Source organism: Amycolatopsis sp., from assembly GCF_035546795.1.
Taxonomy (GTDB): Bacteria; Actinomycetota; Actinomycetes; order Mycobacteriales; family Pseudonocardiaceae; genus Amycolatopsis_E.
Genome location: NZ_DASZWC010000053.1, coordinates 1 through 57,671 on the forward strand (window position 1 = coordinate 1; position 57,671 = coordinate 57,671).

At 71.4% G+C, this 57,671-nt stretch carries 1 protein-coding gene (running past one end of the window); it reads right to left on the bottom strand.

Going from position 1 to position 57,671, the window contains the following annotated elements; genetic code table 11:
- On the bottom strand, positions 1-57,671 hold part of the coding region annotated (locus tag VHD82_RS28015; RefSeq protein ID WP_325710455.1) for a hypothetical protein (this coding region is incomplete at both ends). 1,454 nt of the annotated region lie beyond the right edge of the window; 57,671 of 59,125 annotated nt are visible.

Below are 57,671 nucleotides of genomic sequence, written 5' to 3' on the forward strand. Positions count from 1 at the left end.
GTCGTTGCGCGACCGGATCACCAGTTGCGACAACGGTTTCCCGGTCCGGATCGCGCGCACGCGCAGCTCGTCGAGGTTCAGCCGCTTGTCCTCGGCGAGTGCGAGCAGCGCGTCGGAGAGCACGTCCCGTCGCCGGGCCCCGTCCAGCGGCCACACCTGGCCGTCACCGAGGATCCGGTAGCGGTTGACGAAGCCGTCGTCCTCGACTTCGCTCAGCTGCACCTCGACCGCGGTGGCCTCGGCGCCGGACAGTTCCGCGGCCAGACCGCGGGCCAGCTCCGTCCGGTCCAGGAACAGCGCCCCGGGATAGAGGTCCACGTCGAGGTCGGCCAGCAACGGCCGGGCAGCGTCGAACGCGGCCACCCAGTCGACCCGCGCCGCGGCCAGCTGCCGTAGCGCCGCAAGGAGATCGGCTCCGGCGTCCAGGGCGCTTTCCTCGTCCGCGGCAAGGTACTCCGCCTCGGCTCGGGCAGCTGCGGCCCGCGCGGCAAGCACCGCGCGAGCGGCTTCGGCGAGCTCCTCCACAGCCGTCCTCAGGTCACCGGCCGCCACACCCCGCTCGTCGAGGAAGGCCAGCAGCCGCTCGGCCACCCGGACGTGGTGCTCGGCGAGCGCGCGCATCGGGTCGGAGGTAACGTGCAGCAGCCCGCCAGGCCTGGTCTGCTCCGGGCGCAGCGCGCGGACGGCCCTGGCCAGTGCCCGGTGCGGCGCCTGCGGGTCGAAGCCGGGCTGCTGCGCCACGGCCGCCATCACGGCGTCGAGGTCGACCGGTTCCGCTTCGGCGCGCTGGCGCCGCTTCGCGAGCTCGGCGCGTACCTTGTCCGCCAGTTCCGTCGAGTCGTTGACCAGTTCCCAGGCACGCCGCTCCGCGATCAGCTTCTCCAGCTGCGGAATCTCGTGCTCGTGCATTTCCAGCACGACATCGATCAATTCGGTGCTCGCGAGGGCCTTTCCGTCGCGCAGCGTGGCGCGAACCGAGAGGCCCAGCCGGACCCGGACTTCCACCTGCGGGCTGACGTAGTCCTCGCTGAGGTTGTGCCGGGCACCGACGCGCGATACCGCCGTCTTGCCGTCCTGCCTGCTGACGGTGGCACCGGCTTCGCCGACGGCCACGCCCCCGCTCCAGCCGTGGTACGTCTCGCGTTCGGTGGTGTGCGTCTTCTCGTACCGGTCGGACTGGAATGGCCCGTACTCACCCTCGCCATAGGGCCGGACGACCTCGTACCGCGGCTCGCCCTCCAGCCGCACCTCCAGGGTCAGCAGGTCGTCCGCGTCGTCGGCGATACGCCCGAACTCCAGCCACTGTCCGACAGCCAGGTCCAGCCACTTCGTCATCCCCTGCCCGGCGGTGAACAGATGGTCCACCGTCGCGTCCACGTCGCCCCGGTGCCTGCCCAGCAGTTCGGTGACGACCCGACTGGCCGCCGGCTGGACCTTGTCGAGCGCTTTTTCGAGCGCCGTGCTGCTCAGCGAGGCCGGGAACCGGGGCAGCCGCCGGTATTCCGGTGCCTGCGCCGGGCCGAGCGGCCGCTTGGCCGCCTTCGGAGCCGGGAACCGGGGCAGCCGCCGGTATTCCGGTGCCTGCGCCGGGCCGAGCGGCCGCTTGGCGGCCTTCGGCGCCGGGTACCGGATCCGCAGGGTTCCGGTCGAGGACTCGCTCTGCTCGCCGGTGACCACCGGACCGGACAGCCTGCCGCGCACCCGGCTCGTCACGAAGGGATCGACCGGCTCCGACGACCAACTGAACTCGGCGCGGTAGCGCTGGCGGAAACGGACCGAACCGGCCACGTCCAGCGTGCCCTGTTCGCGCATCCACAGCACGGTGGTGGTCTGGCTGATACTGCCGCCACCGAGCCCGCCGGCCTCGGCCACCGCCTCCAGCGTGCCGGTGTACTCCTTGTGCTTGGTGACCGTCCGGCTCCACGTCGGCCATTCCCGGGTGCCGACCATCGTGGCGATCCCCGGCTCGGACAGCTCCGGCACGGCTTCCTCGACCGGAACCAACGTGTACCGGCCCGACAGCCGCAGCAAACGGTTGCCCTGCTGGAAAACACCGCCGTAGAACTCGTAGCCGCCTTCGGCCATCGCGGCGCGCTGGGTGTTGCTCAGCGCGGCACCCGGCGCGAACTGCACACCCATGCTTTCTTCCAGGCCCGGGATTTCCCGGTAGTCGGGCACGAGCCTGCCGAGCACGCGCAGCGCCCGGCGGTACGGCGTCACGCCTTCGCCGCGATCCTGCTTCCAGCCGGAGATGTAACCCGCGCCCAGACCGCTGCCGATCGGCTCCACGCCAGGGCGGCGCGCGTAGTCGGGCGCCTCGTACCGCGCACGCAGCAGGGCTTCGCGGTTCACGACGTCGAGCACCCGGCGCAGCTCGGCGAGCCCATCGGCGGCGTTCGCGTCCGCGGCCGCGTACAGCGCCAGCGCGGGGGCGGCGAATTCCGGATCTCCGTGCCGCAGCACGGCTTTCGCGGCGATCTGCTCGTCCAGCCCGAACTCGCCGTTGGCCCACGACCGCAGCAGGAAGCCGATCGTCTCGACCGGAACCGCGGCGAGCACGACCGGGTCGCCGTCGGCGTAGTACTCCAGCACCTTCGGCGCGGGCACCAGCCACTCGTAGCTCGCGGGGACGGCCCGCACCGACTCCGGGCCGGCGACCGTCACGTCGAACGCCGCCTTGAAGTTCAGCGCGGGCATCGGCACCGACGTCGCCAGATCCTCGGGGCCGCCCGGCCTCGACTGCCGTTGGACCGTCCCGCCGCCCTTCGCGCGGGCCCCGGCGGCCGGGCCGACCGAGACCGTGTGCGTGGTGGTACCCGCACGGCTCTTGCGGACCGCGGACTCCTGCCCGTCCTGGTTCAGCGCGAACGGGCCGGTCATCACCATCGGCGTCACCTCGGTGACCTGCACCGACTTGACGTCCGCGGTGAGGGTGGTGCGCGCGGTCTTGCTGTCCGGATGCCGGAGTACGACGCCGTCGGTGAGCAGCTGCGTGATCTCCCCGCGCAGGGTGGCGTTGCTGACGTCGGGCGCCGGCTCGCCCTTGGGCCAGTCTTCGGCCACGGCGTCGGTCAGGCCACGGGCGTCGACGTGCACCGCCGCCGTCGCGTCGGTGAGCAGCTGTGCCGATAAACCGTCCGGGGTGGACACCACCGGGCCGTGCACCGGAATCGTGGCGGGCACCTGGATCTCGGCGAACTGGCCGTCGATGGTCCTGGTGACCGCCTTGCCGTTCGCGAAGCGGACGGTCACGGTCCAGCGCAGCGGCAACCGGAGCTGATCGGCCGGGCCGCGGTACTCCACTCTGGTGCCCGCGTAGAGCTGCCAGAGCAGCGAGTCGCCGGTGGAGTAGGTCTGGGTGCGGTCACGGTCGAACAACGCCTTCAGGAAGTTCCAGCCACGGGTGTCGGTGCGGGTGAACGACCTCGACGTCGCCGACTCCGCGATCCCGGCGTTGATCACCACGACGTGCGCGTGCGGCATCCGTCCGATGTGGACGGACTGCGCCGGGTCCCATTCGGCGCGCACCTCGATCTCGGCCTCTTCGGCAAAGCCGAACCGGTTGCCGCCGAGCTGCCCGACCCGGTGACCGTCCTGCAGGGCTTCGGTAACCCACAGCATGGTGTTCTCATCGGACAGGTGCTCTAGGGCGTTCTCCAACTCCGCGAAGCCGCCGTCCGCGAGCGCGCCACGGATGAACTCACGTACCTCGTGCAACCCGGTCAGGCGCAGCACTTCGTCGGCGGCGCTGGTGCCGCTCTTCCTTACCGGGCCAGGAGTTCCGGCCGGGGGCTCCAGCCCGTCGGCCAGCACCGGCACCTCCCTGGAGACGGTGCGCAGCACGCCGCTCTCGTCGTTCTGGGCGACTCCGTTCTCGTCGACGACGGGCTCGTACACGGTGCGGGTGACGACGGCACCGTGCTCGTGGTAGCTCAGCTCGTCCGCCCCGACCGGCAGCCCGTTCGCGGCGGCGTCCTGCGAAGCCAGTTCGAAATACGCCTCGCCCGGCACGGTCGAGGCGAGCGCCGCCTTGCCGGCGGGCTGGACCGAAACGTCGGTGACCGTCTCCACCTGGTAGGTGTGCTTGGGCCGGGTGTCGAAGACCTCCGGGAACGCGACACTGCCGATGCCCTGGTCCACGCCGACCGTCACGGCCTTGCTGTCCAGCCGCCGCCGGGTGAACAGCGCCTTCAGCCCGAGCAGCGAACCGCCCTGCAGCCGCCGGGTGATCTCGAAATGCCTGCTGCTGTCGCGGTGCGCCATGGAACCGCCGCCGTGGAAAAGCTCCTTCGAAGCCGCGTGCGTCGGCTCGGCCGAATCCCAGTCGATTCGCGTCCGCAGGGTCACCACGTGCGTGACCCTGCCCCATTCGTCCTTGAGCTCGAAGCGGAAACCCTTGCCGCGCAAGGCTTCCCGGCCACGCTCCTGGTTCTCCAGCTGGATCAGGACCTGCTCGCGCAGTTCGGCGGGCACGGTCGCCATGATCACCGTGGCCAGATCGGCGGTGTCCTGCAGCCTGGTGAGCCTGCCGCGGCGCAGCAACTGGGCCTCGTCGCGCTTCGCGTCCGGATAGACGGCGGTCTCGCCAACCGGCTGCTGGTAGGCCGCGTTGAGCCAGACCCGCAGCGGGGCACTGTCCGAACCGGACAGTTCGGTCCATTCCTTGCCATCGAACACCCAGGGCTTGGCATCGAGGTCGAAGGCCTGGAACTCGCCGCGGTGCTCGTCCGCGGAACCGAGCCTTGCCATCTGTTCCTGCTCGATGGTGCGCACGCGCTCGGTGCTCCATTTGCCCTGCGCGCCGAGCCCGAAGACGAACTTCCAGCCCCCTTCGCGGGCACGGGTGAAGCTCACGCCGGTGCCGATCGTCGGCAGGCCCATCAGCATGCTGCCGCGCCGGTCCAGCCGGGTCGGCGTGTGCAGCCGCGAGGGATCGCCGATCCGGAAACCGATGGTGCGCACGACCCCGCCGTGCATCAGCGTGTACCCGGTCTCGGTGAGCAGTTCCGGCAGTACGGCGAGCAGCTTGCTGTTCAGCTCGGCCAGCCCGATGGGCGGATCGGCGTGTTCGCCTTCGGGATCTTCGGGGTCGCCGTTGAACGACGCCGCCAGTTCCTCGAGGAACGGCAGCCGCTGATCGACCGGCGAAACGTTCGCGAGCGCGATCGGCGTCGGCGTGGTGGCGGGCGGCGGCTTCGGCCGTCCCGGTCGCACAGGACGGCCGGCCGCGACTTGCGACCGGCCGGTTTCCGTTGCCGCGGCACGGCTTTCTTCGGCCGTACTGGTCTGCTCCGGCGTGCCGGGTCCCGGCACCGCGCCACCGTCGGGGCCGGGTGGTTGCGGCGGCGCGGCACCGTTGCCGCCGTCCGGGCCAGGGTCTTCGTCGTCACGCAGGAACCGGTCCGGATCCGCCCGCACCGCGTCCACGGCTGCCTTGACCGTCAGGCCCATCTGCAGGTTCCGGACCGTCCTGGCTTCGACCACCGGCGGCACGGCGAGCACCAGCCGCCCGGCGTAGACCACCAGCTGCGGCGCGGACAGCGCGGGGTCGACCTCGATCGCGAACCGGGCTTCCCGGCCGTCGTCGAGCGTCAACACCCCTTCTTCGCGGTCGTCGTCCCATTGCGCGTACCGGCCGAAGGGTTCCCGCGCGGCAAGACGGGCCACCCCGGGATCGGTGACTTCGCCCGCGCGTTTCCACGGCTGCAACGGATACCGCTCGATCGGTGCACCCGTCGGTTCCGCCGCCGCCGGCCCCGGCCGCGCGGGCAGCATCGCTCCGGGGGCGCGGTGGCGGTGGCCGAGGTGGATCACATAGTCCGAATCGAACGCCAGGTCCGGGTCACCGGCATACGGCGCGAGCGCGAGCGCGAACTCGGACCCCTGCAGCAGAGCGTCGGCGGCCGCTTGGTGGAAGACCTCCTCGCGCGGCGAGCCGGGATCCGAGTACGTCACCGACACCGCGTTGGCCACCTGCTCGCCCGTGAGCACGAGCAACCGGGTGTCCGGCTGGTCGAGCACCGCGGAAACGTCGGCCACCGTCGGCACGAGGTGGATGCCCGCCTGTTCGATCAGGTCGGCGATCGGCAGGTCCGCCGGCACCAGCGCATGCGTGATACCACCCTCGGCAAGGGAGAGCAGCTGCTCGGCCGGAATCCAGGGCGCGGTCAGGATTCGTTGTGCACCAAGGATTTCCGCATAGTCGACCGGACTCATCGCCGAGCGTTCCAGCTCGGGGGCGAGGGTGGCGGCCGAACCCCACACATGCGGCGGTCCCTGGTTGAAACCCTGCCGCTGCAACGGATCCCCGCCAGGACGCGAGTGCCCGGGCCCTTCGCCCGGCCCGCCACGGCGTGGTCCGCTGCCCGGGCGCCGCTCACGGACGATCCGCTGCGCCTCGGTGCGCACGCTCTCGTTCTGCTCCTGCTGCCCCTCAAGCGCTTCGAGTTCCCGCGCGACACGAAGCTGGTCCGCCTGCGCCTGGATGATCGAGTTCAGCAAGGCGAGTTCGCTGCGCAGCGAACGAGGCTCGCCCGCAACCGGCAGCTCCGGTGCCGCGGCCGGCCGCTGCTGTCGGGCGGCGGCAGCAGCGGTGATCGCACGGCGGACGTCCTCCGACAGTTCCTGTGCCGCGGTTTCACCCGTCCCAGCCCACACGAGATTCTCGGCCGGAGCCTTCCGGCTCGCCTCGACCGCGAGCAGCTCGGCCATCTCCGTCTTCGCCTTGGCACCCGGGCTGAGCTTCCAGCTGCGCCGCGGGAGGAACGCGGCCGCGGCCGGTGTCAGCCCTTCGCGCTGCGCGGAATACGACGGAGCCTGGGGCGCGCGCATCGCGAGTCGCTTGTGCACGCTCTGCCAGGCGCGGCGAACCCCCCAGATCGCCGGCCCGGACAACGCGATCGCCGCGCCGACCGTGGTCGGGACGGCCCCACTCTGACCGGTGACCGTCGCGAGCCCGGTGATGCTGAAGTAGGCGAGCGCGCTGTTGGCGATGTAGCTGGCGACCGGCCCCTTACGGGAACTGTCGCGCCCCATCTTGAGCTCGATCTGTACGCCCAGCTTGGAAATGAAGGCACCGGCGGAGGTCAGCGAGGCACCGACCACGGCCTGTGTCCAGTCACCGGTCATCGCCGCGTAGGTGGTCAGCAAGCCGGACGCGACCGTCATCGACGGGAAGGCCAGCAGGTTCTGCAGCCGGCGCCAGCGCGGCAGCAGGGTGTTGTCGTAGCCAGCCCAGCCGCCGATGGTGTTGGACAGCGTCGAGGACAGGAACAGGCCGGAAGTCACCGCGAACGCGCCCTGGGACACCGCATACAGCAACGGATGCGAAGACACGATGTCGCCGGCGTTCATCGCGGAGTACACCTGCCACGCCAGGTTCCCGATCCAGCTGGCCGACAGCGCGGCCGAGCCCCACTTGCCGAGCTTGCCTGCGTGCGGGTTGAGCTTGCCGATCGAATCGGTGGTGCCGCCGACAGAGCGGTTGACCTTGTCCCGCCAGCGCGAGAACTCCTCGATCGCCAGCTGCTGGCGATCGAACTGAGTCTCGCCTTCGGCCAGCGGGACGCCGACGATCGCCTGGAAGTCGAGCAGGAACTGCCTGGTTTCGGGCTGTACCTCCGCCCGCACCTCGTTGAGGATCTCCTCGAACTCGTTGCCGGGGTTGATGTCGTAGTGCATGAAGTCGTTGATCATCTTCGCCAGGCGTTCGGCCAGCTTTGCGTCCGGCCTGCCGCGTTCGACCAGTGCCTCGGCACTGACCCGGTTGTCCTGTGAATGCGCCACCTTGGCGTTGTTGATCAGTGACCGGATGCCGAACGAGGCGGCGCTGACGCCCTGCAGGATCAGCGCCCCCGCGGGAATCGCGGCGAACGCGGCCGACCCGCCCAGCAGCGCGGCACCCGCACCAACGCCGACCACCCCGCCGACGGCGGCCCAGCCGAGCAGCGCCTTCCGCTTGAAACTCCCCTTCAGCCGGTCGATCGTCGGCCTGCCGTCCTGCGCGGAACGGGCGGCGATCTGGTCCCGCTCGGCATCGTCCACACCGGACAGTACATCGTCCACAAAGGACTCTTGCTCGGCTGCGGTCATCGGCTCGCTGGCGAGGCGGAACGGCCGCTGCCCGTTCCGCGCCGCGGCCCGGATACCGCGGTTGATCCGCAGCCGCGACTCCTCACCGGCCGCGACCGCCGCGCGCATCCGCTCGCCGGCGACCAGCGCCTCGATGGTCGCCCCGCCGTGCAGCAGCCCGTCGACGGTCTCCGCGGCCTTCAGCCCGCCGCGGGCGCGCCAGCGCTCGACGGTGACATTGCGCAGCACGCCGAGCTCTTCCCGGAACTCCCCGGAAGCCGCGGTGGCCGCCGCCCGGAACAGCTTCACCGGGTTCTTGCCGCCGGCGACCTTGCCGTCCGCCGCGTCGTACCAGCGTTTGCCCGCCATGATCTGCGGGTTGTGCTGCCACACCACCGGATCGGCCCGCTGTTCCGGGGTGAGCCGCTCCTCGATGCCGAAGCCGGGGCCCTGCGGTTTGTAACCCGGCTTGGGCTGCCAGCCTTCGCTGATCTTCTCGTCGACCCAGTCGAAGATCCGGTCCTGCCGCTGCTTCGAGAGCGAGTCGATGAAGTTGTCCCAGGCGCCCGAGGTGATCTCGTTGAAGGCGAACTCGGCGGTGCGCCTGCCCGCTTCCTCGTGCAACCGTGCGAAGTTGCCGTGCCGGATCGCGTCGGCCACGTGCTGGCCCGCGCGCTCGGCGATCTCGTGCAGCAACGGGGCCATGTCGTTGTGGTGGCGCAGGTAGTGCCCGCTGGGCTGCGGGTTGACCGAGTCGGTGCCGAACAGCAGGCGCCGGTAGTTGCGGATGGCGAACTGGATGAACGCCTCCCGCACCTCCGGATCGGCGTTGATGTGCTGCTCCAGCACGTTCCACGAGATGTCGAGCTTGACGTTCGTGGTGTCCAGCAGCCACTGCAAGCGCTTGAAGTGCTCGACGGTCAGCGTGGTCCAGCTGCCGACGCCCAGATGTGCCCAGACGACGTTGGCGTCCTTGAACTCCTCCTGCTGCAACAGGTAGGCCATCGGGCCGAGGTTGCGCTCGTCCGGCGGGGCGGCCTTGAACAGGCCGTTGGGCCGCAGCAGCGCCTGCCCCATGTCGTTGTGCAGGATCAGCACCTGGCCGGTCAGCGAGATCGTCCTCAGCAACTCCAGCAGATGCGGGTTGTAGACGCCGGGCAGGCTCTCCGGCAGGCTTTCCAGCTCACGGGTGCGGCCCGCCGCTTCCAGCAGCTGCCGGATCTGGGGCAGCGCCTTGGTGAGCTTGTCGGAGAACTCCAGCTGCTCCAGCTCGGAAAGGCCACCGTCGGCGGGGAACAGGTCCCGCAGGTCCGGATGGTTCTCGGCCAGCTCCTCGAACACGTGCCGCTTCAGCCGCCGCGTCGCGAGATCCTCCTTGACCAGCAACGCGGCCGAGGTGAGCTTGCCGACGAACGGGAGCCATTCCGGGTTGAGCACCTCGCTGGCTTCCCGGTGCAGCAGCGGTTTGACGGCCTCCTTGGCGAAGGTGGTCTCGGCGAGGTAGCGCGCGGCCTCGCCGTGCATGATCAGCTTCGACATCAGGTACCCGCCGACGCCGGGGATGTCGACCCGTGAGCCCGAGATACCCGGGTACCAGCGCGCCTTCTCCTCGTCCGACATGCGTTCCCGCGCGTCGAAGAAACGGACGTCGGAAAGCTTGCCGTGCATGTTCAGCATCGGCACGCGGAAGACGAAACCGATCCGCAGCACGTTGATCAGGCCGTAGTACCAGGATCCGGTCGACCCGGCGACGAGCCCGACACCGCGCTGCGGGATCGGCGAAGCGACCACGATGTTGGGCATGCCCTGCCTGCGTTCCCAGCGCAGCAGGTTCTCGTAGGTGATGTAGCGGCCGGCGTCGTAGCCCTCGGGGTGCATATGCACGTCGTGGAAGAACGCGGGAACGCGCGGCTGCCCGATCCGGTCGGCCACCCGCTGGGAGACGCCGAGTGCCTGCAGGTCCTCGGAAAGCGTGCCGGAACCGCCCTGCACGCCGCGGAAGACCTGAAGCAGGTCGGGCACGTCGTCGAGCCCGGCGGACGGCCGGTCGCGGGACAGGGCCAGGCTCAGATCGAGCGCGGCGTCCACGACCGGCAACCGCGGCGCGTCCGGCAGCATCTCCGGATTACGGGTGATGCTGCTGACCGCGTCGAAGGTCAGTCCGGTGCGCTTCGCGATGTCGATATTCTCCAGGCCCGCCCGGCCCGCCTCGGCGACCACGGCCTGGAGCGAATCCACGTACAGCTTGTGCTTCTCCCGGCGATCGGCCTCGGCCCTGCGCAGTTCCTCGACCGCGTCGTGCAGCTGGGCCTGGTTCGCGATGCCCCTGGCCGCCAGGTCCCGCAACACCTCGACCGCGGGCCGCTCGTCGGCGACCGCGTTGGTCATCCGCTGTGAAGCGACGTATTGCACCGGCAGCCCGAGGATATCGGCCGTCCGCTCGACGTCACCGCCGGTGATCCGCAGCAGGATCGGCACGTGGATGCGCTCGCCCAGCACGGCGGCCCTGGCCTTGCGCAACTCGTCGAGCGCGTTGAAGTACCGGACTTCCGCTGCGTAGCGCTCAGGCTCGGCCGCCGCGCGGACAGCGGCCAGCCTGCCCCGGATCCCCCGCCTGCCGAGCAGTCTCGGCCGTCCCGGCCGGGCCAGATCGGGCATCTCGGCCGGCGGCACCTCGGTGAGCAACGGCCTGGTGGTCACCTCCAGCAGCCCGGCACGCGCGACATCGAGCACGGCGTCGCGCGCCCTGGCACCGACGCCCCTTGCGGCGGCTTCTTCGCCCGCCCGGTCGATCGCGGCCAGCGCGGTCTCCCTGGTCCGGATCCAGGCCGCCTCCTGGCTTTCCAGCCGGTCGGCCGCCAGTTCCAGGGTGCGGCGCAACCGCTTGAAGTGCTGGTCTACCAGCAGCAGGGTGTCGGTCCAGTTGTCGACTTCGAGAATCCGCGCGTGCAGGGCGGGCGGCGGGTCGACCGGGGTGCCCGGATCCGTCGCCAGCGACGCGACGACGTCCTCGGACAGCTCGTAGACCCGCGCGATGTCCGCGATGATCTCCGGGTCGTCCATGGCGATCGGCGGACCACCGGCCGCGGCCTGCTTGAACCGGACGCCGGCGCGCACGAGCCAGCGGACGTCGGCGATCCGCTGGTCGTACAGGCGCGAAGCCTTGTTGTGCCGCGCCATCGCACGAGCCAGGTCCCGCTGCCGCGGCGCCGTGCGCTTCAGGTGGCCGTTGACCTCGTCGATCAGCCACAGCCGGGTCCGCGCGTGCAGGCCCCACGCCTTGACCGCACCCTTCGCGAACAGCTTCGAGAAGCCGTACTTCCGGCCGTCGTCGGTGATCCCGGCGGGCGCGTCCGGCGTGTTCGTCGTGGCGGGCAATGCCGCCGCGGACACCTCGAACTCCCGGTCCGCGTGTCCGACGGTGACCGTGGCACCGGGCAGCTGGGCGATGAACCACGAGGTGTAGTTCAGCCCGTAGGCGTAGTTGATCTCCTTGACGCGCTCGAGCATTTCCGGCCGGACCGGTTTGGCGGCACCGGATTCCCGCAACAGCTGCTGCGCGATCCGGTCGCGCCGTTCCCGCTGCTGGCGGCCGAGCTGCTGCGGGCGCGCCAGCATGCCGAACGTGGGCGAACCCGGCACGAAGGTCAGCGGCGGCAGGCCCGGGGGGCGCACCCGGATCGCGTCGCCGAGCCAGCCCTCGTGTTCGTCAAGGAACTGCCGGCGCGCGGCCGGGGTGAGCACGTCGTGCAGCACGGTCAGATCGACCGCGACATCACGCAACTGCACCAGCTGCGCCGTTCCCGGTTCGCTGGGCAGGCCCTCCCGGACCAGGAACTCCCGGAAGGCGTCCGGTTCCCCGGCGAAACCGAACCAGCGGGCCGCGTCGGCCAGCGACCGCGGTTCGGCCACCGGCGCGGCGGTGTTCAGCTGGCTGCGCAACGCCGTTTCGAGGTCGTTGTCCAGTACGAACCGCTCGTGCCCGGTAAGCGCCGGATCCGTCCAGCTCGCCCCGGCGTACTGCTCGTACAACGCGCGCAGCCGGTCCATCCCGAACGCCGCGGCGACCCGCACCGCCGCCGGCAGGTTGTCCCCGAACCGGTCGTACATCTCGCTGAGCGGCAGCACCACGGGCCGGTCGAGCAGGCGCCGCACCGTGTCCGGGTCGGCGAAGGCGTGGTGCAGCGCGCGCCCGGCGTCCTGGGGGTCCTGGCTCCCCTGGAACAGCGCCAGCAACATGTCCCGGCTGTCGCCCTGGAAATCGTCCGGCCGCGGGGCGCCGACCTGCTCCGCCGGCAGCTCGACCCGGTAGGCGTAGTACTCGCGCAGCGAGTACCGCACCCGTGGTTGGGCCAGATCCGCGTGCCAGCTCACCCAGAGCGAATAGGTGCGGCCGTCGTGGTCGGTGACCAGGATCGTGCGCTGCTGGTTGAGCCGCCCGCTCACGATGGAACGCACGTCGCGGACCGTGTCGCCGAGCAGGTTCCGGATACCGGCCGCCGCGTTGTCCCATGCCTCGTCACTGTTCGCGCGATCGCTGGAGCGGGCGGGCCGCAGTTCTTCCTTCCGCGCCCGGAACGCGTCGCCGAGGTTGACCCCGGTGGTTTCGTGGTCGTGCTTCGCCAGCCGCAACGCGATGAGGTCGGTGGTGTACGGGCGAAGCCGGATCCGTTCGCGCTCGCGGAGCCGGGTGAACGCGTCCCGGTCCGCCTGGTTGTTCGGGTCGTAGCCGAACATCCTGGCGGCCACGGCACGAGTCTTGTTGCGCGCCCACTCCACTTCCGTACGGGGCAGCTCGCCGTAGCCGTGCACGACGTAGCGGTACATCAGCGCGTTGCGCAGTCCGGCGAGAATCGCGAGCCGCTGGTCGTCCTCGCTCATCCCGGCGGGCAGATCGAGCCGGTACCGGTTCGCCTCCTTCCCGGTCAGCACCATGCGCGGGCTTTCGAGGTCGACAAGGGTGGCGACGGTCAGCTCGAACGGTTCCCGGCCGCGGTCCCGGAACTGGATGCGCAGCTCGCCGTCGACCTGCGTGACCCGCCCGGTGTCCGGCAGGTCGAGATACAGCCCGTGCGCGATCTCCAGCGCGTGCTGGGCAGCCCGCGCGCTGGCCGCTTCGCCGGCCAGCAGCGGGTGCAGCTCACGTGGGTTGTTGGCCTGCCGGTCGGCCATGATCAGCCGGACCTGGTCGGCGATCAGCTGCGGCGCGAGTGGGCCGAGGGTGGTCACCGGGCTCACCACCCGGTAGGCCCCGCGCTCCTGCACGAACGCCTCCGGCCCGAGCGGCACTCCGTCCCGGAGCTGCTGGTACAACGGCCAGAGTCCGGCGCCGGCCCCGGTGCCGGTCAGCGACTGCCAGCGCGACCCGACCTCACCGTCGCGGACCAGGATCACCGCCGTACCGCCCAGCCGGCGCACCCGGATCAGGATCTGGTCGGGGTTGCTCGGCGAGAGCTCGACACTGACCGTGGCGCCGTATTCCTGGATCGACGTCTCCACCGCGTGCCGGATGGCCTCCAGCATCGAGTTGTTCGCGATCGCCGGAGCCGATGCGGGCACATTCGCCGTCGCCGGCCAGGCTTCCGACGCCCGTTCCGCCTCGGCGGCGGCACGTAGCTCGGCGAAGCGGGCACCGAGATCCCGGATGTCGTAGCGGTCGCCGACCAGCCGCACGGCCTCGGCAAGCAACCGGAGGTCTTCGGAAAGCGGTGCCAGCTGAATGTGTGCGGCCCGCAGCCTGCCGCGCACGTCGTCGAGGTTCTGCTGCGGTTCGGTGACCCCCAGCAGCCTGCCCGCCGCGATCAACGCGGGCTCGTTGGCCCAGTCGGGCCGTACCGGCGGCAGCTGCCCCCGCCCGTCTACCCACACGCGGTGCGCGAGCACATTGCGGAGCGCGATCAGGATTTCGCGGTGGTAGTCGGCGGCGCTCATCGTGGCGGGCAGTTCCAGCCGGTGCACGTCGTGTTCGGCGGTGGTCAGCACGAGGCGCGGGGTGCGCAGGTCCTGCACCGTAAGAACCTGCAGGCGGAAGTCGGTGCGCCCGTCGTCGAACGCGATGCCCGGCACGCCCCGGCTCTCCTCCACTTCCGCGGTGAGCCGGGGGAAGAGCAGGTGCGCCACCTCGGCGGCCGAGCCCAGCACCGACTCGGCGACCGGCGGTCCGGCCAGCGGTGCGGTCTCGGCGCGCATCGACCGGTTCCGCAGCCGGGACAACGTGATCAGCCGGACCTGGTCACCGGCGACGGCGAAGGCCGCGTCGTCGAGCAGCGACCAGGGCGTGGTTATCTCGTACTCGGCGCTGCGCAGTCCGGCCGCGTCCACGGGCAGCACCGGCAGCCCCGAATGGTTTTCCTGGTGCTCCCGTACGTCGCGGAAGTACTGCCACGCGGTGGCGGAGTCACGGAGCAGGACGGTGAAGGTCTGCCCCTGCGGATCGGTCAGGCTCAGCAGGAGGTCGCCATCGTTGTTCTGCTGCGCCGACACCGAGACACCCAGTTCGCGGACCCGGTTCGCGACCACCTTCATGGCCCGCTCGACCTGGTGGGCGCTGAGCCGGGCGGCACGCGGCTCGGCAGGCTCCGCCTCCGGTCCTGCTTGGCGCGGCGGATGGGTCGCCAGCCAGTCCGGGTCCACCCTGATGGCGAGCCCGTCGGCGAGTTCGAAAGCACGGACGAAGTTCTCCGCGATGGCCCGGTCCGGCAGCTCCACATCGCCGAACGCCAGGTGCCGCAACGCCAGCAGGTCCCGGAAACCCTGGACGACCGCGATCAGCTGGTCGTTCCCGGCGAGGTTGCCCGGCAGTTCGAGCGTCGAGACCCCGGCCGTGTTCAGCCGCAGCCGCGGCGCGTCCAGCCCGGGCCGGGTGGTGACGGCCAGCCGCACGGTGGTGCCGGACCGGCTTGCCTGTGGCTGCGACCGCTCGTGCGGGTTGGGCACCTGGATCATCAGCACCAGGCGGCGGCTCTCCGCGTCGAGCCTGCCGTAGTTCTCGCCGAAGGTGGCGCCGGCGATCCGCGCCACGCGGGTGGCGTGCTCCGGGGACATCGCCAGATCGTGCGAGCGGCTCAGCCGGGTCAGGCTCCGCGACAGCAGACCCGCGTGCAAACGCGCCTCGGTGATCAACAGGATCTGGTCGGCCAGCAGCGCGGGCGCCATCTCGCCGAGGCGGGTCAGCGGCAGTGGCACCGTGTACTCGTTGTCGTTGCGCACGGCGAAGCTCGCCTCGCGCGCACGGACCCGGCCGTCGCGGAGATCCTGGTACACCTGCCACAGCTGGTTGCTGTCCTCGACCACGACGCTGAACTCGTGCCTGCCGCCACGCACCCTCGTGACGTTGAGGATCAGCCTGCCGTCTTCGGTGCGCTCGGCCGTGGCGCGCAAACCGTGTTCCAGCAGGGTTCGCGTGACCACCTCGGACACCGTGCCGACCGGGTCCTGGACCGTCGGCATTTCGGGAGCCCGGTGCGTCGGCCGCAGGTCGGCCAGCGCGGGCATCAGCTCGTCGAGCCGCTGCCGTTCGGCCTGGTACTCGGTCGCCAGCCAGCCGGACCGGCGCAGCGCGATCCGGCGGCGCATCCTGGCGAGCCGGGAGTCCTCGTCCAGCCTGGCCATCCGGACCACTTCCCGCAGGGCCAGCAGGCCCCCGGCGTAGGGATCGAGCGTCCCCGGAATACCCGCCCGCGCCAGCAGGTCCGCGAACCGGCGGCGTTCGGCGGCATCGCCGACATCCACCCCGAACCACCCGGCGGCGATCCCGAACGCCCGCTGCTGCGCCCAGTTCACCGACATCGGCGGCAGTTCGCCTTGGCCGGCAAGGGAAACCTGGTAGGTGGTGATCGTCCGCAGTGCTTCGACGATCTCCTCTCGCTGCCGCTCCTCGGACAGCCCGGCCGGCAGTTCCAGCCGGAAGCTCCGCTCTTCGGACCGGCTCAGCACGAGTCGCGGCACACGCGGGCTGCCGACGTCGGCCCGGTCGATGATGCGCAACCGGGCCGAGCGGCCTTCGGCGTCCCGGTAGGAGATCTGCGCGGTGTGGTTCTCCCGGTCGGTGACGGGCTCGACCCGGGTCATCCACGGCTGGAGCAGTTCGGCGGCGGTGGTGGCAGCAGTGGCCAGCACCTGCGTGGACAGCAGCTCGCCATTCGGCTCCGGTTCCACGAAGTCCAGCCGTTCGGCCGCGACCAGCGCGATCTTGTCCGCGGCGATCCGGGCCGCGACCCTGGGATCGAGCCCGGCGAACCCGCTGAGCACCTGGTACGTGTCCTCGTGCTCACCGAAGGCGGCGTGCGAAGGCGGCCGGTTCCCCTCGCGGAGTTCGCCGTAGACGGGCCACTCGTAGTCGCTGTCCCGGAGCAGGATCCGGAACTCGTCGCCGTTGGGGCCGTGCATCTCCAGGCGCACGGTGCCGGGCTCCCGGCTGCCGAGGCGCGGCAGGTGCGGGACCAGCGAAACCGGGATCTTGGCGAACCGTGAGTACAGCTCGGTGATGAGCGCGGTGTGGAAGGCGTCCTCGGTCAGTGGCAGCCGGACCGGCACGGGGTTGCCCTGCGGGAGGGGCCCGCCGAGCAGATCCCGGTACGCGAGCACCTGCTCGGCGAAGGCGGCGACGGTCGGCAGATCCAGGTGTGCTTCCGCCGGGATCCGCAGCCGGTGCGTACCCGGCGTGCCCAGCAGCTGCGCGCTCGGTACGTCGATGCCTTCCTGCCGGTTGAGGTAGAGCCGGAACTGCTCGCCGTGGCCGTCGGTGAGGAAGATCCAGACGTCCCCGTTGCTGGAGTGCACGATCGGCCGGGAATCCGGGCGCAGGCCGCGGATCAGCGACTCGAGTTGCCCGCGCGACGGCTCCCCGATTTCGACCGGGCGGTCGGGCCGTTGCGCGGCGGCGCGGCGCAGGTTGTGCACGCCGAGCCTGGTCGCGGTGATGGCGAGGGCCTGTTCGGCGACGAGCAGCGGGGCGAGCTCGTCCGACTCGGACACCGTCGCCTCGAAGAACCGGCCCACCCGGTGTGGCGAGGCCCAGCTGCGGTGCTCGGTGCGCAGTTCGGGCCGGCGCCTGCGCCTGGTGAGCAGGGAAAGCCGGTACGGCCCGGTCTGGCCCTCGTCGTCGATCTCCAGCCAGACGTTGCCCTGGCGGTCCATCCGCGCCACCACGGTCGCGTCGAACATCGCCAGCCGCGCCCGCACCGCGGCGACGCTGTCGGCGATCCACGGCTCCGCGATGGGATCGCCCAGCTCCAGTGCTTGCTGGACCATCCGGGCGACGACGGCGGGACGCCGGGCCTCGGTGGTACGGGCGGTCAACCGCCGGTAGATCACGAAGTGGTCAGTGCCGGGGGTGTCGTGCGAGACCGTGTACGAGACGTCGCCGAACGACAGTTCGGTGGCGCCCGGCCCGACGATCAGCGCCTGCGACGCGGGATCGCCCTCACGGGCCGGGGCCAAGCGGACGAAGATCGTGTGCTCGGTACCGGCCGACGTCGTGATGTGCACTCGCAGAGCCGATGGCTCGGGGGTGAGCTCCACCGTCGCATCGGCGAGCGCCGGCAACGCGCGCAACGCCGTCTCCGTCTCCGCGATCCACCTGCCGGAGACGACCGGCTGTGCTTCCGACTGCGGCGATTGTGCTTGCGGGGCCGGGGTTTCCTCCTCCGCCGTGCGCTCGACCGGCTCGACCAGCGCGCCGATCACCCCGGCCACGAACGCGATCCGCCCGGCGTCGCTGAAATCCGCGCGCATCGTCCGGTAGCCGACGTAGTGCCACGGGCCGGATTCGTCCTGCGACACCGAGAACACACCGTCGGACAGCGCGAACTCCGCGGTGCCCGCACCGATCAACAGCAACGTGTCCGAATCCGGGTCGTCGTCGGTCGGGCGGTCGCGGAAGAACACCGTGTAGTGCTCGCCGTCGGCCGTCTCGACGTGCACCCGCAACGCGCCCGGAACCTCGGCGATCGCGACCGTCGCACCGGACAGGTTCGGCAACTCCCGCAGCGCGGTCTCCGCGTCGCGAACCCAGGGCTCCGACGTCGCGGGGACACCCGCCATGGGTTCGACCAGGCCCTCGACCACACCGACGACGAACTCCGCACGCTCGTTGTCGGTGAATCCGGCGACCAGCGTCCGGTAGCCGACGTAGTGCCACGGCCCGGATTCCCCCTGCGTCACCGAGAACACGCCATCGGACAGCGCGAACTCCGCGGTGCCCGCACCGATCAACAGCTTCGTCGCCGAATCCGGGTCGTCCTCGGTTTCCTGTGCCCGTACGAAAACCGTGTGGTGCTCGCCGTCGGCCGTCTCGAGGTGGACGCGCAGCGCGCCCGGCACCTCGGTGAGCTCGAAGCTGCCGCCTGCCAGGCCCGGCAACGCCATGATCTCCGCCTCGGCGGCGCGGGCCCAAGCCGCCGCGTCAGCCGGCAGCGACGACAGCTTGCGCGACGGTTGTGCCTGGGGTTGCGGGACGTGCGGCGCCACCAGTTCCCGGACGCCGCCGATCACCGCCTCGACCCGCTCTTCGTCGGTGAAGACGTCCACCAGCGTCCGATGCGCGACGTAATGCCGTACTCCCGGCCCGGTCTCCTCGACCGAATACCGCGTGCCGTCGCTGAAGGGGATCTCGACGACTCCCACCGGGCCGGACATCCCGGTCATGGACGAGATCGGATCCCCGGCCGTGGGTTCGGTGCGGACGAAGATCGTGTATTGCACGCCGCCGGCCATGCCGATCCGCAGCTGCAGCGCGCCCCGGACGGGTCGGACATCGATGCTCGCGCCGTCCAGCAATGGCAACGCGCGCAAGGCGGCTTCCGCTTCCCCGATCCACTCGCCCGCCGGATCCGGTGCGACGTGGACCGTCGGCTCGGCCGCGGCTTCGGGTGCCGACGGCGGCAGCTGGGCCGGCGCGGCACGGCCGGCTCCGAACTCCGGGCGGGTGGCCAGAACCTGTTCGGCGATGGCCGAAATCCGTTGTGCCACTTCGGTTCGCGTGCCGTCGAGCGCGTCGTAGCGGTAGAAGATCCCTTCGGGCACGCTCACGGGCCGCGGCGTTCCCGGGCGTTGCAAGTCCAGCAGCACCCGCTCGGTGCCCAGTTGAAGATCCACGATCAGCCGGCCGTAAGAGCCGAGGTGGGTGACGCCCACCCGGGTCGCCTCCGGCGCCAGCGCCGCGACGGCGTCGCGCACGGCCAGGTTCGTCAGCAACCGGTCGACGGCGGCGGCGATCCCGGCCAGACCGTGTTCGCTGGATTCGGTGTCGACCGTGTCCCCGAGGGACACCCGGTAGGAACCGGCGACGCCGAAGGCCCGGCCTTCGATGTAGATGTCGTGCTCGGTCCCGTCGTCGAGGGTCAGGTGCGCGTCCGCGCCGGTTTCCGCATCGCCTCGGTCCACCCGCGCCGCCGCCACACCCGGCACTCGGGCGAGCGCGTTCCGCAGCGCCGCCAGCTCGTCCCGGCCGAGGCTCGGCTCGACCGGCTCACTGCCGCGCTCCATCGAGGAGACGTATGCGTTCGCGTGCTCGGGCGCGGTCAGATACCGGTGCACCAGCACCCCGGCCAGCTCCTCGTCGGACCAGCCTGCGACCTCGGCCAGCTCCTCGGACAGCAGCTCCGGCGGCATCGTGCGCAGCCACGCCAGCACGGCCTTGTGGTCGGCGATCTCGCGGCCGAGCATGAACTGGATCAGGTCTTCGCCCTCGCGCACGGCGTTCAACGGCGAAGGCCGCAGGGAGGTGACGACCTCCTTCAGCGCCGTGGCGACGACCACGTTCAACTCTTCGCCGACAGCGAGCCCGAGCCGCCCGCTGCTCCAGTCGAACACTCCGGGCGCGCCGAGGTAGTGCAGCAGGTCGGTGCGCACGGGCATGGCCGCCCGGACGCCGTCTTCGCTCAGCTCGAACGCTCCGTCGAGCAGTTCGTGCAGCCGCCGCCGGACCTCGTCCCGGTTGGTGCGCAGCCCGGTCTGGCTCGCCGCATCGGCGATTTCGCCCGCCGCGTCCCAGGCCATCGCCTCGATGCGCTCCTTCGCCGCCGCGTCCAGGCGCGTGATCACGAAGTGCGGGTCGACCGGCGCGTAGCGGGCCTCGACCGTACCCAGCGCTTCCAGCACGCGCTCCCGCACGGAGCCGGCGCGGGTGTCCATCGAGACCCGGGCCGGGGTCGTCGACCGGCCGACTCCGGTCAGGCGACGCGACATCGCGGAAAACTCGATCCGCGCAGGCACGGACGGGGTGAAGTGCACCTCGGTCTCGAACCCGAAGGCGAACGCCACCTTCACCACCACCCGGCCGAACCCGTCCCGGCCGACAATGTCCAAACGCGACACTGAGGCAGGCGGGTCCGCGGCGATCTCGTGCAGCGCCCCGGTTATCGCGGCCACACCGGCGTTCCAGTCCAGCGGACCTTCCGCGCGGCGACGCGCATCGCCGGTGAAGGACCAGGTGGTCGGCGGCGGGAAGTCCGGCGTGGTCGCGTCCGGCTGCACCACCCAGCCCGTCGCGCCATCGCCGAACAGCACGGACGCGGGCAACGCGACATCCTGGTAGGTCCATTGCTGGACTTGAAGCACGTTGGCGAACACGGCCCCTTCCGGGGTGGCACGGGCGAACTGGACGGTCACCGGATCGCCGAAGGGAAGGTCGTCCGCCGAACCGGCCGGCACGGCGATCCGTGCCGAGTCCGATTCGGCCAGCACCGCTTCGAGGTAGTCGGGATCGGCGGGCACCACGGTGAAACCGGCAGCCGTCAGGTCCTCCACAAGTGAATCCGGCCCGTCCACCGCGATGTGGGTGATCCCGGCGCGCCGCAGCTGCTCGACCGATGCGGTGAGATACCAGTGCAAGGCCTTGCTGCCCGGGTCACCGACGAACGCCAGCACCCGGTTGTCGCCGAGCAGCTCCCGGTAATCCAGTGCGACGGCGGTCCCGTCGTCGACCGCGTCTTCGATGCGGTCGCGCAGGCCCTGCCGCGTGGTGTTCCCGGCGGGAGCCGTGTCCGTGCGCAACGCCGGCAGGTAGTGGTCGCCCTGCTTGAGGAGGACGATCCCGTCGCCGTCCGGGCCGAGGTGCGTGGTCGTGCCATCGGCGTCGACGATGGTGATGGCGGGGCTTTCCCGGGCGGAAAACGCGGACAGCGCGCGGTCGAACGAGTCCGGCCCGGCACCGATCCACTGTGGACGGAGGCCGTGCTCGTCGAGGAACCGTTGCTGCGCGGCGGTGATCGTGCCGGGCTCGGTGAACTCGCCGACCCGGCCGTGCGTGCCGGCCGCACCGGCGAGCGAAGCGGCCAGCCAGAGACCGTAGGACGCGCCGTACTGATCGATGGCGACTCGCACCCGGTCCCACATCGCGTCACCGGCGCCGGCCCGTTCGAGCACCGCCCTGGTGAGCCGGTCGAGCTGGTCGTGCCCGGGGATCCGCGGCTGCTGCGCCAGCGGGCTCAGCCGCGCCGGCCGGTACCGCAGGCCGTCCAGGAACCAGCCCAGGTCGTACTCGAGGATCTGACGGCGTTGCCACGGCTGGAAAAGGTTGTGCATGACGGCCAGTTCCCCGGCCAGGTTCAGCACTGCCCAACGGTCGCGCTCGGTCGGTTCGGTGATCCCGGCTTCCGCCAGCAGCGCGCTGAACTCGGCCGGATCGTAGTCGAACAGCTCCGCCGCCTTGGCGATCGTCGGGGGTACCTCGGGCAACCCGGCCGACTCGTCGGCCACGGCTTCGAGCACCATTGCCAGCTCCGGGTCCGCGAGGTTGACCGGCGCCAGCAGGAACGCATGCAACCCGTTGTCCGGCAAGGCATTCCGCAGTTGCGCACGCACATCCGGCACCGGCGGTACCGCGTCGACGCGGCGCGCCAGCTGTTCGGCCGGAATCCGGACGAGCCGCACCCCGGCCCACACGGCACGCCTGATCTCGGCGAACGACAGCTGCGGGTCGCCGAAGGTGCGCACGATCTCGGGCTGTTCCGCTTCAGTGCGGTCGTCCAGCGGCTTGTAGAGACTCAGCCCGCTGACCCGGCCGAGCAGGTCGAGACCGACCTCGCTGCGCGCCAGTTCGGGTGCCGTGACGTGCTCACCCAGCGCCAGCAGTCGCTCGGCTTCCGCCCGCCGTTCCGGTGTCTCCGCCGAATCCTGGGTCAGTGCTTGCAGCAGCGTCCTGAGCCGCGCGCGGTGCGCACGACCGCCCTGGCTCGGGGCGAAGTCGTAACCGAGGCGCGGCCATGCCTTCAGCCCGTCCCAGGCGGCGCTCACCAGCACCCCGGCGGCGCCCGACTCGCGGGCCCACTGTTCGAGGTAGCCGAAGAAGGCTCTCGCGAACCCAGTCTTCGTCCGGTCCAGCTGGATGTCGTCGATTCGCAGCACCAGCGACCCGTCGGGCTCGAGCAGGAAGGTCAGGTCCATCCAGCCCGCGTCTTCGTCCTGATACCGCACGGTGAACTCACCGCCGGTCGGCTCGAACACGTCCGCCTTGGAGTGCACGGTCATGCCGCCGAAGTTCAGCCCGGCGAACTGCAGGTTGAGCGCCCGGACCAGCGTCTCCGGCTGCCCGTCGGCCAGCGCGTCGCGCAGCGAGATCGGCAACGGCGCCTGATATCCCTGTTCCCGCAAGGAAAGTACGCCGTTCATGAGTTCCGGCAACGGCGCGGTGCGCCACTGTTCAACGAGCTGCCCGGCCGTTATCTCCGTCGGCGTGGCGCTTTCGGCGACCACATCGGCGATCACGATCGAGCGGCCGGTCAGCCGGACGGCGTGGGCGGTGCGCACAACGAACGCGGGTTCGGGCAGCACCAGCACCTGCCCCGCGAAGGGCGTCGGCAGGGCACGGCGGGTCCGGACCCGGGTGATCAACGTCTGCTGCGCGCTGTGCGCCGACTGCTTGGCATACGCGGCTTCCCAGCTGGCCAGTCCGACGATCGGCGCCGTCAGCACGCTGCCCTGTGCGAGATAACCGCTCGCGAGCGTGGTCAGCTGATCGCCGCTCAGCCACTCGGTCAGCGGACCGAGCCAGGCCACTTCGGACAGTGCCGTCCCGTGCGCGAACACCATCGGCTCGTCGAGCGGGTTCTCGTCGGCGATCCGGTTGATCTCGGCGATGATCTCGTCGTAGCCGGCGTCGCGCATCGGCGGTTCGCCGCCCCACAGCCCGACATAGGCGAGGTACCGGCTCAGCTCGCCCTGGTTGTCGATGAACCGGCGGACCCACGCCTGGTCGGCCGCGGAAAGCGCTTCCCAGCGCCCGCCCAGCGCCTCGGCCGGCGTGTCGAGCTGCCAGCCGATGGTTTCGGCGAGCGCGTCTTCGTCCGGCACGACGCGGGTGCCCGCCGTCTCGGCAAGGTGCCCGAGCACGCCGAGTGCCTTCCGGCGGTCGTAGACGTCACGCAGGCTGACCTCGAAATAGGTCTGCTCGCCGATGACCTCCCACAGCGATTCGCTCCCGGCAGCCAGCGTGCGGAACCGCTCGAACGACGCGGAGGGCTGGAAGTGCCGGAACACGAAGTAGCCGAACGCGGCCGAAGCCGGATCGTCGCCGACCGGGATGCGCCGCAGCACCTCCGGGCTCAACAGGCCTTGCGGCGACTGCCCTGCCACCAGCAACGGCACCGCCCGCGGGCGCCCGTCGAGCGGGACGGCGCGGCGCAGCGCCAGCTCGTTGACCGTGCCCACCAGGTCATGCAGCAGGTTGACCACATACGTGCCGTGTACCGCGTGCGAGGCTGTGGCCGGGAAGTCCCGCAGGGTTGCTTCCAGGTCGGCGAGCAGCTCGTCGAACCGGTCGACCGTCCAGCCGAGCGCGGCCGCCCGGTCCGCTCCGGCCACCGCCTCGCGCAGCCCCGCCGCCTGCTCGCGCAGCAAGCGCACCGGCGCCGGGATGTCGTTGAACAGCAAGGTGTTCTCGTCGAAACGGCCTTCGGGAAGCGCGTCCTGGCCGGTTTCCAGGAACAGCCGTACCTCCGCCTGCAACTGATCCCACGCCGCCCGCAGTTCACCCGGGTCGGTGGCATCCTCCAGGCGAGTCAGCGCCGGCGGCACCGGCAGCTTGCCGAACGCCTGCCGGACCCGCTCCGCCACGGTGGCGCCGGTGACCGGCCCGGCGAGCCGTTCCCGCAACCCGGCCCGCTCGCCGGCCTCCGGCGCAAGCGCCCGCAAGGAGTCCACATAGGACTGCCGGAAATGGTTCAGCAGCCCGCCGGACAACGCGTCGAGCTGGTGTGCGGCGAGCGTGCTGGTGATCATCTCGGCGAAGTCGCCGACCGGCGGGCCGCCGATCAGTACCCGCCCGTCCGAGGTGCGGAACAGGTCGCGGCCCGCCGGGGCACCGGTGAGATCGCTGCGTACCTGCGAAGCCCAGTCGTCCAGCAGCGCTGCCAGCCCGGGGTGGCTTTCGCGCAGCGACTCCGCGGCGTACAGACCTTCGAGGGTCCGCTGGTCGTACTGCGCGAAGTTCCGCTCGGCCAGCGCGGCGGCCGTCGCGGCGACGAACTCGCGCAGCTCGGCCACCCGGTTGATCCACTCGTCGCCCTCGGCGGCGGCGACCCTGGCCGCATGCTCGGCGAAGCTGTTCTCCCGTAAAGATTCCACCGAAACTGCCCGCAGTTCCCCAGCGGTGCGCACCAGCGCGGCGGCTTGCACCTCCGGGGTCGGGAGCCCGGTATCGGAGTCCACAATAGACAGCCAGCGGCGCAGCTCGTCAAGCGAATCGTGCAGCCGCAGGAAAGCGATCGGCGCACCGCCGCGGCGCTGGAGGCGGTAGCCGCCGTCGGCCCGGACCGCAACCGCTTCACCGGGCGCGAGCCCGAGCCGCACGGACGCGAACCGGCCCAGCGCATCGACCAGCAGCCTCGCCGCCAGGTCGGGATCACTGTCGTCGATCCCGGTGATCAGCGGCAGATCGTCCGCATCGACGGGCGCCGCGGGAACCGGCCGCGGCGTCTGGGCCGGTGTCGCCGCCGCCAGCAGCTGTGCCAGCTGCGCGGCGATCGCGTCCTGCTTCTCGAAGTCACCCGCACGAATCGCGGCAACCGCGTCCGCCTGCAGCCGCGCGACCAGTTCGGGATCGGCGACGGCGGCCGCGATCGGATCGTGGCTGCCGCGGATCAACCACCACCGGGATTCGCGCAGCGCCGTCCGCCACTCGACCGCGGTGGCGAACGAGGCGGCGCTCTCGTGCCGCGTGGCCACCACGTTCCAGGTGCGCAGGAAACGATCCACGAACGTCGCGTAGGCGTGTGCGCTCAACAGGTTGTCCGCGACTTCGACGACGTTCGCGGTCCCATCCAGGCGGCCGAGCAGGCCGACCCAAAGACTGTGCGCCTGTTCCACGCCTTCGCGTGGCAGGTAACCCCAGGCCCGGTCGCGGACTTCCGGCCTCGCCAGCCACGACAGCAACCGCGCGAGCGGGTGCCGCGTGCGTCCGGCGCGCCGATGCCAGTCGGCCACGGCGGCAGGGCCGGCGGGCAACGGCAGGAGGACCCCGGCGAAGAACGCGCGCAGCCGCTCCTGCACGTCCGCCCCGGAAAGCCCTTCCTCGGTGCGGTTTCCGCGCCCGGTGCTCAGCACCCGGCCCGGTTCGACGAGCACCTGTGCGGCTCCGTCGGGCGACGCGACCATCGTCTGGCCGGTGCCGATCGTGAGCAGTGGCCACACCGATCCGAAGTCGCCGCGCGAGCCCAGCACCGGATGCACGGTGCCGTCCGCCTCGGCGGTGGTCAGCTCGCCGGATTCGGTCCGGATCGCGACCTGACCGGTCGCGGAGACCTCGATGCTCCGGCCGTCGCTCGTGCGGACCACGACCCGGTCGTCCACGACGCGCACCGTGGTGCCCTCCGCGCCGTGATCCGCGAGCACCACGGTGTGCCCGTCGGCGCGGACGTCGGCACCAGGAACCTCGTCGGTCACCGCGAATTCCGTACCGCCGGCGAGCAGTGTGATCGTGCGGTCCTCGTGCACCCGGACGGTGATCCCGGTCGCCGCACCGTCCATTGCGGACACTTCGACCGCGGTGCCGCGCACCTCGACCCGCGGCGGGAACGCCGGGGTTCCGGCGTCGAGCAGATCGGCCAGCGCGGCGCCACCGTCGCCGGCCAGCTCCAGCACCCACGCGGCGAGCATCGTGCGCACCAGCTCCGCCGGATCGGGCGGCCGCCGTGCGCCGGGGAGCTGGTGCAGCAGATCTTCGATCCGCGACCAGTCGGGGTGCCCTTCGAGGTCACCGGCCAGCTCGTCCAGCAGCCGGCCCAGCGAACCGGCGAGCACGGCCACGACGTCGTCGGTCCGGCCGCGCACCGTTTCGCCGTCGAGCACCGGGCCGTCGTCGGCCTGGATCGCCAGGCCTGCCAACGGTAGCCCGCGCAGATGTTCGAAGCCGGCGTGCAGCGCGGCGAAGCGGTCCGCGACCTCGTCCCCGAGCAGGCTCACCCCACCGGAACCGATGATCAGCCTGCCGCCGGTGAGCGCCAGATGCTCGGCGATCCTCGCCTGCAACCATTCCGGCAACGCCTTGAGGACCTCGGCGTGGAAGCGGATGTCCGCGTTGTCTCCGTCGATCGCCACCACGTCGCCGTAGATCTCGCGCAACTGGCGAGCCAGTTCCGCGGGCTCCTCGCCCGCCGGCCGGGCGAGCGCGCTGAACAGGTCGTCGCCGAGCAGTTCCAGCATCGTGCCGTACCCGGGGAACGCCCGCGTGTTCTGCACGAACTCGGCGTACTGCTCGACTTCCCGTGCCGTGGCGCCGGTGCGTTCCCCGATCGCGCGGTAGATCGCGATCAGCATCGAGGTGGTCTCCGTCGGGAAGAACGTTTCGTCCCGTTGAACCGGCACCAGCCCGGCGTAGCTGGGGCCGAAGGGGTCGTGGAACAACGGGCCCTCGGGGTTGCGCAACGCCAGCGAGTGCCCGTACTCGGGGACGACACGACTGTCGTCGGCGAGGCGCACGACCGGCTGGGTGCCGCCCGCCGGGGTCGTCCGCTCCACCGGCTGATCCGGGAGCGAGCGCTCGAGTACTTCACCGAACTGTTCCTGGCCTTCGCGCACGGCCGCGTTGTACTCGAGGATCGCGTTTCGCACGGCGTTCAGCTCACGCGCCGCGCCCATGGCGTCATGCTCTTCGAGCGCGGCCACGTAAGCACGCACGGTGGGCATCAGCGCGCGCAGCTGCGCCAGTCGCTGTTCCGCGAAAGCCACCGGCCGGCCGGATACCTTGGTGACCCGCAAGGCGTGCAGGGTGCGCAGCCAGGTCACCTCGAGGCTCTGTGCCGCATGCCAGGCGTGCCAGGCGGTGCTGCGGTGATTCTCGGGTTCGTTCCCGGCGAGCTGGTCGATCCGCGTCCGCTTCACGTCCCACCCGGCGCTGAGGCTGCTGATGAGCCTCGCCCGCAACGCTTCCGACGTCTCCGCGGCCGCCGCGGCCGCGTCGGCCTGCGTGACTTCGGCATTGCGCACGGCTTCCGCGTACGCGACACGCGCCCGGTTGACCTCTTCGACCGCGGCGGGCACGTCCTCCGGCTCTGCCGCGCGCAGCCTCGCCTCCGCCGCGGTGACGCGGTTCGCAACCTCCCGGAGGAAGCCGTTTTCCGGCTCGGGCTGGGGGTTTTCCCGCGCGCGCGCACGCTCGGCGGGCGAGACCCAGTCCCGCTTCGCGCGCGGCGTGCCTTCGGCCGGGGCTTCCGTCTCGACGCCCCAGGGGTTGTCCGGCGCGAGCACATCGATACCGGCTTCGTTCAGCTCCGCCAGGTGTTCCCGGACCGCGTGCAGTGCCGCCGCGATCGCGTCCAGCTCGCCCGACCGCGCCGCCGCTTCCAGCTGATCGACGAGTTCCTGTTCCGGTGCCGTGAATTCGGCGCGCAGCCGGTCCACAAGCGACTCACCAGCCAGCCCCGGCACGACCAGCCGCAGGATGTGTCCCACGGAAACGCCGTCCCGCGCCAGTTCCTCGGGATCGGTCTCCAGCGCTTCGGCGAACCGGATCAGTTCCTCGTACCGCGACTCGTCCGCCTCGCCGTACTTGACGATCGCCGCGGCCAGCTGAGCGTGTGCGCGGTAGTCGCCACCGAACTGCTGCCGGTCGAGCAGGTGCGGCCCGAGCGGGCCACCATCGGCGTTGACGTCGGCCCAGACTTCATCCGCCGAAGCCAGCCGGTTCCGCGCGGTGAGCCGCTCACCGGCAGGCACATTGTCGATCAGGGCGCCGAACTCGGCCAGGAAGTCGTCGACCCGCGCGACGATCCGGTCCAGCTCCAGCAGTTCGGGCAGCAATGCGATGGCGGTGTCCGCGACGTCCGCCGCCTCGGTGACCGTCTCCCATTCGGCCGCGAACGCCTCCGCGGCCTCGGCGTCGAAACCTTGCCCGACAGCCGAATCCGGGCCCAGTACCGCGGAGTATTCGAGGGCGCCCTGCAGCAGCTCCCACGGCGTCTGCTCCTCTCCGAGCAGCGTCGCCTTGTGCACCCATTGCGCCACCACCCCGCGACGGGCGTGCTCCGGCCCGAGGGTGCGGCCGAAGAAGGCCACCAGATCCCCGAGCAATTGTGCCGCTGTGTCCCTGGACTCGCCGGCCGGCGTGCGCACCACGATCCGGCCGCCGGCGTCGACGGTGATGACGACCCGGCCGTTCGCGGAGTTCGCGGTGACCACACCTGTCTGCTCGTCCTGGGACAGCGACATCCGCGAGAAGCCGAAGATGTCCACCGGCACGACCGGTGGGTGCACGATCCCGTCCGGGTCGACCTCGCCGATCGTCCCTTCTTCGTCGCTCACCCGGACCGATCCGTCGGCCCGGAGTTCGGTCACGACACCGTCCACCGCTTCGACCGTCACGGCGCCCCGGCCGTCGAACCGGATGACGGTGCCGCCCGTCGCCGGACTGCCGAACCCGCGCCGGTCACGCAGCCGGACCTCGCCGTCGCCGACCAGCACCCCCGGCACCGGTTCGCCCGGCCCGAGCACCCGGTGGCTCTCGCCATGGAGCAACCGCACCTGCCCGTCAACGAACCTCAGCCGGATGCCGGCGGCCTCGCCGTCCCGCACCGAGACGATGACCGCCCGGCCGTCGACCGCGACCTCGGGCGGCGCCTCCGGCACCTCGATGCCGAGCAGTTGGGCGAGGTTGTCCCAGGTCGGTGCCTGCGTACCGGCGGCGACCACATCGGCAAGGAACGCACCGGCAAAGCCGGCGAAGGTTTCCCCCGGCGCTCGCCGGTCCATGAGGTAACCGGTGAGCCGGTGTCCCGGCAGCGCCAGGATCCGGTCTCGCAGATCGAACCACGCCTCGCCGTCGGAGTGCGCCCACGCGAACTGCGTCGGGTCAACCGTCTCGAAGCGGCCGGTGTCCTGGCTCTCCGATGGCCGGGCCGTCCACTTGTCGAGCGGATGGGCGACCTCGTGGTAAGTGACCAGGAAGGCCGGGTCCGCCCCGTACCGGACGGTGTTCCGCTCCGGATCGAAGGCGAAGGTCTCCACGTCGGGCGTGCCCGTCTCGGTCAGCGCCTGCACGGACCCGGAGCCGAGCACGATCGAATCCTGACCGGCGACGGTGAAGCCCGCCGTGTCTTCCGTGAAGGCCTCTTCCTGGTCGCCGTGCAGGCCGTCGAAGACCCTGCCCGCCCAGTGCGCCAGGTACGACGGATTCCCTGCGCCCAGGACGATCGTGCCGTTGGTGGCGTTCAGCCGGCGCACCGTCCGCGCGTGGTGCCAGTCCGGCAGCGCCGCCAGCTCGCTGGCGTACCGGATCACCGGGAGGGTGCGCGAGTGGAACACGATCCGGTCGCCGTAGATCTCGCGCAGCCGCGCCCAGTCGGCTTCGAACCCGGCGGACGAGGGCACGGTTTCCCTTGCCAGGCGCAAGGTTTCGAAGAACTCGACGTTCAGCGCGTCGAGCAGGCTGCGGCCGGTCATCGCGAAGCTCAGCGAGGTGGTCCGCACGATCCTGGCGTATCCGGCGACCAGCTCGTCGACCTCGGTACCGGTGAGCTCCCTGGTTTCCTGCAGCGCACGGAAGGAAGCGACCAGGAACACCGCGCTCTCCGGAGCCGCGAGATCGGCGTCGTCGGTCGTCAGCACGACCGAGCCCGCGTGGACGGCGGCGAGCGGGTCGAGCAGGACGGGCTGCGCCGGGTTGCGCAGCAGCAAGGGATTGTCGCGGTTCGCGGCCCATCGCGTGCCATCCGCCAGGATGGCCCCGACCAAGCGGTCGTCGTCGGTACGTTCGACGAGCTGACCGGGGAGCAGATCCAGCAGCACTTCATGCTCGTCCAGCCCGGCGAAGGCCTGCTCGTTGAACGCGCGGATCTCCGCGCTGATCCGGGTCAGGATCGCCGCTGCCCGCTGCAAACCCTCCTCGGTCTCGACACCGGCGGCCACGGCTTCGGCGTATTCGCGCACGGACGCGCCCACCACCCGCAGCGGCCCGTCTTCGGCCAGCAACGTCCGCGCGAACTCGGCGGCCCCCAGCTCCGGTCCGGTCTCCGCGGCCTCGACGACCCGCAGCCAAGTGTCCTCAATGGACGAAAGCGAATGCCAGAGCTGCCAAGCCGATTCGTGCGCCGCCGAGGGCTTCGGGCCGAGCCATTCCTTCGGCACGTCGACCGGCTCGCTGCGCGCCTCGGCCGCCCTCGCTCGCTCGACCGCCGCCAGTTCCCGCCTGGCCGCAACGTGGCGGGCCGCGTCCTCGGCGGCAGCCTGCTGTTGCTCGGCCCGCCGGATCACTTCTTCCTGGATCTCCGCGCGACTGCGCCGGGCACCGGCCGCCGGTGCCGCGGGCCGGGTCTGCCACGGGTCTTCCGGCCCGAGCACATCGGTACCGGCGAAATGCAGCGCCGTCACGCGTTCCCGGACCGCCCGCAATGCCTCGGCGAGCAGATCCAGGTCGCCGGACCGCGACGCCGTGTCGAGCCGCTCGGCCAGATCCGGCTCCGCGGCAAGCCCGGCACGGAGGCGGTCCACAAGCGACTCACCGGCCAGCCCCGGCACGACCAACCGGAGGATGTGCCCGACGGACACGCCGTCGGTGGCCTGCCCTTCGGACAGTTCGATCGCCTCGGCGAACCGGACCAGCTCCGCGATGCGCGCTTCGTCGGCTGTGCCGCCGTGCGCGTGCTTGACGATGGCCGCGACGAGCTGCGCCCTGGCGCGGTGGTCACCACCGAACTGCTGGACGTCGAACATTTCCCCGCCCAGCGGTCCGCCGTAGCGGCTCAACTTGGCCCAGGAGTCGTGCGCCTTGCCGAGCAGGACCTCGGCGCTGAGCCGCTCCCGCGGATCGGCCCGCGCGATCAGCCCGCGCCAGTCGCCGAGTGCCTCGTTCGTGCGGGCGACCAGCTTGTCGAGCGAAATCAGGTCCAGCACCAGATCCGCGGTGGTACTCCCGGACTGCGCCTGCAGAACCTTGGAGCGCCACAGGAGTTGCACGAAGTTCAGTTCGCCGTTCGCGATCGCGGTGCGCAACGGCGAATCATCGGCCAGCGCGGGGAGGTAAGCCAGCGATTCCGGCAGGAACCGCCATGGCAGGAAGATCTCCTCGGCTTCCTGCGCGGCGGCCAGCCACTGCCCGAGGACGCCACGGCGCGGCCCTTCCGGGCCCAGCTGTTCGCTGAAATAGCGAACCAGCCGGTCGAGGACCTGGAACGCGGTCGGCCCACCGTCACCGGTCCGGGAGTTGACCGAAATCCGGCCTCGCTCGTCGAGCGTGACCTCGACCTGTTCGCCTGGCGACTTGGCGGTCATCAGGCCGGTCTTTTCGTCCCGTTGCACGCTCGGCGCCGTGAAGCCGAACACGCTCCACGGTTCGTCCGGCACCAGCATCGTGCGGTCGGCGCCGATTTCGGTGACCGGCTCCCCTTCGTTGCTCACCAGCACGCGCCCGTCCGCGGCCAGTTCGGTGACGGTGCCGTCGGCGGCCTCCACGGTCACCGCACCATCGGCACCGAACCGGACCGTGGTGCCACGCGTGAGCGGACTGTCGACCGAATCCAGACCATCGCCACGATCCAGCAACCGGACCTCGCCGTCCGCGACCAGCACCCCGGGCGGGGCGTTCTCGGCGGTGAGCGGCACCTCGTCCTCGCCGGACAAGAAGGTGACCCGCCCGGCGGCGAACCGCAGCCGCACACCGGCGGCTCCGCCGGCCGTGGCGGTGACGAAGATTTCCCGGCCCTGGATCCAGACCTCGGGCGGGAAGGCAGGCACGTCGACGCCGAGCAGCTCGCCGAGGTGCCCCCAGGTGGGCCTGCCGTCGGGCTGTTGCCGTCCTTCGTCGACGTCGAGCTGGAACGCGCCTGCCAGGTGGGCGAACAACTCCTCGGGCGCGTCCGACCTGGTGAAATAACCGCCCAGCCGGTGCGCGGGCAGGGCCGCCACCGCGTCGCGGATCTCCCTCCAGTCCTGCCGTTCGGACTGCCTGCCGAACCCGGTGATCGGGTCGCCGGCACGCCGGGGATCGGCGGGTCGGGTGTCCTGCGTGTGGCCCAGCTCGTGGTGCAGCACCAGTACCGAGTACGCGGTGGTGTCGCTGATATTGATGCCATCGAGCAGGACATAGCCACCGGTGTCCGGCTCGCCCGACTCGGTGAACGCATCCGTCGGGTTCGAACCCGCGAGGACGCTCGCCGAGCTTTCGAAGGTCAGGCCGGCCGCGCTGTCACCGACACTGTGGTCGGTTTCCGGGTATCCCAGGTGAATTCCGGCGAAGTTGGCGTTCAGCCGCGCGCCGAGATACCGCACCGGCCCGGTCCCGAGGGTGATCGTGCCGCCGGCCGCGTTCAGCCTCCGGACCTGCTGGGCGTGGTACCAGTCCGGGAGCGCGGACAGCCGTCGCGCCGCGTGGATCATCGACCAGGTCGGCGCGTCGAACACGATCCGGTCGCCGTAGATGTCGCGCAGCCGCGCGCGCGTCTGCGCGAAGTCCGCCGGCTCCGCCACCGATTCGCGCGCGATGGCCAGAGCCTGGAAGAACTCCGGGTGCAGCACGGTGAGCAGGTTCTTGCCCACCTTGCCGTCGTGCACCGCGGCGGTGGACACGATCCGCGCGTACCCGGCGACGGCATCCTCATATCCGCGGCCGCCGCGGGCCCTTGCCTCGTGCAGTGCCTGGAAGGCCGCGACGAGCAGCACCCGGCTTTCCGCCGTGGCCAGATCGTCGTCGCCGGTTTCCAGCCGTGCCACGGAAGCGTGCAGCGCACCGAGCACATCCAGGAGCAGCGGGGCGTGCGGGTTCCGCAGCGCCAACGGGTTGTCCGCGGTAAGGCTCCACTCCGAGCCGTCCGCGAGGCGGGCCGCGACCAGTACCGCGTCCGCCGGTTTCGGTTCCGTGGTTTCCGAGCCCGGAACCGGCCCCTCAGTCCGCTCGACCAGCTGGTCGGGGATCAGGTCGAGCAGCACATCGTGCTCGTTCAGCAGGTTCCGCGCGGCCTCGTTGAACCGGCGGGTCCGATCACTGATCCGGACCAGCAGTTTCGCGGCGGCCAGCACCTGCTGCTCGGTCTCGATGCCCGCCGCGGCGAGTTCGGCGTACTCCCGCACGGATTCACCGAGCCGCCGCAACCAGCCGTCCTCGTCCAGCAACGCCCGCGCGGCCTCGACGGCGCTGAGTTCCGCTTCGGTCTCCGCCGCCGACACGGCTCGCAGCCAACTGTCCTCAATGGACGAAACTGCGTGCCAAAGCCTTGCCGCGACCGCGTTTTCCTGCGCAGGCTCGGGGCCGAGCCAGTCCTTGGGCGCGTGCACCGGTTCGCTCCGCAGTGCCGCCGCGCGGGCACGGTCGACGGCCGCGCGCGCACGCCTCTCCGCGGCCTGCCTGGCCGCGGCCTCCGCGTCGAGGCGCCGCCGCTCGGCCTGCTGGATCCTGGCCTGGTGGATCTGGCCTGCCGTGCGCCGCCGGCTTCCCCGCCCCGAGTTTCCGCCCTGGGACGCCGGCATCGCGACCGGGCGGTCACCCTGGGCGTCGTCGCCGGCGGGATGCCCGGTCACGCGGGTGTCCGAAGGACTTTCCGGTGCGAGCACGTCGGTACCGGCCACGTTCAGCATCGCCACGTAGGCCAGCACTTCCCGCAGCGCGGCGGCGATCGCCTCCAGCTCACCGGAGCGCGCGGCCTCTTCGAGCCGGTCGGCAAGGCCCTGTTCCGCGCCGAGCCTGGCCCGCAGGAGGTCGACGAGCGATTCGCCGGCCAGGTCCGGCACGACCAGCCGCAGGACGTGGCCGACGGAAACGCCCTGCGCGATCTGGTCCGGGCCAAGTTCCAGCGCCTCGGCGAAGCTCATCAACTCCGCCAGCCGTGGCTCGTCGGCCTGCCCACCGTCGCCGTACTTGACGATCGCCGCGACCAGCTGCGCCCGCGCTTCGAGCTCGCCGCCGAACTGCTGGATGTCGAGGAGATCCCGGCCCAGCGCACCGCCGCGGACGTTGATCTGCGCCCAGTCCCAGTGCATGGCGCTCAGCAGCACCTCGCCGGTGAACCGGTACTGCGGTTCGGCCTCGGCGGTCCGTGCCGCCCAATCCTCGAGGAACCGGTTCGTGTCGGCCATCATGCCGTCGAGTGCCAGCAGGTGCGGCACGAGCGTCGCCACGTCCCGCGCCTGTTCCGCACCGGAAATGGCCGGACGCCACTTCGTCCGCAGGCGGGCGGGCATGGTGTCGATGACCGGCGCCCATACGTCGGAACTCTTCGCCAGTGCGGGCAGGAACTTCATCATGCGCCGAAGTAGCCGCCAGGGCAGAAGCGAATCGGCCAGGTCGTCCGCCTCGTCGAGCCAGTGCCGCACCGCGCCCTGGCGCGGCCGCTCCGGGCCGAACCGTTCGCTGAAGTACGCGATCAGCTCGTCCAGGACCTGCAACGCGGTCTGCCTGTCGCTGTTGGCCCGGGAGAGCACTCGGATCCGGCCCAGGTTGCTCAGCTTGACGACCACCTGCCCGCCGGGCGCGGTGGCGGTGATGTCCCCGTCGCCGGCCCGCTCCACGACGGGCCCGGCGATGCCGAACGGGTCCGGCGCTTCGTCCGGGAGCGACATGGTGCCGTCGCCGTCGATTTCGGCGACGCTCTCGCCGTCGTTCGTCACCAGCACGTGGCCGTCCGCGGCCAGTTCGGTGACCGTGCCGTCGGCGACCGCCACGGTCACCGCGCCGTCGGCGCCGAACCGGACCGTCGTGCCACGGGCGAGCGGACTGTCGACGGAATCCAGTCCATCTCCACGATCCAGCAGCCGGATCTCGCCGTCCCCGACCAGTACGCCGGCCGGGGCGCTTTCGGCGGTCAGCGGCACCTCGACGCCGGCGCGGAGCAGGATCGCCCGCCCCGCCGTGAAGCGGAGCTGGACGCCCTCGGCCTCGCCACCGGTGGCCTTGACCAGAACGGTCCGGCCCTCGATCTCGATCTCGGGCGGGAACGCGGGCAGGTCGACGCCGAGCGCCTCGCCGAGGTGCTGCCAGGTCGGCCTGCCGCCGCGTGCTTCTTCGATGTCGAGCTGGAACAGCCCGCCGAGTTCGGCGCGGGTTTCGCCCGGCTCGTCCGGGTTCGAGGTGTAGGCGGTCAGGCGGTGCCCTGGCAGGGCCAGCAACTTGTCCCGCAGGTCCAGCCAGTCCTCCTGCTGGGCCTGGCCGTCGGTGTCGGTGATCGGGTCGAAGTCCGGACCCGGCGTGGCCGGAGCGCGATCGAGCGGATGGCTCAGCTCGTGGTTCAGCGTGCCGACGGTGTCCGCCGTCGTGTCTTCGACGCCGGTCCGGTCGCCGGACAGGCGGTAACCACCCCCGTCCGGGCTGCCGTCCTCGGTGAAGGCCGCGGTGTCCCACGCGCCCACCGTGAAACCGGCGTAGAACTCGCTGGAACTCCCCACGGTTTCGACGGTTTCGAACCAGCCGGGGAAATCACCGTGCAGTGCCGCGAAGTTCAGCTTCGCCCGCTCGCCGAGGTAGTTGACGAGCCCAGCGCCGAGGGTGATGGTTCCTCCGGTCGCGCCGAGCCTGCGCGCGAGCTGGGCGTGCTGCCAGTCCGGCTGCGCCGCGAGCCGCCGCGCCGCCGCGATCATCGCACCGGTCATCGCGTCGAACACGATCCGATCGCCGTAGATGGCCTGCAGTTTCGCCCGCACCGCCGCGAAGTCGGGCGGCTCCGGCACGGTTTCGCGGGCAAGGTCCAGGGTCCGGTAGAACTCGGTGCCAAGGACGGTGAGCAGGCGTTCATCCGCCTTCCCCGCCAGCAGCGGCGTCGTGCGGGTGATCCACGCGTATCCGCGAAGCTGATCATCGAGTTCGGCGCCGCGGTAGCCCTTGGTCTCCTGCAACGCCCGGAAGGATGCGACGAGCATCGCCTGGCCTTCGCCGGTGGCCAAGCTCTGTCCATCGGTGCCGACCCGCGCCACGGCCGCGTGCGCGGCACCCAGCACGTCCAGCAGCATCGGGGCGTGCGGATTGCGCAGCGCCAAGGGATTTTCCGCGGTCAAGCCCCATTCCGCGCCGTCGGCGAGAGTCGCCGACGCCAGGACCGGCTCCGCTCCCTGCGAGTCGTCGTTCAACAGCCGCCAGACCGGCAGGTCCTTGCGCTGCACCAACTGGTCCGGGATCAGGTCGAGCAGCGCCTCGTGCTCATCGAGCCCGGCCCGCACGAGCTCGTTGAAGGCGCGGGTTTCCGCGCTGATCCTGGTCAGCTGCGCGGCGGCCGCCAGCAGGGCCTGCTCGGTTTCGAGCCCGGCGGCGATCATCCGGCCGTACTGCCACACGGCCTCACCGAGCTGCCGCAGCGGGCCGCCCTCGGCCAGCAGGGTCTTCACGAACTCGGCGGCACGCAGTTCCGGTTCGGTCTCCGCGGCCTGGATCACCCGCGTCCAACTGTCCTCAATGGACGAAAGCGCGTGCCAGAGCTGCCAGGAAGTCGCGTTGTCCGGCGACGGTTCCTCGCCGAGCCATGCCTTCGTCAGTGCGACGGGTTCGCTCCGCCGCGCCGCGGTCCGCGCACGCTCGATGGCGGCCACCTCGCGGAGCAGGTTTTCACGTCGGGCTTCGACCTGGGCCCTGGCCCGCCGCCGCGCGGCGTGACGCAGGCGTGCATCGTGCACCAGGTCGCGAGCCCGCGGCCCGTCCAGCATCTGTTGCACCGCTTCGAACCTGGCCAGCGGACGGGCGGTTTCCAGCTCGACGTTCCCGTGCGGCGGCCGCAGCACGCCGACGCCGAGCCGGACCAGCCGGGCGAGATAGGAACGCACTTTGCCCAGCGCGGTGAGATCGCCGGCCGCCAGGCTGTCAACGCCGTCGGGGGGCGGGATTTCGCCCAGCCCGGCGCGGATCCGGGCGGGCAGCGTGCTTTGCAGATCCGGCAACGCGAGCCGCACGAGGTCGCCTACGGAGACGCCGTCTTCGTAGGCCGTCACGGTGTCGGCGAAGTCCTGCCACTCCGCGGCACGCGCGGGATCCATTTCGGTGAGCGCCGCGATCAGGAGCGCGCGCGTCCGCCAGTCGTCGTTGTGCTGCTGACTGTCCAGGAACGCCCACCGCAACGGGCCGTTCCCGGGATCGGCATGGTGCGCGGCCCGCAACACCGCCACGAGCTCTTCGGGAGTCTCGGCCGTGACGGCGTTTTCGTCGAGCCAGCGCGGCAGGACATCGTCCCGGGCGTAAGCGGCGCGGGTCAGCTCGCGGAGCACCTCGCCGGTCCAGCTCACCATGTCGTCGAGGTCCAGCCCGAAGGTGTTGCCCGTGGCCACCCCGTTGACGACGAAATCGCCCCCGGCGTCGACCAGGACCGACACGTCGCCGGACACGGCATTGACGTTCCTGGTTTCGGCGTCCTGCGTCACCACGGCGTCCGAGTCGAGGCTCGGCCGCACCAGCCCGTCCACGTCGACAGTGAGCATCACCGGCGCGCCGGCAGCCGGCCGGACGGTTGTCGTGCCGTCCGGTTCGAGCGCGGTGAGGGCGCCGTTGCCGGTCCGCACGGTGACCGCGCCCGTGTTCTCGTCCACGGTGACCGCGGTACCCGGACGGTCGCCGTAGTCGGCGATCTCGACCGACCGGCCACCAGCGGAAACGGTCAGCCCCGGTAGCGGCCTGGCCGATTCCGCCCTGACGAACCCGTCCGGTCCCGGGTTGATCAACAGATTCGACTGCTGGTCCACGATGACCGTCATGCCGGCGTGCGGCCCGCTCCGGATCGAGACGATCAGGCCGATCGGGGTGTCCGCGACCTGCGCCGGTTCCCCGGTGTGGAAGGCGACGAACTCCCGCAGGCCGCGGTCGAGCAGCTGTGCCTCCAGCGCCCGGCTCAGCGCGATCGCCGGATCGGCCGGAACAGTGCTGCCCGGCAGGGACCGCAGCAGGGTGTGCAGGGCGCGCCACCGCTCGTTGACCGCGTGCACGCGCAGCAGTCCGGCACCCGACTGCGGCGCGCGAACAGGGTGCCCTTCGTGCAGCCCGAGCAGCACCGCGGCCGGACCGGCGGGCGGGTCCATTTCGTCCAGCCGCGCGGCGATCTGCCGGTGCCGCTCGTCGGGCAGCGCGGCCAGTGCGCGCAACTGCTCGTCGCTCGCGTCCGGTGCCAGCCGGTCGCCATAGAAGGCACGCAGCCTGGCCGCGTCGGCGGACCGGCGACCCGGTGACTCGGCGAAGAAATCGCTACCCAGCAAGGAAAGCAGCGACTGCCCGACTGCCTCGGACCGGACCGGCGTCGTCGAGAGCACCTGCACGTATCCCGCGAGCTGCTCCGTGCTCAACGTGCGCGCGGCCAGCCCCGCCAGGACTGCCTGCACGTCCACGGTGAAGGTGCCGTTCCTGACCTCCGTGGCGAAGGTTCTCGCGAACTCGGTGCCGAACGGACGCGTCAGCTGCGGCGTGCCCGGCAGTACATCGTTCAGCTCGTCGTGCGCTTCGAGCGTGCGCCGGACCAAGTCGGTGTACCGACCGGCGGCGGCGTCGACGGCGACGAGCGCCTGCCCCGCCCGGGCGACCTGCTCCGCTGAGTCCAAACCGGACCGGAGGATCTCGCTGTAGTCGCGCACCGCGGCGCCGGCTTCGTACAGCGCGGCCAACACCTCGTCGATGACCGGATCGTCATCCGCGGCCTGCTTTGCCCGCAGCCAAAGGTCTTCCTGCGCGGTGACGGCCTCCCACAGCCGCAACGCGGACTGGTTGCGGCGCGCCGGCCTCGGCCCGGCCCACCGCTTCGACACGTCCACCGGCGCGCTGCGTTGGCTCGCTGCACGCGCCCGCGCCGTCTCGCGAGCAGCGGCTTCGGCGTCCCGCAGGGCCCGCGTCGCGCGTGCGTGTTCGATCCGCGCCGCGTTGACTTCGTTGCCCCAGTGCGCGTCCCAGGCCTTCTCCTGGTTCACCTTCAACTGGTACTCGACGCGATCGACCCGTTCGGCGGTGGCACGGACGACGGCCCGCCACGCCTCCACCCGCGCAAGCGGCTCGTCGAGCCCCACGGCGTTCGCGAGGCGGTCGACGGCTTCGCGGACGGCCAGGCCATGGCCCGGGATGCTTTCCTTGGCCCGGACCGCGTCCTCGTAGGCATCAAGGAAGAACTGCCGGAACTCCGCGGCACGGGACGCGATGTTCTCTCGTCGCTCGAAGAGGTCACCGATGGCCTCGGCGTAGCTGTAGGCGTCGCGGATCCCGGACTGCCCCAGCGGGTTGCCGAACACGTCGATCGAATGCCGCAGCCCGTCCAGGCTGACCAGTGCCGCCGTGCCGTCGTGGCTGAAGACGATGCTCTTGGCGTCGGGCCCGATCGTCGGCACCGCCGAGTCGAACCGTTCCCGGCCGGCCCATTCGGCGTGCCGCGCCAACGCCATGGCCAGCGCCCGCCCGGGTTCACCCAGGGCGACGGCGGCGTCCGCCGCGGCCTGCCACTCCGATGCCCTGGCCGGCCTCCCGTGCACCACGCCCAGTTCGACCAGCATCCGGGCCGCCGCAGTCAGCTTCTCCTGCAACGCGGCGGCGTCTTCGGGGCGGCTGCTGAAATTGGCGACCGCCATCGCCAGATCGGTGCCCACCGGCGCCCGCTCCACGAGCACGACCGCCGGTTCGGCACCGGCGGGCCGGGCCAGCCCGGCGCCGAGCACCGCCGGCCCCGGCACGCTGCCGCGGAGCAGTTCCGAGCGGTTGGCCGACCAGATCCGCCAGACCGCGTCCGCCGGCGACAGCACCCGGATCATGGCAACGAAGGACGGCGCCGAGTCCTTCGGCTTGTGCAGCACGGAGAACCCGTCGGTGATGGCCTCGAAGTCCACTTCGGACACCGGGAAGCCCAGCTGCCCGGCGACGAACGCCCGCAGGATCGCCAGCTCGGCCGGGCTCGTCGTTTCGCCGAGCCGCAGGTCCGCCGAGCCTTCGATCACCGGAAGTGTGGCGAGGAATCCGTCGAGCCCGTCGGCGGACACCCGGGCCGGCTGGTACGCCTCCCCGACCACGGCCCGGTCGGCCGCGGCCAGCACCTGCTCGACCTGCGCCTCCAGATCGGCCGTGCCCTTCGGCACAGCCGACCGCACCAACGGCGTGTGGCCCGCTTCGCGGAGCGCGGGCAGATCGCGTTCGCGCAGCTGCGACAGTGCCATCAGTACCGCCCGCGGGTTACCGCCGCGCAGTCGTTCGAGCGTGCCGACCGTCTGCGGGAGCTCCGCCTCGGGGACGCTCGCGCGAAGCCGCTCGATCAGCGCGGGGCCCAGCCCGATGACCGGACCGGGAAGGATCAGGCCGAGGACGTCGCCCAGCGTCACGCCGTCGCCGTCGGTGCGGGTCTCCGGTTCGTATTCGCGCAGCAGTTCCGCGGCTTCGCGTACCCCGTATGACTCCAGCGCGACCGTGAGCAACGCCCTCGACGAACTGCGTGCCGTCCACGCGACACCGGACAGGTACGCGGGGTGGAAGGGGTTGCGGGCGCCGGTCATGGCACCCCAGTTCGACAACGCGGCGTCGAAGGCCACCTCACCGGCGAACCGGACGGCCTCCGGCATCCCCCGGAGCGCCGCGCGCCACCAGTCGAGGATCTGCTCGGTGCGCTCGCCCAGATCGTGGATCTGGCGCAGCGTTTCGAGGAGCACTGCACCGTCGGCCTCGCTCGCGGAGCGCGCGAGCACGGTCCAGCGGCCGTGCAGTTCCCGGAGCGCGGCCACGTCGCCGAAACCATTCGACGCCAGCGACTCGATCAGGTAGTCGGGCAGATCGAGCTGGGCGTCCAGCCAATCGGCGAAGGCCGCCAGCGGGCTCACCACCGTGGGCAGGTTTTCCAGCCAGGCCGGGAAAGCCCGGCTGTCGGGGGCCCGGTTGCCGAGACCGTCGTCCAGGTAACGCCACAGCTCACCGGCGAACTCGCTCGCGGGCACCCCGTCGGCCGTGCGGTTCGGCTTCGCCGAAACGCGGAGCACCCCGTCGGTCACCGCGGCTGTCACCGCCGCGCTTTCCGCGATCACCTGCCCGGACCGGAGGCCCACCGGGCTGTCGGCGTTCACCGCGAAACTCTCGTCGAGCGCCAGCAACAGCCCGTCCTCGGTTTCGACGCGCACGGCACCACCGGCGTCCCTCGTGGTGATCACCCCGTCCGTGCCGTGAACCCACACCGCCGGGCCGTCCACCGTGATCCGGGTTCCGGGCAGCACCGGCCCCAGGTCGGCCAGCTCGATCGTGCCGTCCGCGTCGACCACCACACCGGGCACCGACGCGCCCGGCACGAGCTCGGTGTCCGGACTGCCGGAGACCGAAAGAACCGGGGTGCCGCCGAAAATGCGCACCTCGGCACCGGCGAGCTGCCCGCCACCGATGCGGACCTTGATGCCCTCCGGTGTCACCTCGACCGAAGCCGGGTTCACCGGCTTGTCCAGGCCGAGGATCGCCGCGAACCGGCTCGGGTCCCCGGCGCTCAGTACGTGGGCGCCCGCGACGAGGTCGAAGGCGGCGCCCGCCGTGGCGCCGGAGTCCAGGCCGCTCCACGGCAAACTCGCCAGCGCCGATGCGAACTCGCGCATTTCTTCGCCGGCCCGCAGGGTGGTGGCCCGCCCTGCGCTACGGGTCTCATCGAGCTTGCGGCCGATGGTGCGGCCGAGCAGCCTGGCGATGGCCTGGTCGATCGCGCGTTCCGCGGTACCCACCGGGATCAGCTCACTGTCGTCCGCGGTGAGCGCCTCGAATCCCCGGCGCAGGGCAGCGAACGCCCGCCTGTTCGCGGCGCCCACGTACCGGATTTCGCCTGCGCTGAAGGAAAGCCGGGCACCGTCGGCGCTGAGATGCGCCCGCAGCTGCTCGTGGATCTCATCCGGCAGGTTCTCGAACCGCTGGACGAGCGCGCTCGGCGTGCCCGCGTCGAACTCCAGCTGATCCGGGTAGTACAGCCCGGCCAGGCGCGGGCTGACGGGCCCGGCCGCCGGCCGGTTCGCCCGGTCGATCGCCGCGAACAGGTTCGGGCTGAACGCTTCGGTGAACTTCCTGCCTTCGGTCCCTTCCGCGGCCCGGGCCTCCTGGACGAACCGCGCGTACCCGGCGAGCTGCGCGGCCGCGTCCTCGTCCGGCCTGACAGTGAGCGCGGCCCGGTAGAGGGCGGCCAGCAGCACCTTGGTGTCCCAGCTGAACCGGGAACCGAGATGCGCCAGGGTCCGTGCGCCGAGGTAGCGCGCGCCGAGCGGCCTGAGCAGCCTCGGCTGTCCGGGCAGCAACCGGTCGTTGTAGCTCCGGATCATCGAGTCGAGTTCGATCAGCCGCTCGGCGGCGCGGGCGAGATCGGTCTCCCGCGCCAAGCGGGCCACCGCGGGCCCGATCCGGTCCCGCAGCTCGATCGCCCGGGGGTCGTCGAGGGTTCGCTCCGGCGCCGTCCAGAACGCCTGCGCCGCAGTGACGTCCTGCCACAGCTCAAGCGCGGTTCGCACGGCGGGCGGCGGTTCCTGCCCCGCCCAGCTGCCGCCGGAAACCGGTCCCCACGGCAATGGCGCCGGGCGAGTGGCGAGGTATTCGTCCACTGTGGACCGCATTGTCGCGAGCGCGCGGCGCGCTTCCGCTTGCACCGCAAGGGCTTCGTTCAGCTGGGCCGGTGTGGCATCGCCTTCCGTCAGCCGCCGCACGAGCTCGTTCGCCGCGCGAAGCCTGGCGTGGTTGCCCGGCATCAGCTGGATCGCCGCCGGTTCGTCCAGCGGGGCGGGCGCGTGTGCGCGCGGCGACTGGACGCGCATGTCGAACTGCGCAAGGAGGTCCCGCGCCGCGCGGAGCAGACGGACCAACCCTTGCGGGGCGGCCGCCTCGGCGAGGTTGTCGAGCGCCTGCCGCTGCTCGCCGGTGAGCGCGTCCAGTGTGCGGCCGATCCGGGCCGGCAGTCTCTCGCCGGGCAGGCCGGGGACGGCCAGCCGGAGGATGTCGCCGAGCGTCACCCCGTCCTGAGCGTCGGCCCGGTACACCTGTTTCGTGAACCACAGCGCGTTCCCGCGATACCCGTGGTGCTCCAGCGCGGCGATCAGGATGACCTCGTTGATCAGGTCGCCGGTGTGCTGCGCCCGGTCGAGGAACTCCAGCGAAAGCGGATCGCCCATCTCGGCGAGCCGGCGCCAGCCCGACTCCTGCCAGGCTTGCGCCACCGCGAGCCGGGCCGCGAACCGGTCAGCGGGCATCGCCTGCCCGGCGGCCTCGGCCCACCGGTTCATCATGAAGACCGTGTCCGCCACCAGGTTCCGCCGGAGTGCGAGCGCCTCCAGCCAGTCGTCCCGCTCCCGGCTTCCCGCGATCCGCGCCTGGATCTCCCGCCACGCCTGGTGCAGCCAGCGGATCTCGGCGCGATCGAACGTCGACCACACAGCCCCGGCCGGGGCGCTTTCCAGCCAGCGCGCCAGCGCGGCCATCGGCGATTCGAGCGTGTCGGCGAGGTTCGACCAGTCGGCGAGCCACTCGGTGTCGGGTTCGATCCGCCGGCCGTGGGTCCGGAGGAAGCCCACGACCTCCTCGTACACGTCCTCGACGGAACGACCGTCCGGGGTGCGGGTGTCGACGCGGCTCACCCGGACGACCCCGTTGAACGCGGTGCCGACCCGCACCTCGCCGGCGGCGACGGTGAACTCGCCGTCGCCGACCTGCACGGGGGCGCCCGCCGAGCGCAGAGTGCGGTCGGCCTCGATCGCGGTCAGCAGTTCATCGCCACGGTGGATCTCCACCCCGCCGCGACGGTCGAGCAGGATCCGGACGCCGTCCGGCGACTCGACGGTGATCGCACGCCGGGTCCGGGCGATGGTCACGCCATTGACCTGGATCCGGGATCCGTCGAGCGCCGTGCCGCCGGGCAGTTCCGTGGTGCCCTCGACCACGGCCGGGCCGGTCCGGCCGACAGTGACCGCGATGCCCCCGCCGAGGTGCACGGTGACCGAGTCGGCGTTGACGCTGATGTCCGGAACCACCAGATCCATGCCCAGCATCGCCCGCAGCCCGAGGCCGTCCCGCGGCCCGTCCGTGGCCGCCTGGTCCACGTGCAACCCGACGGTCAGCTGGGCCAGCAACGCGACCGGGTTGTCGTGCAGCGCGACCGGGATCCGGTGCCCCGGCAGGGAAAGCACGGTCCGGTGGAGCAGTTCCAGCTCCAGCCCCGCACCCGAGTCGAGCAGGTTCGCCATCGCCGGTGTCCCCGGGGCGAACCGGATCTCCCGCGAGTCCGGTGCCGGATACGACTCGAACAGCGCGCTCAGCGACAGGCCCCGGCGCGCGCCGACGAACACCGGCAGGCCACCGGCGGCCGCCCGCGCCGCGAGGCGTCGGTGCACTTTTTCCGGCAGCGCGGCGAAAGCGGGCAGCAGCGCGGGATCGTCGACCACGAGACTTTCGCCGTAGAACTCGCGAAGCCCGGCACTGTCCGCGACGCGGGGGGCTGGGCCTGCCAGCACGTCGGCCGCGGTGAGCCCGGACAGTTCCGCTCGCACCGGCGTCTCGGCGAGGTACTTCGCGAAGCCTTCGAGTTCGCTGAACAACTCGGTACCGACCAGACCGGCCGCTTCGAGCTCCAGGCGGTGGCGCGCGACGAGCACCACCTGCGACTCGACCGTGAGGAACCGTTGTCCATCCACTGTGGACACTTCGAGTTCCTTGCCGGACAGCGTTTCCAGCGGATCGGCCAGCATCGGATCACCGTCGACGAGCGCACGCACCAAGTCGACGGCGATGGCGTCGGCGACGGTTTCGTTGTGCTCCCGGATACCCGACCGGATCATGTTGAGCCGCCGCACGGCCTCGATCACGTCACCGGCTTCGACGGCCCGCTCGTAGCTTCGCGCGAGCGGAAGCAGCGGCGGCAGTGTCCGGACCACATCGCCGGTCGATTCCCAGGCGACCACGGCCTGTTCCCCGTGCGCTGTCTGGAGGTCCGGTTCGTTGAGGTCGGCGAGCACGCGGGTCCAGCGCAGTGCCGCCTTGTTCAGCGTCGTGGTGACCGGTTCGATGGGCGCCGCGACCGTCATCGCCGCGGCCCGCGCCATTTCCGCGCGCAGCAGGCGCGTCGCGTTCACCGCGTCGCGCGCCGCCGTCTGGTCGGCGCCTTCGGCAATCGCATCGCGCAGCTGGTGTTCGGCGCTGAGCAAGCGGTCGTCGGCGACCTCGATGGCACGCGCCCACACCTCGGCCTTCCGCTCCGCGAGCCCTTCCCCGCTCTCTCGGGCGGCTCGCCACGCTTCGACCGCGTCGTACAGCCGGAGACTCTTGGCCTCGGTGTTGGCGACTCCGTCCCGGACCTCATCGGTGTAGGTGGTCCGGAACTGGTCCACCAGCGCCTCGGTGAGACCGGGAACGCGCGCGTCGATCTCCAGCCTCGACGACAGGCGCACCAGCTCGTCGATCAGCCCGGCCGGGTCGGCGGGGATCGGCGACCCGTCGAACCGGCCGACCCCGGTGAGTTCGGCCGTGCCACCGACCCCGGCCAGCGGCTTGCCATCCGCATCGGCCAGGAAGCGCAGCAGCTCCGGGTCGACCACGCTCAGCTGCCCCTGACCGGTCGCGGAATCGCGGTGGTACCGGAAAATCGAGCTGTCGCCGAACGAAAGCGCACGCCAGGCTTCCGGGGCCGAACCGACCAGCTCCTGCAGTCGCTGCAGCGCATCCAGCAGTGCCGGCTCCTGCTCCGCGGCACCGGGTTCGTCCTGGACGGTCTCCACCACGGCATTCGTCCAGCCCGCACCCGCGGACCAGTCGGGTCCGCCGGTGTCACGGGTTCGGGTGTGCAACTCCGCGTAGGCCTGGGCGATCGTCTCGACCATGTCCCGCAGCACGCCGACCGCGCGCGTGCGGGCCGGATCCGTCTTGGCGCTCAGGACCGCGACCAGCGCGCCCTCCAGCGTCACCCCCGGCACCACGGAGGTCAGCAGCACCGCCTTCGTCCGCTCACCGGGAATACGTCCCGCCGCAAGCACCTCGGGCAGTTCGAACTTCTCGAGTCCGTACTGCGCCAGCCGGTCGTAACCCCAGATCGTCGCCGCGAGCCTGCCGATCCGGTCCTGCGGGCGAACGCCGGCGCGGACGGCTGGGCGGTCGAAGACGGTGAGCACCGCACGCGGCCCATCGCTGTCGGACAACAGCAGCGCGTCGCCCCCGTGAGGCGAAAACTCCAAGCCGTCCACCGGAATGCCGAGCTGTCCGGCGGCGAACGCGATCAGCGCCGCGTGTTGCGCGGCGACCGGCCTCGACTGGTCGATCCCGGCCACCTCCGGAAGCGCCGCGACGAAATCGCGCCTTCCGATGGCGTGCACCATCGGACGGCGGCCCGGTGCACCGGTGAAGAACTTCCGTGCGGCTTCGACGATGCGCCGGACGGTCGTTTTGCGAGAGTCGGGCAGCAGGTCGACACCGAAGCGTCGCAGCGCGTTCAGCTCCTTCCGCAGCGCTTCCCGCGCCTGCGCGATTTCCGTCGCGTCCGTGGCGGTTTCGAAGATGCGCAGCGCGGCCGGTTCGGGGCGCCAGCCAAGGTTCTCCCGGATTCGAGTGGCGATTTCCGCCACCGGGATGCCGTCGAGCGTCTCCAGGGCGGCGACCGGCTCGCCGACGCCGAGTTCCTTGGTGATCCGGTCGATCAGCCCGGCCGCGACCTCCACGTCCTGCGCGGCGGGCACACTGTCTTCCTCCACCACCCGGTAGAACGCCAGACTGCCGCCGGAATCCGGGCCGGCAAACCTCAGTGCGTTCCGGAGCTCGGCGTCGAAGAGGCCGAGCAGCTCGGCGATCTGCTCCGGATGACCGGCGAAGGCCGCCGTGATCTCCTCGATCATGGTGTTGCCGGACGCCACCCTGGCATCCGCTCCGGGCGCCAGAATCCGGCCCAGCGCGGCGAAACCGCCGGGGACGATCCGTTCCGCCCCGGTCTCCGGGTCGAGGCCCAGCCTGCCGAGGTCGCCGCTTTCGTACCGGACCGCGAGCGCCGGCGGCGTCGCGCGCGACCACTCGGTGAACTGTCCGATCGCGCCCAGTACCCGGCCGAGCCGGTCGGCCAGCACACCGGCCCGTTCCGGTTCGGCCAGATCCGGGTCCAGGCTCGACGCCCGGAGCGCGGTCTCGAGCCGTTGCAGTTGCAGTGCGGCGCTGTTGAACCAGTAACCGGATTCGATGGCCCGCGCCCAGTGCTGCCCGGCCGCACGCACCGCCCGCGCCTCGGTCGCCGCCGCGGCCAGGACCAGCTTCCTTGCCTGCTCGAACAGTGTGGGGTCCTCGGTTCCGGACCATTCGAACGCCAGATCGCGCAGGGACCGCCCGGTGGGCGCCTCGATCAGGAGCCCGACGTCACCCTCGGCCGTCCGGGCCAGCGCGGCGCCGAACACGTCCGGCACGTCGAGGTCCAGCTCGCGCGCGGCCCCCTCGATACCCGCCAGCCGGCGCGCCATCACCTCCAGCGAGAGGTGCACGGTCACGTCCGCGACGTACAGACCGTCGACGAGCACCCGGTAGCCGGAACCGTCCGGACGCAACTCCAGTTCCGCCGTCCCCGGCTCGATACCGAGCCGGACCTCGGCGAGCTCGCGGATCGACGACATGTTCAGCTGCCGCAGGTTCGTGCCCGGTGCCTCGCGCCCCGGCACGACGTCCAGCCCGCGAACGAAGACGGCCATCGCGTCGGCGCCACCGCCGACGGCCGCATTGGCGTCCGCCAGCAGCCGCGAGCGCCAGGCTCTCCGGGACCGCTCCACCGCGGTCGCACGGCCCTGTTCGGCGCCGAGCACGTCGATCCCCGCCCTGGCCAGTTTCGCGAGCTCGCGGCGAACGGCGTCGAGCCAGGCGACGACCTGGCCGAGATCACGCTCGCGCACGGCGTCGCGCAGGCGGCGCAGTTCGAGCGCGAGGTCCGAGGGCAGCCCGCGTGCGCCGAACGCCGTCCGGATCCGTCCGGCCAGCGACTCGGCCACCGGCTGCGGGGGCAGCGGGTTCCGCTCCGACACCCGGCCGACGAGATGAAGGATGTCGGCGACGGAGACACCGTCAGTACCGGAGCCCTGCTGCGGCTCCAGCTTTTCCACCAGCTCTTCCCAGGTGCGCACCTGCATGGCGCGGGCGAGCCTGGCCGGCAGATCCGCACCGAACCGCACCCGGCAAGCGGTCAGCAGCAGGGCCCGGGCGAACGTGTCCCCGCCGTGCCGGACACGCGCGAGGAAGCGGGTCGTCATGAGGTTGTCGATGCCCTGCACGGCAGGCCACCGCGATGAGGTCACCGCCCGTTCGAACGCGACCCCGGCGGCGAACTGCTGGTCGGCGGGCAGTGCGCGCACCGCATCGGCGAAGGCACGCAACACCTGCTGGGTTTCCTGGATCGCCAGGTACGCCCTGTCGAACAGCTCCGCGAGTTCCGCGACGGAACCGGTGGCCGGATCCCGGCGGAAGTCGGACCGCACCAGCCGCCAGTCGAGATCCGGCCGTGGCTCCAGTGCCGCCCGCAACGCGGCGTTGTTCCGCAGCGCGGGCTGCTGGTCCAGCCAGTCCCGGAGCGCCGCGAGCGGACTGTCCACTTCGGACGCCTGAAGCAGCCAGTTGCCCACGGTCCACTCGTCCGCGGCGGGCCGGCGCACCTGGCTGTCGAAGAAATGCCGCACCAGCCCGGTGTTTTCGGCCGGGGTGAAGCCCTGCGCCGAGCGGTTCGACGCACCGCCGATCCGGATCCGGCCGTCCGCGGTCAGCCGGACGTTCACGCTCAGGTCGGTGGAGTAGGCGAGCACCTCCGCACCGGCAGCCAGCTGCTGTCCCGGCCCTGGCACCAGGGTCCGGTCGTCGTCGGACTCGAAGACCACGGCGCCGTCCCGCTCGACCCGCACGGCCCCGTCGGCACCGATCAGGATCGTGACGCCGTCGGCCCGCCGGATCTCCACACCGTCGGTCCCGGTGCGCCTGAGCCGGGTGCCGACGAGCCCATCCTCCAGTTCCAGCCAGCCGTCCCGCAGTGTCGCGCCCGGCGCGTCGAAGACGTCGTACGGTCGCCCGGACACGCTGACGACGAATTCGCGGTCCGGGCCGATCAGCACGGTGACGCCGGCCGCTGGGCCGGCCAGCGCGTGCACTGCCACCGTGTCGTCTTCGATGACCACCAGCGGCGGGTCCGCGGCCCGGCGGGCCTTGAACAGGTCGTCCAGCGCCCAGCCGTCGTCGTTGAAGCTCGACAAGTAGGCGCCCGCGAGCTCCCACAGCTCCGGCACGGACCCGCCGCGAGGCGCGATCGCCTGCAGCAGATCGGTTACGGCTGTTTCGTCGGCGCCTTCGGCAAGCAGCCTGCCGAGCGGGCGCAGGAACGCCGGCCCGCTCCGGCCCAACGGGATGGTCTGCCCGGCGGACTCGCTCGCCTGATACCCGTCGTGCAATTGCGCGAAAGTGGCGAGCGGAGTCGCGCCGACGTACGGAGCGGCACCGAGGTGCAGCACCCTGCCGGTGAGGGCCAGCTGGTGCGCCAGGAACCGGTGCACCTCGACCGGGATCTCCGCGAGTGCCCACACCTGGGCGAAAACGGGGGCACCCAGCCCGTCGACGACGAGCCTGCCGCCGTAAACGGAGTCCAGGAACTCCCAGCGATCGGCGTAGCCGCGCGGGATCCGCACCGCGCTGCCGAAGAACTGGTCCTGGACGGACCCGTACGGATACCCGGGCAGCACCTCGGCGACCGACCGTCCCGCAAGGGCGGGATCGGCCGGAGTGCCGCGCAGGAACGAGAGGTAGCCGACGATTTGCCTTTCGAGCGCCCGGCCTTCGAAGCCCCTCAGCACGAGCAGCGCCCGGAAATGCGCCGCCAGGTGGATCTGGGTCTCCGCGTCGAAGTACCCGTTCGCCACGCGGACCCGGAACGCACCACCCAGCTGCGCACTGACCGGCCCGTACCGCGGGTGGTCCCGGTCGACCTCCCTGGAGTACCAGTTCAGCCCACGCGTCATGTCGAAGAGCAGGCTCGCTGCCGCGAACACGTTCGCCGCGGTCGGCTCCTGGCCCAGCAGCGCGGAATACTCCGCCAGTTCCTGTTCCAGGGTCTCCCGTTCGATGCCCTCCTCGAGGGATTCGATGGTGCGGCGCAGGGCATCCGTGAAGTCACCGACCGGTTCCGCCACCGCGGGGATTTCCGCTGGAGCTTCGGCGGTGACCGGTTCGGCTGGCGCAAGTGCTTGCTGCGCCTGGAAATGCTCGTACCGGGCGATGTTGACCGCAGCCCGTGCCGCGGCGAGTTCCGCGGGATCGTAGGAGTTCCGCACGGCGGCCAACCGCGCCTCGGCCTCGTCGAGCCTCGCCTTCGCGGCCTCGGCCCTGGCGCGTGCGGCCGGGGGCGCGCCTTCCTCCTGCTCGCCACCGGACGCCATCACCACCGACTGCCCGGGAACCCCGCGCGGCACATACACCGGCGCCCAGCCGGGGCCGTCTCCTTGCCGCACCGGTGTTTCGGCGGGCGGCAGCAGCTGCCGGAAGGCCTCGCCGACGGTCAGGCCCACCGTCACCGCGCCGACAGCCGGCATTTCCCGGCCCCGCGTCGCAAAGGTGAGGGCCGCCATCAGGAGTGCTTCGGCGGGCGTCCCGTCTTCGAAGCGAACGAGGTCCAGGAAGGGTGCGCCCAGCGGGCCGCCGTCGGCCGCGATCTCGGCCCAGGCCGCACGAGCGGCGGATTCCTCCGGCGGCAGCCCGCGGAGCAGGGCTTCGGTCTCCAGCACAGCCTCGTGCGCGGCGGTGAGCGCGCTCGCGAGCTGGCCGATGGTCTCGGCTGTGCCGAGTGATCGCCGGGCGGCGTCCCAGCGCGCCACGGCCGCCTCGGCCTCCGCTGCTGGAATCGCCACGGTTTCCAGCCCTGCCAACGGGTTCTCGGTCCGCTGGGCCAGCTCGGTCCACCAGTCCAGCTGTCCGGTCACCGGCCGGTACAGCATCAGCCCGTCCTGTCCCCGGCGGATCTCGGACTGCACGTACAGCCCGATCCTGGTGCCGAACACCTCGGCCACGCTCGGGAAGTCCTCGTCGTCGAAGTCGAGGCGCAACCTCTCGCGCATAGCCGTGGCTTCGGCCAGCTGCGCTTCGACTTCCGCGAGCAGCCTGCCGTCGCCAGGGTCCAGCCGGAGCTGCGCTGCCTGCTCCTCCAGCGCGGCGGCCCGCTGCTCGAACAGTTCCGCCACACGGGCCTGCCCCTCCTCGTCGTGCCAGTCGAAACCGCGGCCGGGCCAGATCGCCGATCCGTCGCCGACGGCGCGCATCACGATGCCGGTGACCCCGGGTGAACGCCGGAACAACACGTCGAGGAAGGAGTTGAACTCGGCGGAGAACCCCTTGCCGCGCAAGGTCTGGGGCAGGAAATTGTCCACGTCGTACACCAGGATGGTGCCGTCGTCGTCCCGTTCGAAGGCCCGCTGGGCGAACCCGGTCGAACCGGGGAAGTCCGGATGCCCCACCTCGAACAAGATCTTGGGGACGCCGTCGCTGGTCCACACGGTCGCACCGCGGACGACCCGGACGGTCAGGCCACCGAACGTCCGGCCGGCCAGGTGCAGCGCGAACAGTTCCTCGACGGCGCCGGCCGGGATACGCGCCGGCCTGCCCCGGTCCGGGAGGAAATCGCCGACGGGCACGTTCAACGGGCCCGAGTCGCCCGCGGCCCGCATTTGCCGCGCGTGTTCGCGGAGTGCAGCCACTGCACGCTCGGTCTCGGCCTGGCGCGGAGCCGCCGTGGCCGTCAACAGCGAGTCGTCCCCTGCTTCGCGCAGGCTTCGCAGGTCGGCACGCAGCGCGTGCAGCGCATCGATGATGTCCCGGCGGTCGCCACCGCGGACCGCCGTTTCCAGTGCGTCCACAGTGGACGGTGGTTCGCCGAACGCGGCCCGCACCCGGTCGGTCAGCGCGGAGCCCGGCAGCCGGCCCGCGAACAACCGAGCGACATCGCCGACCGAGACACCGTCCGGCTTCGGCGCACCGTCGAGCTCCACCGCGTCGGCGATCTCGGCCGCGCCGTCGACCCCGTATTCCTCCAGCGCCGCGATCAGCAGCGACCGCACGGTGGGAAGCACACCGTGCTGGACCTGGTCCAGGAAGCCCGGCGCCAGCGGGCCACCCTGCGCCGACATCCTCGACCGGACCGAACCGATCGACGCCGCAAGCTGCGCCCGTTCTTCTTGGGACACCTGGACTTCCCACGCGGTCAGCCTCGCTGTCGCCTCGGTGACTGCCTGGTGCGCCGCGCGCAGGGCGGCGACCAGTCCGCCGTCCGCACCGCGCACGGCGGCAGACGCACGGACCCGGGCCCAGAGCGCATCGAGCTCGGCCACTGCCTCCTGATCGAAGGTGGCTGTGCCGGCGAGCGCGTTCAGCAGCACCGGCAACGGATGCCGGCCGGTGGCGACGAGTTCGAGCCAGTCGTCCAGTGTCGTGAAGCTGACGGCGGGGCCCGGAGCCGGGTCGCGGGGATCCTCGTGCAGCCGGTCGAAGGCACCGTCCGAGCCGCTCCGGTCGTAGAACTCCTGGCCCAGCGCTTGCACGAACGACTGCCCGGACAGCCCCGCCTTCGCCGGGGTCCCCGCGAGGCGGGCGGCGTAGGCGGCCACGGCCTGCGCGAGGGCGGGGCCAGTGAGCCCGTCGGCCGCCCGCGTTGCCTGGTACAGCGTCGTAAGCAGCGTCTGCGCATCGAAGCTGTAGTACGGGTTGCCGTCAACGCTCTGATACGTGGTCAACGTGACCGCCGAGCCGTAGAGCGCACCCAGTGGGTCGAGCAACGTCGGTATGGCCGGATTCCGCAGCAGATCGGGATTGTCCGCCCGAGCGGTCCAGTACCGCCCATCCGCCGTCAGCACGACGCCCGGCCCGAACTCCTCCTGCAGCGGCTGGTTCGGCAGCACGTCGTGGAAGATCCCGTCGGTGTCCTCGGCGAGCACCAGCTGGACGAGTTCGTTGTAGGCCCGGATCGCCGAGGCGACATCCGCGAGCGCCACGCGCGCCGGCTCCACCTGGAGCATGACCGCGGCGTCGCTGTAGCGCTGCACCGCCGGGCGGACTTCCTGGCGGAGCTTGTCCAGTGCGAGCCGGGCTGTCGCCGCCGTCTGCCGGAAGGCGACGCTGCCCTCCGCTTCCGCGATTCCCTCGGCGACCGCGATCGCGCGCGCCCAGGTGTCTTCCATACCCGCCGCGGCGTTCTGCAAGTGCCAGGCGATCGTGCCGGCCTGCGCCGGGGGCCCGGACCAGCCGGCCGCGGGCATGACCGCGACAGCTTGAGCGCGCTGCGCCGCCGCCCGCGCGCGGACATCGTGGGCCGTGGGCCGGCGAGCTTCGGTGTAGACGGACGGCTCCGGTGCGTACGCCGTCGTCGCCCCCGGCGGCAACACCGGCGGCAAGGGGCCGTTCTTCAGCACCACCGCGCGGTAGAACACCACCGCCACAACGCTTTCCGTGACAGCCGCGAGGTCCAGCTCGCCGGACCGCGGCAGCCTGGCCCGGTGCAGGTCCAGCTCCGCCGGGTCCAGCAGGGAAAGGCTCGGGAGTTCCAGCCCTTCTTGGTAGGTCACCGGAATCCGGTACTCACCGCCGCTGTAGTCGGTGATGAGCACGGTCAGGCCGGCCGGCCCGGCCGACACCCGCACGCCGCGAACCGTCGCGTTCAGCCGCAGCCGGATGGCGCGTTCGAGCTGCGCCCGCTGCTGCTCGCTCACCTGCGGGACCCACTCGGGCAGCCGCTCGCCGACGTCCCCGACCTCCCCGGTGGCGATCAGCGTCTGCACCGCCGCGTACAGGCTGTCCGCGATGATCGGCGCCGACAGCCGGTCGATCCGCTGCACCCCGGGCACCCGCAACTGGAAGGCGCCGCGCTCGTCGCGCTCCAGCAGATCGGTCGGCAGGATCGCCCGGTGTTCCCTGGCAGCTTTGAAGAAGCCCCATTCCGGCAAGGTGTCGCCGGTATCGGCGAAGAGCAGGATGTCCCCGTCCGCACCGGGGTGGCTCAGCCGGACGCCGAGCTGCCCCGCCGGGGTCCGGTAGACGTGCACAGCGACCCGCGTGCCGGCGAAGGCGGCGCGAATCGTGGCCTCGATGATGGCCAGTTCCGCCCGGTCCGCCGGGTCCTGCACGGAAGCGGACGGCGTGGGCAGCAGTGCTCGCAGCTCCTCCGGCACGGCGCGGCCGACCGCGGTCAGCAGTCTGTCGAGGTAGGCGGCGCGCGCCTCGCCTGCGGGCGGGAGACCGGGCAGCGCGAGCACGACCGGTCCATCGGCGATCCACCGGCCCTGCACGAGCCGGAAGCCCGGCAGCCGGACGACCGGTCCGGACAACGTCGCGTCCACGCTGACGGCGAACCGCCACCGGGTGGTGCCGGGCACGCCGGTGTCCCAGCCGAGCTCGTCCCCGCCGTCTTCGACGAAGCCCTCGATACCCAGCTGCCGGACCCGCGCCCGCACATCCGACATCAGCTCCGCCGGGGTGACTTCGGCACTCATGCCGTCCGGCGCCGGCCCGGACAGTACGAGTTGGCCCGGCTGCACGACCGTACGGTCGGCGCCGGGTTCGGCGGCCGCCATCGGCTCGGCGTCCCGCATGCTGACGATCCGCACCGGAAGGGTGCCCCAGTCCGAGTCCACGGCCGGCGCCGTGCGAGCCGGTGCTCCGGCGCGTGGCACAACCGCCGGGAGGTCCGCGGGGGCGAGCGGAATCCCGCGTGCGGTCAGGATCTGCCGCAGCGCATCGCCCTGGGTATACGCGTCGCGCACCGGTTCCAGCACGGTCCCCGGATCGGCATCGGCCATACCCCGCGCCCGCAGGGCCGCGCTCAGCAGGATCCGGGAGACGATCGTCCCGTCATACGGCTGCTGGTCCAGTGACGCCGTGGACAGCGGCGGCGTCATCGTGCTCCACCAGCTGGCGTCCCTGGCCTCGTACAACGCCAGTTCGGCGGCGAACCGGTCCGCGGGCTCGGACCTCGCCGCCTGCGCCCACTGCTCCAGCACGCCGTTGATCTGCTCGATCAGGCCGTGCGCTTCGACCAGCAACTCGGCGTACTCGGGATAGCTGCTGCCACGGGCGATCCGTTCGACGACATCGGCCCAGCGCCACCTCAGCTCGTCACTGCGCGCGCGATCGAAACCCGCTCGCTCCGCGAACCCGGGCGGCGCTTCCGGACCGTCCAGCCAGACTTGCAGGTGACTCAACGGTGTCTGGTTGCCGGTGCGGGCCGCGTAATCGTGCCACCGCTGCCGGCCGTTCGAGGCGAGTGGCGGCTCGGCCAGCCGGGTCGCGAAGAATTCGATGACGCGATCGCGCACCTCGGCCGCGCCGGTGCCGTCCGGGGTGCGATTCGCGACCGGGCCGACCCGGATGGTGCGGCCGTCGGTGCCGACCATGACCAAGCCGTCCGCGGAAGTAGCGCTGACGACACCGCCCGGCTCCGCGGTGATCTTCGTCGCGGGCAGCCTGAACGGCGTCGCGGGATCGAGCGGAGGAAGCACCGTCCGGTCCGCGGCGATCCCGACCACCCACTGGCCGTGCTGATAAACCGTCACCCGGCCGTCCGGGGCGACGACCGTGGTGATGCCGTCCGGCCCCTCGACGATCCGGTCTCCGGTGGCCGGGTCACGGCGGATCGACGTCACGCGGCCGGCTTCATCGGTGAAGCGGGCTTCAAGACCCTCGATGACGACCGTGGTCCCGTCGTCAGGCCCGCCCGCGTCCGTGTTCAGGACCGGTGCCCCGGCGGCGCCGAGTACCACCGCCGGTCCGGTCCGGTCCGGGCGTTGCAGCCGCACTGTCAGCACGTCGTCGTGAAGTTCGACCGCGGGTGGCACCGCGGGTAGGTCCACCCCGAGCGACTCGTTGAGGGCCGGCCAGTCCCGCTGCCCGGTCAGCTGCTGGTACACCAGGTCCGACAGGTAGTCGGCGAGCAGGTCGGCACCGATTTCGGCGAGGGAGGACAGGCGCGCCCGGCCCCCATCGGGGTTGGACCCGAGGCTGAGCTGCTGACCGGGCAACGCCGCCACCAGGTCGTGGATTTCGGCCCACCCGGCGGTGGTGTCGATGAAAGACCCGCCGGCCGGATTCGTGAGCCCGATGATCAGGTGCGCCAGTTCGTGCGTCGGGACCCGCCGCAGATTGTCGGCCGCGCTGGTGAGCGTGCGCCCGCCGTCCAGCAGCATCGAGCGGCCGTCCGGCTCCCCGTCCTCGGAAAGCGCGACGAACTCGGAACTGCCGATGGTGAGCCGTCTGATGGGGTATTCGGCGAGTCCGTGGGTCTGGTCCACGCCCTTGATGCGGTGTTTCGGGTGCAGCCCGGCGAACATCTGCTTGGCCCAGCCGCCGATGTACCCGGCGTAGCCCGTGCCGAGGTGGATCGAACCGCCGCCTTCCGCCAGCCCCACCGCGACCAGCCGGTGCACGTCGTCAGGCAGCGCCGCCAGCACGCGCAGCTGCATCCCTACCATCGGCCCGTCGTCCTCGACCTGCACCCGGTCGCCGTAGAAATCGCGCAGCCGCGCCAGGTTCCGCGCGAAGTCCGCCGGTCGCGGGACGCCGGCCGCGCTGCGGTTCAGGTCGATCTTGACGTACAGCTCGGTACCGAACACCTTGACCGGATGGGCGTTGACGAGTTCGGGATCGGGGGTCGCGTCCGCCAGGAAACGGGCGTAACCGGAGACCTCGCCGTCCAGCTCCGCACCGCGCAGGCCGTTCGTCTCCAAGAGTGTCCGGTACAGGGCGGCCACCAGCACCTGGCTGTCGAACGAGTACAGCTCCCGGCCGGAGCGCCGGCTCGTGGTCAGCCGGAAGACGCCGCCGTAGTTCACCCCCAGCGGGTCGTGCAGCAGCGGGCCCGCCGGGTTCCGCAGCGCTTCGGGGTTCGACGGCTCGGGCAGCCAGACTCGCCCGTCGACCATGGTCGCCGTCGGTGCGACCGCGTCTTCGCCGTGGTGGATGGCCAGCATCTGGTCCGGCAGCAGGTCCTTGAACACACCCTCCTGATCCGCGTCGAGGACGGACCGGACGAACTCGTTGTAGGCGCGGATCCGTTCGCTCACGTGCAGCAGTGCGGCCGCGGACGCGGAGACGTCCTGCGCCGCTGTCCCGTCGGTGTACTGCTGCACCGCAGGACGGACTTGGCCGCGCAGGAACTCCAGCGCCCGGCGCGCGCCTTCCTCCGCCGTCGCGGACACCGACCCGGACGCGGCGAGGATCGTCCGCATCCACATCTCGTCCTGCTGCAACACCGCGAACTGCAGATGCGCGGTCAGGGAAGCGG